Raw genomic sequence first — 46,491 nt, 5'->3', positions numbered from 1 at the left:
CGCGGAACTCAAGAAGTGGCGCATCCTGCGGAAACTCCGCTGCGACCCACACCGGGCCACCCAAATCGCCCGCGCCATCGCCACTCTCAACTACCAAGAGCGCCAATCAGGATGAGAACACCTCAGTTGTCGACGCTTTCGGAATATCGAGCGATGACTGAATACTGATACCTGCACCATCGGCTGCGAACTGGGCAGCTTGAACGGCCTCGGGTTCTGGTCAGAGGTCCATCATCGCGAGGTCAAGGACGAACCAGTCCCCTTCCACCGTGAAGCGATGGAGTTTGGATCCACCGGCGAGGCTCGCGATGCTAGTTTTCGGGCGCGGCAGCGCGACGCGCCGGTTGAGCCGAGCCTTGGAGCAATTGAGCAGGCCTCGCAGGCAGGGCGTTGGTGGTGACACGGTTTCAGTGCGGTTGCCGCTGTTGCTCGGCAGCGTTCCAGGTCCAAGCGTTGACCGTGCCGCCGACGACGGGATCGGCGAAACCGGCCACGGCGTCCAAGAGCTCGCTGGCTGCGGTCGCTCGGGTCGGTCGCTCGTTCACAGCAGGATCTCCAAGGCGTTCTGCAGCGCGGGACGTGCTTTCGGGAAGTCGCGGGCCATGGCGAGGATTGCGGCTGGGGATGTCGCAGGGCGACGCAGCCATCGCTTGAGCGCCTCGGTGGCGAGTTCGTGGCCTTCGAGGTGTCGCAGACGAAACGCGTCGATGATGCTCCGCTCGGGTCCATATAGACCGATCGCGGTTTCCTCATCGAGCTGCAATTCGGTGCGACCGACGGTGAAGGTCTCGGGATCGAAGGAATGCCAGGCGACCGGCGCTTCGGTGGAGGGTCGCCGGCGGCCTCGCGGGATCGCAATGTCGATGGCGGGCGGGATCTGGTCGGTCAGGTCATGGCGACTCAGTGCCGAGACTAGGCAGATCGTGGCCTGCGGTGCCCGCTGGACGATCTCGTGGAGCTCAAGGTCTGCAGGAAGATCAGCGTCGGCGATCCGGAACCGGCCACGCCCGATCAGCTCGATGAACCCTTGGTCTCGCAAGCGGTACAGGGTCGTTTTCGCAACGCCCGCTTCAGTGGCCATACGGTAGGTGAAGACGGAAGGCAGCTCTTGCAGCCGTGTTCGAGCTTGTCCGCGATCCTTGCTCATGGGAATAAATGTACACACACCCATAATATGTGTAGACAGTTATTCCCAACAGCAGTCCGGCGGGGTGATGGCAATAAAGAAGCGGTCATCAGCATGATGACCGCTCTCATACGGAATATCCGGTTCTGTGGAGCTTAGGGGATTCGAACCCCTGACCTTTTCATTGCGAACGAAACGCGCTACCAACTGCGCCAAAGCCCCTTGCGGCGACTAGGTTAGCACAGCCGCGGGAGGCCGCCGCGAGGGTGGCTTGTGGTGCGGGTCTCGTTGGGGGCGGTCAGATCCAGGAGTCGAGCCACATGCGGGCGTGCCACTCGTCGCGAGGGATCGCCTCGCCGGTGTAGATCGGCCAGAAGTAGGCGAAGCAGAGGACGACGACCGCCACGAACGCCCCGGCGATGAGCGCGCCCGTGAGGCGCCGCTCCGGCGATCCGAGGGGCGGGAGGCCGGTGTTCCTGCGGTGCAGGCTGGTGCGGCCGATGATCAACCCCAGGCACCACGTGACCGCGCCGATGAAGAACGGGACGGCCGGGGCGGCGTAGAAGAAGAACATCGTCCGATCGGGGTACATGAACCACGGGAGGACGCCCGCGCCGAGGCCCGCGAGGAGGAACCAGGCGCGCCAGTCGCGCTTGTGCAGCGCCCAGACGAGGAGCGCGAGCGCGGCGGGCACGAACGTCCACCACAGCAGCGGCGTGCCGAGGAGGAGCACCTCGCCCGCGCAGTCGCTCGCGCCGCAGTTCACGTCGGAGCTCCAGTAGAAGACCACCGGCCGCAGGTTGAACAGCCACTGCCAGGGCCAGGACTGGTAGGCGTGCTCGGAGGAGAGCCCGTTGTGGAAGTCCAGGACGCTGAAGTGGTACTGCATCCAGTTGACGAGCGCGCCGATGACGGGCGGCTCGGAGCGGCCCTGGTCGGCCAGCCAGTGGCGGTAGGAGCCGGTGTCGTTGAGGAACCAGCCGGTCCACGAGAGCGTGTAGACGCCCACGGCGAGCAGCCCGAACCACAGGTTCTGGCCGAACTCGTAGATCAGGGTGTCCCGGAAGGGCTTGCGAGCGCCCGCATCGCAGCGCAGCCGCCAGTCCCACACGATGTAGAGCAGGATGACAACGATGATGTACCACAGCGCACTCCACTTGGTGGCCATGGCGAGTCCGAGGAGCACCGCGCACGCTATCCGCCACCACGGCAGGCCGAGCCGGGGCCTGCGGCGCTTGACGTCGAGGCCGTCCTCGAGCGCGGCGAGCCACCCGGCGCGGCGCCAGTCGCGGTCGCGCACGAGGCAGTACATGGCCCCGAGCAGGAGCGTGGCGATGAAGATGTCGAGCAGCGACGTGCGGGAGAGCACGAGGTGGCTGCCTTCGACGGCGAGCAGGAGGCCCGCGGTGCCGCCGAGGAGGGTCGAGCCGGTGAGGCGGCGCATGAGGCGGATGAGGATCGCGACGCCGATCACGCCCGCGGCGGCGGCGCCGATGCGCCAGCCGACCTCGTCGTAGCCGAACGCCCATTCGCCGACGCCGATGAGCCACTTGCCGAACGGCGGGTGCGCGACATACGAGGAGCCGTCCGCGCCCGGGTCCCATTCGACGCCGTAGGACAGCATCGAGTGCGCGTCCTGCGCGTAGTAGACCTCGTCGAAGATCAGGCCCTTGGGGTGGTTCAGGCCGATCAGGCGCAGCGCGGCGGCGATCCCGGTGATCACGAGGGTCACCCAGAGGGCGCGGCGGGAGTCGTCCGGAAGGGTGCTCGCGAGGCGGGCCCGGACGGCGGGGAGGGGGCCGGGGAGCGGCGTCGGCCGCCAGGCGGCGGGCGGCTGCTCGGGCCGGACTGCGGTGGCGCTCACCGGGGTGAGTCTAGGGCCTGAGCGCCCACTCTGGCGAGTCGCGTCAGGCCCTCCACTTCTCGATTAGTGCACCAGATCCTTGGGCGGCGTGAAATCGCCTTCGCCGTTCAGCTCCCACTGCGCGGCCAGGATCTCGGCCACCGCGTTCGCGGGCTTGCCGAGGTTCCCCTTGCCTACCAGGTTCTGCGGGCTGTCCGGGTCGGCGATGAACGCCGCGGCCGCCGCGTTCGGAGTGAAGCCCACGAACCAGTTGGTGGAGTTCGAGTCGGTCGTGCCGGTCTTGCCCGCGACCGGGCCGTCGACCGCCTGTCCGACCTGCGGGGCGGTGCCCCACGTGCAGGTCCCGGCCACCGCGCCGTCACCGGTCGGGCAGCGCGCCGCGTCCACCGCGGCGCGGGCCACCTCGACGCTCACGGCCCGGTCGCACGGCGACTCGAACGGGATCGTCTCGCCCGTCAGCGTCGTCGCGTGCGCCGCCGGGATCGGCGGGCAGTACACGCCGTCCGCCGGGAGCGTCGCGTACGCGGCCGCCATGTCCAGCGGCGTGGTCTGCGTGACGCCGAGGACGAACGGCCCGAAGGACTCCGGGTTGTTCTGGACGAAGTTGAGGTCCTCCTGGGCCCGGAACTTGATGCCCAGCCGCTCGGCCACGTTGATCGCCTTGTCCACGCCGACCCGCTCGGCCAACTGCACGAAGTACGTGTTCACCGACTCGCCGAAACCGGTCCACATGTTGTAGTTCCCGACCTCCGACTTCGAGGCGTTCTTCGGGCACCACTTGTTGCCGCACGCGGCTCCGCCATCGTCCACCACGTACTTCGACGTGTACTGGTACGGGGAGTAGATCGTCGTGTCCAGCGGGTAGCCCTCCTCGAGCGCCGCGAGCATCGTGAACATCTTGAACGAGGAGCCGGCCTGGTAGCCCGGCACCGCCGAGTTGCCGCTCAGCAGCGGGTTGGTGGTGTTCGGGTACGAGCCCTTGTACTCAGGGTTGGAGGTGTTGGGGCCGTTGTCGGACGTGTCGTTCGAGTAGTTGCGGTTCACGGCCATCACCTGGATGCCGCCGGTCCCCGGCTCGACCACGACCGACCCGAGCGCGTACTCCGAGCCGGTCTCCTTCTGCTTCTCGACCGCGTCCTGCGCGGCGTCCTGCAGCTCCACGTCGAGGGTCGAGACGATCTCGTAGCCGCCCCGGTAGAGGCGGGCCTTGCGGACCTCGTCGGAGTCCCCGAAGTCCTCCTGCTGGTTCCACCACTGCTCGAAGTAGTCGACGAAGAACCCGTAGTCCGAGTCGATCGCGCCGCCGGAGGTGTTGTTGGCCTCCTGGGGGTTGAGGTTCAGGCCCTCGGCCTTCGCCTCGTCGCCCTCGGCCGGCGTCAGGGTCCCGACGTCGACCATCCGGTTGATCACGTGGTCGCGGCGGACCTGCGCGGCCTCCGAGGAGCCGTTGATCGGGTCGTAGTTCGACGGCGACTGGATCAGGCCCACCAGCATCGCCGACTCGGCGGTCGTGAGATCGGCCGGGACCTTCCCGTAGTAGACCTGCGCGGCCGCGCCGATCCCGTACGCGCCGTTGCCGAAGTAGACGGTGTTCAGGTAGTTGGTGAGGATCTCCTGCTTCGTCATCTCCTCTTCGAGCGCCAGCGCGTAGCCCATCTCCTTGACCTTGCGGTCGATGGTGACCTCGCTGGCGGCGGCGACCTCGTCGGGCGTGGTCGCGGTGTAGGAGAGGACCTGCCGGACGTACTGCATGGTGATCGTCGAGGCGCCTTCGGAGGTGCCGCCGTCGGCGAGGTTGGTGACGAGCGCGCGCATGACGCCTTCGGGGTCGACGCCGTTGTGCTCGAAGAAGTTCGAATCCTCGGTGGCGACGAGCGCGTTGACGACCGATTCGGGGATCTGGTCGTATTCGAGCTGCACGCGGTACTGGTCGCCGAACGTGGCGATGACCGTCTTGCCGTCGGAGGCGTAGAGGGTCGAGGATTCGGGCGCAGGGGGGAGCACGAGCTCGTCGGGGAGTTCGAGGACGGTTTCGGAGCCGACTTTGGCCAGGCCGCCGAAGGCGCTCGTCAGCGGCAGGAACGCCAGGCCGACGACGAGGCCGAAGGTGACCGCCACCGGCACGAGCGCGAACATGGCGCGTCGCTGCACGGCGGTGATGGGTCCGAACCAGGTCTGCGCCACCGGTTTCGAAGAATCACTCACGCTGTCTCCCGAAGAGCCCCGAAGCGGGGAAGGAACGGTCAATGCAAAATGGGCGCGGCATAGCGCCGAGTCAGGCGGAGTTCCGGGGGCGGGTTCACTCTACGACGCCGCGCCTCGCGGGCGGCGGCGCCCGGCGACTCGGGTGGGCGTCATTACAGCCCGTCCCAGTGGGCCCGCGCCGCACGCGAACAGGTTGCCAGGGCTGCTGTCGGGGCCGGCGTACAACCAGTGCGTTTCGCGGTTCACCATGCGAAGGCGAGGGCGACGGCGAGCACGGCCCCGGCGGCGGCCCAGCACAGGCCGACCGCGGCGGAGCGTCCTTCGTAGAGCCTCGTGGCGCCGGAGACGGCGACGAGGGCGAATGCGGCGGCCATGAACAGGACGAGTGAGGGCGCCCAGCGGAGGAGGAGCCCGGGGGTGCTGCCGACGTAGGCGCTGTGCGCGTCGGGGCCGGTGGCGCGGGCGGGGAGTTCGGCGCCGACGTCGGCGGCCGTGACGTCGCCGGTGAGGTGGAGGTCCTTCGCCCATTCGTGGGTCTGGAAGCGGCCGGTGCAGGAGGGGGCGAACCCCTGCTCGCAGGCGGTGACTTGGACGGTGCCGTACTGGTAGTGGCCCACGGAGATCCAGAGGGCGGGGGCGGCAGTCCAGGCGAAGAACATGAGGACGCACGCGCAGACGAGGATGCCGAGGAGCGCGGGGGCGAAGGCCTTGGGTTCGCGGCGGCGCTCGGGTCTGCCGGGCCTGGCGGGTTTCCGGTCGGATACGGCGGCCCGCTCCCAGACGGCGCGGATGGCGGCCATGCCGTCGGTCTGGGAGCCGAGGGGCCCGCGCTGGGAGACAGGTCTGGGGGCGGCTCCGGCGCCGGGGTCCCGGGTGTGGTCGCCGACGACGCCGTACGCGGCGGGCAGCTCGGGAACGGGCACCCTCGCTGCCGGCGGCTCGGCGGACGCGGGCTGGTGCTGGGAATCGACCGCGCGGTGTGTTCCAGACATACCGGTTATTGCATCACCGAATTCGCGAACGGGGGCGCAATCGCGTCGGGATCGCCGTGTCGGGTGAGGCCGTAACGTCCGCTGCACCAGGGCCCGGACGCCGTCGGTCTTACGGATTGGACCGATACCATGGGGCGCATGACTCATGTATTGACCGCGCTGGCCTGGCCTTACGCCAACGGCCCGCGCCACATCGGCCATGTAGCAGGATTCGGGGTCCCCGCCGACGTCTTCGCCCGCTACATGCGCATGCGCGGTCACGACGTGCTCATGGTCTCGGGGACCGACGAGCACGGCACGCCGATCCTGGTGCAGGCCGACTCGGAGGGCCTGACGGCGGCCGAGGCCGCCGCGAAGTACAACCGGATCATCGTGGAGGACCTGGACGCGCTGGGCCTCTCGTACGACCTGTTCACGCGCACGACCACCGGGAACCACTACCAGACCGTGCAGGAGCTGTTCACGACGCTCTACGGCAACGGGTACATCCTGCAGAAGAAGACGCTCGGGGCGATCAGCCCGTCGACGGGGCGGACGCTGCCGGACCGCTACATCGAGGGCACGTGCCCGCACTGCGGGTTCGACTCGGCGCGCGGCGACCAGTGCGACAACTGCGGCCGCCAGCTCGACCCGACCGACCTGATCGACCCGAAGTCGCGGATCAACGGCGAGACGCCGAAGTTCGTGGAGGAGGACCATTTCTTCCTCGACCTGCCGGCGTTCGCCGACGCGTTGAACGCGTGGCTGGACACGCGCACAGGCTGGCGCACGAACGTCCTGCGGTTCACCAAGAACCTGCTCGACGAGATGCATCCGCGCCCGATCTCGCGCGACCTCGACTGGGGTGTGCCGATCCCGCTGGAAGGCTGGGTCGACCGGCCGGACAAGCGGCTGTACGTGTGGTTCGACGCGGTGATCGGCTATCTGAGCGCCACGATCGAGTGGGCGCGGCGCTCGGGCGACCCGGAGGCGTGGAAGCGCTGGTGGCAGGACCCGGAGGCGGTGTCCTACTACTTCATGGGGAAGGACAACATCGTCTTCCACTCCGAGATCTGGCCTGCGATGCTGCTGGGGGCGAACGGCGAGGGCGCGGGCGGCGGCGAGCCGGGCGCGCTCGGGAAGCTGAACCTGCCGACCGAGGTCGTCTCGTCGGAGTTCCTGACGATGGAGGGCAAGCAGTTCTCGTCCTCGCGCCGCGTCGTGATCTACGTGCGGGACTTCCTGGAGCGGTACTCCCCCGACGCGCTGCGGTACTACATCTGCGCGGCGGGCCCGGAGAACCAGGACTCGGACTTCACGTGGGCGGAGTTCCTGCGCCGCAACAACGATGAGCTGGTGGCGGGCTGGGGCAACCTGGTGAACCGCTCGATCGCGATGGCCGCGAAGAACTTCGGGGCCGTGCCGGAGCCGGGCGAGCTCGAGGATGTCGACCGGGAGCTGCTGGCGGCGACGAGGACCGCGTTCGACACCGTCGGGGACCTGATCGGCGCCAACAAGGTGCGGGCGGGGATCGGCGAGGCCATGAAGGCCGTCGCGGCGGCGAACAAGTACCTCGCGGACACCGCGCCGTGGAAGATGAAGGAGGACCCGAAGCGCCAGGGCACGGTCCTCTACACGGTGCTGCAGGCCGTCTCGGACCTGAAGACGATCATGAGCCCGTTCCTGCCGCACTCGTCGCAGCGGGTGCACGAGCTGCTCGGCGGCGAGGGCGTGTTCGCGCCCATGCCGTACATCGAGGAGGTCGCCGACCTCGACGAGGGCGGCGCGACCGACGGGCCGTACCCGATCCTCACCGGCGACTACTCGGACGTCCCGAAGTGGGAGTCGGTGCCGCTGGTGCCGGGCACCGTGCTGGAGAAGCCGACCCCGGTGTTCACGAAGCTCGAACCGTCCATTGTGGATGAAGAGATCGAGCGGCTGAACGCCTAGAGAGCGCAAAGGAAAGGGCCCGGCGGCTGCCGGGCCCTTTTCCGTGTGCTCAGATCGCCGGGGCGACTTCGCCGCGCTCGACCCACTTCTCGTAGACGCCGCGGCGCACGGCCTCGGCCCCGGACCGGGAGAGGACGTCGGGGCTGGGGCGGGAGAGGCGGAACCGCGCCCAGTCGTCGTCGGCGTCCACGAGCGAGCCCGGGATGCCCTTCCACAGCACGTGGTTCGCCTCGCGCAGGACCCGGCGCACCTGGTGGACGCGGCCCTGCTCGACGCCCGGGATGTCAACGCGCCGTTCGAGGGTGAGCGGCGCCCACTGCTGCCCGGAGTACGCGAAGAGCTCGAGTTCGGCGCCCTGCTCGGTGTAGGCGAGGATCCGGGCGCCCTCGGGCAGCGGCAGATCGGTGAGGTCGGCGGTGACGTGCTCGGGCAGCAGGTGCGCGGTCGAGATCGCGAACCCGGTACCGAGGACGGGCATGCCGCGCCGGTCGGAGGACGGCATCGCCGTCAGGCCTTCGTATTCGGGGGCGACGGGCGCCTGGTAGTCCCACGCGTCGGCCGCGTGCCAGCGCAGGGCGAACACCCAGGGCTCGCTCGGTTCGGTCTCGCCGCCGAGGACGGAGCGGGCGGCGGGGGTGCGCAGGTGCGCGATGTCCCAGCGGCGGTAGCAGAACCCGCCGGGGACGGCGGCGGTCTCCATGAGGCGGGCGATCATCGGAGCGGTGACGGGTCGCTCCATCACGTCGCCGGGGCTGACCGCCGCGGAGCGGCGGACGCGGTCGAGGAGGACGCGCGCGGCCGGGTCGAGGTGCGGGGTCTGGGTCAGGCGGCGCACGTATTCGAGGTCGAGGCCGGGCGCGAGCGGCACGGTGAGGGACCGGTCGTCGGCGACGGCGACGGGCACGCCGTCGCGCAGGACTTCGCCGGCGTGGGCGAAGTGGCGGTAGGGGTAGTCGCTGCCGGGGCGGGGGTTGGGGAGGAAGTCGGGGCGCGGGAGGGCGGAGTAGAGCTCCCAGGCGGCGCCGTCGGCGTAGGGGGTGCCGGGGTATTTCTCACCGCGCCATTCGACGGTGGCGATGGTCTGGGGTTGCGTCGTTTCGGCCGGGACGGCGGGGCGGCGTTGCTGGAGCGCTGCGGCGCGGTTGCGGCGGGACGCGAGGTCGCGGGTCATGTGCGTCTCGATTCGTCTTGCGCGGGTGCGACGGCGGGTGCGACTGCGTTGTCGTGGACCGCTGTGAGGTCCGGTGCGTCGCCGGACGGTAGTGGCTTGTCCACAGCCGGTGGTTCGACTGTCCGCCAACGTAAGCGCGGCGTGTCAGGCGCGGATGTCCGGAAAATGAAGAAGATGTTACGGCGGCAGCATTACGTGCATGCGGCAGCGGCTAGCGGGACTTCATCTGGAGCGCTGCCGCGTGTGTGCCATCCCTAGCCCCCACCCACCCGGGGATTATGCCCGCAATCCTCCCGCGCGGGTCCGCCAAGAACGGGCCTCCGCGGCGCGGATGTCACCCGATCGTGTTCCTCGCGGATCCCGGGGCCAGGGCCGGCGAGGTACGCCGCGCCTGGGTCGGCGAGAGCGGGCAGGGCGGGCGAGGTTCCGCGCCCGGACCAGGGGGCCGGGTATGCGTCGTTCTGCGCGGACCCCGGACCCCGAATCCAGGACCCCGAGAGCCCGGTGCGCGAGGTTCCGCGCGGACCCCAGGGCCGGGTGTGCGGCGGCGTGGCATCGTTGAGGCGTGTACCGATCCGAACCCGCGCCGCTGCCCGAACCGCTGCCGCATCCCGTCGCCGACAGCCACACCCACCTCGATCTCGTCGACGTCTTCGGCGCCGAGGAGGAGCTCCCGGCGCCCGCTCCCGACTCGCCCGGCGTGCAAGCCCGCCTCGATGAGGCCGAGGCCGCCGGGGTCGCGCGGGTCGTGCAGGTCGGCACGGACGTCGAGTCCTCCCGCTGGGCCGCCGCGCTCGCCGCCGCCGATCCGCGCGTGCTCGCCGCCGCCGCCCTGCACCCGAACGACGCCCCGCGCCAGGCCGACCTCGACGCGGCCCTCGCCGCGATCGACGCGGTCGCGGCGCTGCCACGCGTCGCGGCCCTCGGCGAGACCGGGCTCGACTACTTCCGCACCGACGAGACCGGCCGCGCGGCCCAGCAGCGCTCGTTCCGCGCGCACATCGAGATCGCGAAGTCGCGGAACAAGACGCTGGTGATCCACGACCGGGACGCGCACGAGGACGTCCTGTCGATCCTCGACGCCGACGGCGCGCCCGACCGTGTCGTGCTGCACTGCTTCTCAGGGGACTTCGCGTTCGCGAAGGAGTGCGCGCGGCGCGGGTTCTTCATGAGCTTCGCCGGGAACGCGACGTTCAAGAACGCCCAGAACCTGCGCGACGCCGCCTCGGTCGCCCCGGCCGAACTCGTGCTCGTGGAGACGGACGCGCCGTTCATGGCCCCGATCCCGGTGCGCGGGCACCGGAACCACCCGGCGCTCACGAACTACACGGTCCGCTTCCTCGCCGAGTACCTCGAACGCGACCTCGAGGCGTGGTGCGAACGGTTGTGGGCGAACACCGAGGCGGCGTTCGGCTCCTGGTGATCAGCTGACGTCGACGGCCGCTTCGGCGGTCGCGGTGTTCCCCGCGGCGTCGGTGAGCGTGAACGTGAAGATCCAGCGCCCTTCGGCGGGCAGGCTCACCTCGCCCGCGAGGATGCCGGTGCGCAGCTCGATGAGCCGCATCTCCTCGGCCGCTTCGCCTTCGAGCCCGTAGGTCGCGGTCCACTCCTCGGCGGGGAACGGCGCGCCTTCGAGGTCGTCGGCGAGGATCCGCACACTGTTGGGCCCGGGCCGCCCGGGTTCGAGCACGAGCTGCGCCGAGTACACGTCGGTGGTGACGAGCGTGGCCGTCTCGGTCGATTCGGCGGTGGCCGTCTCGGCCTCGAGCAGCGCGGTCTTGGCGGGCACTGCCTGCACGAGCACGGTCACGGCGGCCATGACGGCGGCGAGGAACACGAGCTCGACCCCGGCCGCGACGCGCAGCCGCCGCCCGGCTTCCGTGCGGCGCAGCAGCGCCCTCCGCGTGAACAGGCCCGCGGCGACGATGACGGCGAACAGCACCGCCTTGAGGATCACCAGGCGCCCGTAGGTCGTGTCCGTCAAGGCCGCGATCGAGTCGATGTGGAGCAGCGCGGAGGCGAGCCCGGCGACGAGGACGTTCGCGACGAGCCACGGCACCAGGGCCAGCCACGTCTCGACGGTCCTGTCCGGGATCTCGGTGTCCTTGCGGAACGCGAGGATCAGGATCGCGAGCACGCCGCCCGCCCAGGCCATCGAAGCGGCGAGGTGCACCGCGTCAGCGACGAACGCGACGACGACCGGCTCGGTCGCCATGGGGTGCCCGGCGAGCGGCCAAGTGGCGGTGAGCGCGAGTCCGACCGCGGCGAGGCCGGTCACGAGCAGCGGCTTCGGTTCCTCGGCGCTGGTGACGACGGTGCGCATGAGCGGCAGGGCGAGCAGCACCAGCAGGAGCCGCAGGAGCCCGGCGAGGCCGACGTTCGACTCCATGACGGACTGGAGTCCGACCGCGTCCAGCCCGGAGACGCTGGTCCCGGTTTCATAGGCGGCCTGGAGGGGCAGCCCGAGCACGGCGGTCATGGCGACGACCGCGAGACCGGTGGCGCACATCCTCGCGGGGACCTCGCGCGGCCGGGCCCCGAGGGCGAGGAAGCTCCCCGCGCCGAGCGCGAGCGCCAAGCCCGCGTACCCGAACCAGCGGTTGCCGTAGAGCAGCCCCTGCACGAACGGGTCGGTCCCGGCTATGAGCGCTTCGGCGCTCGGCGCTTCGGTCTCGGCGCCGACGGAGAACGTGAACGTGCCGGAGACGGGGTGCCCGTCGTGTGAGACGACCCGATAGCCGACGAGATAGGTGCCCTCCTGGTCGGCGTCGACGCTGATCGTCAGGACGGTCTCTTCGGCGTTCTGCTCGACCCCGGTGTCGGCTCGGTCACCATCGGGAGCCACCACGCCGGTGGCCGCGTCTACGGGGGTGACTGGTTCGTTGAACTCGACGACGACTTCACTCGGAGGCGCGTCGAGGAGCGCCCCGGAGGAGGGTTCGGTCTTGGTGGCCGTGGCGTGCGCCGAGGCCCCCGAGGCCCAAAGCGCGCCTAGCGCCGCGCCGACGATTCCTCCGACGAGCGCCGCCGCGAGCGACGACCAGGCGAAGCGGGTCGCTCTGGCGGCGGGTCGGCGGTCGTTCGATCGGGATCGCATCGCCGCTGAGCGTACTCGAAACCGCTTCGTGAATCGAGAGTTGGACCGGAGAAAGGCTGAGCGAGGCACATGGGCAAGTCGAACCGGAATACCGACCGCCGACAGGCCGCCGAGGCGCTGCGCAGGCAGCAGGCCGCGGAGGCGCGGCGCCGGAAGATCGTGTTCGGGGTGGCGATCGGCGCCGCCGTGGTGCTGATCGGAGGGCTCCTCGTATGGGGCATCTGGATGAACAGCAAACCCGAGTACGAGGTGAACGAGCCTTCCGCGGCGGTCACCGACACCTACGCGGTGCAGATCGGCGACGGCCCGGTCGAGATCGACCTCTACATCGACTACATGTGCCCGGCGTGCAACCAGTTCGAGTCCGCGTACGCCGAGCAGATCCAGTCGTGGGTCGACGACGGCTCGGTGACGGTGAACTACCACCCGCTCACGATCCTCGACCGCCTCAGCTCGGGCACCGAGTACTCGAGCCGCGCGGCGGCCGCCGCCGTCTGCGCCGCCGACGCCGGCGAGCAGCAGTTCCTCGACTACACGCTGGCGCTGTACGCGAACCAGCCCGCCGAGAACAGCGAAGGCCTCACCGATGAGGAGCTGATCGCGATCGGCACGGACGACGTCGGCCTCGGCGCCGACTGGCAGTCCTGTGTGGAGGACGAGACGTACCGCGGCTGGGTCCAGGAGGGCAATGCCAACGCCACCGGCGAGCAGGGCGTCTCCGGGACGCCGACCGCGAAGGTCAACGGCGAGGTCGTCGAGAACTCGGCGTTCGCCGACGAGGTCCAGGCCGCGATCGCGGGCTGACCGAAGGCTTGCGTACAAGGGGCGCAGCCGCTCGGTTCAAGGAACCGAGCGCTGCGCCCCTTCGGCGTCGGCGGCCCTGTGTGCCCGGGCGGGACCGCGAAGGCCCTACGCCCGCATCGCCGCCAGCGCCGCCTCCAGGGAGAAGCCGAACGGCAGTTCGAGCCGGTGCCGTTGCAGGAGTTCGGGATCGGCGAGGATCTCGACGGTGGGGCCGTCGGCGGCGACGCGGCCGGCGTCGAGGATCACGGCCCTTTCGCACAGTTGCAGCGCGTACGGCAGGTCGTGGGTGACGAGCAGCAGCGTCGGTGCGGTGGCCTGCAGGATGCGGGCGAGGTCGCGGCGGGCGGCCGGGTCGAGGTTCGCGCTGGGTTCGTCGCACACCACGATGTCGGGGCGCATGGCGAGCACGCCGGCGAGGGCGGCGCGGCGCTGCTGGCCGACCGAGAGGTGGTGTGGCGGCCGGTCGGCGAGGTCGCTCAGGCCGACGTCGGCGAGTGCGGCCCGGACGCGTTCGGCGAGTTCGGGTCCGCGCAGGCCGAGGTTGGCGGGGCCGAAACCGACGTCGTCGGCGACGGTGGGCATGAACAGCTGGTCGTCCGGGCTCTGGAAGACGATGCCGACGCGGCGGCGGATCTCCGCGAGGGTCTTCCGCTCGACCTTGACGTCGGCCACCGACACTTCGCCCTCGGTGGCGGTGAGGAGCCCGGCGAGGTGGAGCATGAGCGTGGTCTTCCCGGCGCCGTTGGGGCCGAGGATGGCGACGCGTTCACCTTCGCGGACTTGGAGGTCGACGCCGTCGAGGGCGCGGTGGCCGTCCGGGTAGACGTGCTGGAGGGCTTTGATGTCCAAGGCGCTCATGCGAACACCGCCGTCCAGGTCGCGATGCCGGCCGCGATCGCGGGGGCGGCGAGCGCGGCCGTCCATTGCAGGGCGCTCGCGGGTGCGGGGCCGACTTCGAGCGGGAGCCGCCCGGTGTAGCCGCGGGCGGCCATGGCCTGCCAGACGCGTTCGCCGCGTTCGAAGGAGCGGATGAAGACGACGCCGAGGCTGCGGGCGAGCGCGCCGGCCTGCCACAGGAACCGCGGGTCGTCGCAGCGGGCGAGGCGGGCCAGTCGCATCTGGGTCACTTCTGCCACGGTCAAGTGCGCGTAGCGGATCGCGAATGCGGTGATCTGGAGCAGGATCTCGGGGCAGCGCAGCCGCGAGAGTCCGGCGAGGACCGCGGCGATCGGGGTCGTAGCGGAGAGCAGCAGGGCGGCCCAGACGCCGAGGGTGGCTTTGGCGAGCAGGTTCCATCCGGCCCACAGGCCCGGTTCGGAGACTCGGAGGAAGCCGATCTGGACCGGGTCGCCTTCGACCATGAACGGGAACGCCAAGGCCAGCAACAGGAACGGCGATTCGACGAGGCTGCGGGAGAGCACCCAGGCGAGGGGCACGCGGGCGAGCAGGAAGAGCCCGGAGAGGAGCGCGGCGTAGACCCCGAAGGCCCACACCGCCTCTCGCGGGGTGGCCGCGATGGCGCAGGTGAAGGCGACGAGCGCGACGATCTTCACCTGCGGGCGCAGCCGGTGGACCGGCGAGTCTCCGGGCCGGTGGAGCCCGTCGACGGGGTTCACGCGTGCTCCTTCTTCTTGCCGCGCGCGAGGAGCCAGAAGAACCCGGTGGCGACGGCGAGGGTGAGGATCACGCCGATGATCCCGGCGAGCGAGGCGCCGAGGATCTCGTTGTCGAGGAAGGAGATCCCGTAGTCGGCGAAGGCGCCGCCGATCTCGTGGTCGCCAGCGGCTTGCAGGACGCAGGTGCCGCCGGTGATCTCACCGTCAGTGGTCTCGCAGCCGGTGAGGAGCACCGATTCGAGCCCGTCGGGCGAGGCTGAGGCGAACAGGGACACGAATCCGGCGAGGATCAGCGTGACGACGACGCCGGTGGTCCAGAGGCGTTTGGTCTTCACACCGTCTCCTTGGCGGGCTGGGCGAGGCGGGAGCCGCGCAGGGCGTGGACGAGGTCGGGGCGGACGGCCGCGACGGCGGTCACCGCTCCGGCGGTGATGACGCCTTCGCCGATGCCGACGAGGACGTGGGTGCCGAGGATCGCGGCCGCGAGCTCGCCGAAGGACTGGCCCACTTCCTCACCGCCGAGCCAGAACTGGAGCACGAATCCGGCCGAGGCGGCGACGACGCTGACGACGGAGGCCGCGAAGACCGCGGCGCCGAGGCCCCAGCGGGTGCGCGGGAGGACTTTGAGCGCCAGCAGGATCACGCCGTAGCCGGCGAAGCTGGCGATCACGGCCATGTTGACCACGTTCAGCCCCAGGGCGGTGACGGCCCCGTCGGCGAACAGCAGCGCCTGGATGACGATGACGACGGTGACGCAGAGCGCCCCGAGCCAGGGACCGAGGAGCGCGGCGGCGAGCGCGCCGCCGAGGAGGTGCCCCGATACCACCGCGGCGATCGGGAAGTTGAGCATCTGCGCGGCGAAGATGAACGCCGTCGCGAGGCCCGCGAGCGGCACGAGCCGCTCGTCGAGATGCCTGCGCGCCTTGACGACGCAGGCGCCGACGGCGATGGCGGCGAGGAGTGCGAAGGCGAGTGAGGTGGGTCCGTTGACGACGTCCGTCGGGATGTGCAGCGCCAGGTCTGACACGGGCAGTGCCGCCTTTCGACTGGTTGTGGGCCCTGGGGCGGGGCCGGGGCGGGTGTGGCGGTCGCCTTGCCGGATGCAAGGCTTCCACGCGCGGAATCAACAGCCCGCTGTCAGGCTATTGCAATTATTTTGCAATAGCCGCTTCACTGCCGTCAACCCGGACCGGGAAGTATCGGGAAGCCGCGACCGCCGGACAGGGACCGTCAAGCGTGCTCCCAGGGGATTGTCAGGGACGCCCGGTAGGGTTGCGACCTGTGAACGTACGACTTCAGCCTGGTGAGACGGCGCCTGAATTCACGCTGACCACCGATACCGGCGACACGGTGACCCTGTCGAGCCTCCAGGGCCGAAAGGTGATCCTCTTCGCCTATCCGAAGGCCATGACGCCCGGCTGCACCAAGGAGGCCTGCGATTTCCGCGACAGCCTCGCCGGTCTGCAGGCCGCCGGCTACGCGGTGCTCGGGATCTCCCCCGACCAGCCCGAGGCGCTGGCCAAGTTCGTCGAGCGCGACGGCCTGACCTTCCCGCTCCTCTCCGACCCCGAGCACAAGGTGCTCGAGGAGTACGGCGCTTGGGGCGAGAAGAAGAACTACGGCCGCACGATCCTCGGCGTCGTCCGCTCCACGTTCGTCATCGACGAGCAGGGCGACATCGAACTCGCGCAGTACAACGTGAAAGCCACTGGCCACGTCGCGCGCCTCAAGAAGCAGCTCGGCCTTCCCGAGTAGGGTCAGGCCGCCCGCGGCAGGACCACCCGGAACGTCGCTCCGCCGCCGGGCGTCTCGCAGAGGCGCACACAGCCGCCGTGGCCCGCCACGATGGCCGCGACGATCGACAGCCCGAGCCCCGAGCCGCCTTCGGCGCCGCGGGACCGGCCCTGGTCGACCCGGTACAGCCGCTCGAACACTCCCGCGGCGTGCTCGGGCGCGACGCCGGGCCCGGTATCGGCCACCTCCAGCACGGCCGCCGGCAGTACCGGGGTCTCCCCGACCTGCGCCAGGCAGCGCGGCCCCGGGCTCGCACTCCATCCGAGGCGCACGGTGATCCGCGCGTCCGGCGGCGTGTGCCGCAGCGCGTTCGCCACGAGGTTCGTCACCACCTGGCGCAGCCGCGGCTCGTCCCCGGTGATGTCCACCGCGTCGAGCAGGTCCTCGTCGCCGCTCGCGCGCTCGTCGATTGATTCGAGCGCGATGAACCGGCTCGGGGCCCGCAGGTGCGCGTCCCCCACAGCGTCCACGACCACGCCGAGCAGGTCGACCGGCCCGCGGCTCAGCGGCCGCTCCCGGTCGAGCGCCGCGAGCAGCATGAGGTCGTCGAGCAGGAGCCCCATGCGCTTCGACTCGGCCTCGATCCGCCCGATGGTCTCGTCCAGGACCGGCCCCGGCGGCACCCCGCCGCGCCGGTACAGCTGCGCGAACCCTTTGATCGAGGTCAGCGGCGTCCGCAGTTCGTGCGAGGCGTCGGCCAGGAACTGGCGCAGGCGCGCTTCGGAGGCGGCGCTGGCGTCGAGCGCCGCCTGGATGCGGCCGAGCATCGTGTTGAGCGCCGCGCCGAGCCGCCCGGTCTCGGTGTGCGGGTCGGTGTCAGTGACGCGCGCGTCGAGGCGGCCTTCGGCGATCGCGTCGGCGGTCGCCTGCATCCGGTCGAGCGGACGCAGCCCCAGGCGCGCGACCCAGAACGCGCTCACCGCGAGCAGCAGCAGGATCGCGAGGGTCACGGCCCCGCCGATGAGCAGTAGCGACTCGGTGGCCGCGCCGACGTACTCCGAGGACAGGGCGAACACGACATGGCCGTCGGTGTCCTCGGCCGCTTCGACGAGCACGCGCCAGGAGTTCCCGTCCGCGTCCTCCACCGTGTAGGTCTCGCCCGTGCGCTCGGCGAGGTCGCCGAGGCCGACGAGTTCGGCGCCGTCCTCGCCCTCGGAGGCGTGCACCAGCGATCCGTCCGCGTCGTAGACGTAGACCTGCGGGGTGTCCGGCATCCCCGGCTGGGGCGCGGGCGGTTTGAGCTCCTCGGGCGGCTCCTCGCTGTGCGACATGGCCGCGGCGGTCGCGAGCTGCGAGTCGATCCGGTCGGTGAGCACGTTCTGGAGGAGGGCCGTGGCGGCCAGGACCGCGGCGGCCAGCGCGAGCGCGCACAGCGTCACGATCGTGAACGCCATGCGGGAGCGGACGGTCCAGTGCCGCCAGCGTCGCGGCTTGATCACTTCGGGGTCCGCTCTCGGCGAAGCTCGCGGGCCATAACTTGGTTCTGGGCTCGCGGAGGGCGTAGCCGAAGCCGCGCACGGTCTGGATGAGGGCGGGCTCGGCCTGGTCGATCTTCTTGCGCAGGTAGTAGACGTAGGACTCGACGATGCGGCCGTTGCCGCCGAAGTCGTAGTTCCAGACCCGGTCGAGGATCTGGGATTTGCTGACCACTTTCCCGGCGTTGAGCATGAGGTAGCGCAGGAGTTTGAACTCGGTGGGCGAGAGCTCGATGGGCTGCCCGGCGCGGCGGACCTCGTGGACGGCCTCGTCGAGTTCGAGGTCGGCGTAGCGGAGCACGTGGTCATCGGGCGTCGCGGGCGTCTTGGCGCGGCGCAGGATGGCTTGGACCCTGAGCACGACTTCCTCGAGGTCGAAGGGCTTGGTCACGTAGTCGTCGCCGCCGACGGTGAGGCCGGTGACGCGGTCGCGGACGGCGTCGCGGGCGGTGAGGAAGAGGACGGGCAGGTCGTGGGAGGCGCGCAGCCGCTTGGCGACGTCGAAGCCGTCCATGTCGGGGAGCATGACGTCGAGGATCACGAGGTCGGGTTCGAACCGGTCGGCGGCGCGGAGCGCTTCGGCGGCGTCGCGGGCGACTTCGACTTCGAAGCCGGTGAGGCGGAGGGTGGCGGAAAGGAGCGCGCGGATGTTCTCCTCGTCGTCGACGACGAGGACGCGGTCGCTGTGCTCGGGCGCTTCGTTCACCTGGTCTCCTTGTGTCGCGGGGTGCCAGGTATTCCTATCCGCGCGGGCCGCAGCGCCGCTGGGAGTCACCTCAGAGAAGCGTCAGAGTCGGAGGTCAGAGGCGGGTGAGCGCGGGGCGGGGTCCGGCGGCCTCGTCGATCTCGAGGAGCCGCTGGGCGGTCTCGGCGGTGCCGGTGCGCAGCACGTGCTCGCGGAGGCGCCGGTAGCGGTCGAGGAGGGCGGCCTGCTCCTCCTGCGGCAGCAGGCCGGACCGCTGCACTGCGAGGGCGAGGGCGGCGACCCGCGCGATTCCGTTGTCACCGTTGTCAGCAGCGTTCATGAATTGACCGTCCACTCTGAAGGCGTCCTGGAGGCGAACCCGAAGTGAACCGGACCGGGCGCGGTGACAACGATCGATGTCCGGTTTGCCCCCGATCGGGTTCCCGCCGGTTCGGCCCCGAACGGGGCGCGGCCCTGGGGCGATTTCTGGCATAAATAGGCATTGTGATGGTATGACCTCATGGGGAGCTCCCTCATCCGAGCACTGGGCTCCCCGACGCGTCCATGCGGAAGGATTCCCATGTCTGCCAAGCAAGAAGCCAACGACCAGGAAACCGGCGGCTGCCCGGTGCAGCACAATCGCGCGCTGCTCCCCGTCCAGGGCGGCGGCAGCCGGGGGTGGTGGCCCGACCGGCTCAACCTCAAACTGCTCGCGAAGAACCCTCCCGCCGGCAACCCCCTCGGCGCCGACTTCGACTACGGCGCCGCGTTCGAGGCCCTCGACCTCCCCGCGGTCAAGCGCGACATCGAAGCGGTCATGACCGACTCGAAGGACTGGTGGCCGGCCGATTTCGGGCACTACGGGCCGCTGTTCATCCGGATGGCCTGGCACAGCGCCGGGACGTACCGCATCAGCGACGGCCGCGGCGGCGCCGGCACCAGCCAGCAGCGGTTCGCGCCGCTCAACAGCTGGCCGGACAACATCAGTCTCGACAAGGCCCGGCGCCTGCTGTGGCCGGTCAAGCAGAAGTACGGCCGCAGCCTCTCCTGGGCCGACCTCATGATCCTCACCGGCAACGTGGCCCTGGAGTCGATGGGGTTCAAGACGTTCGGGTTCGGCGGCGGCCGCGAGGACGCCTGGGAGGCCGACGAGGACATCTACTGGGGCCCCGAGACCGACTGGCTCGACGACCAGCGCCGCGGTGAGGACCGCCGGATCGAGGACGCGTTCGCCGCGGCCCAGATGGGGCTCATCTACGTGAACCCGCAGGGCAAGGGCGGCGTGCCCGACCCGGTGGAGTCGGCTCAGGACATCCGCGACACGTTCCAGCGCATGGCGATGAACGACGAGGAGACGGTCGCGCTCATCGTCGGCGGCCACACGTTCGGCAAGACCCACGGCGCCGCACCGGAGTCGAACCTCGGCCCCGAGCCCGAGGCCGCGCCGCTCGAGGCGCAGGGCCTCGGCTGGGCCAACGCGCACGGCACCGGCAAAGGCGACGACACCATCACCAGCGGGCTCGAAGGGACCTGGACGAATACACCCACCAAGTGGGACAACAGCTTCCTGGAGATCCTGTTCAGCTACGAATGGGCGCTGACGGCGAGTCCGGCCGGCGCGCACCAGTGGCGGCCGAAGGGCGGCGCCGCCGCGGATCTCGTCCCCGACGCGCACGACCCCTCGAAGCGGCACGCGCCGACGATGCTCACGACGGACCTCTCGCTGCGCTTCGACCCGGTCTACGAGGCGATCTCGCGGCGCTTCCTCGAGCACCCGGACGAGCTCGCGGACGCGTTCGCGCGCGCGTGGTTCAAACTCACCCACCGCGACATGGGGCCGGTCGTCCGCTACCGCGGCCCGGAGGTGCCCGCCGAGCGGCTCATCTGGCAGGACCCGCTCCCGACCGCGGACTACGAGCCGATCGACCCCGACGACATCGCACTGCTCAAGGAGCGCGTCCTCGAATCGGGACCGAGCCTGCGGCAGCTCATCGCGACCGCCTGGGCCGCGGCCTCCTCGTTCCGCGGCAGCGACAAGCGCGGCGGCGCCAACGGCGCCCGCATCCGGCTCGAGCCGCAGAAGGACTGGGATTGCAATGAACCCGAGTCGCTGGCGGAGGTCCTGCGCGCCCTCGAAGGCGTCCAGGACGCGTTCAACGCGCAGTCCTCGGGCAAGCGCGTCTCGCTCGCGGACCTGATCGTCCTCGGCGGCTGCGCCGCGGTCGAACGCGCCGCGCGGCTCGCCGGGCACCAGGTCGAGGTCCCGTTCACGCCCGGCCGGGTCGACGCGACGCAGGAGCAGACCGACGTCGAATCGTTCGCGCCGCTCGAACCGACCGCCGACGGCTTCCGCAACTACCTCGGCAAGGTCCACCCGGTCCCGGCCGAGTACCTGCTCATTGACCGGTCCAACCTGCTCGGCCTCAGCGTCCCGGAGATGACCGTCCTCATCGGCGGCCTGCGCGTCCTCGGCGCGAACGTCGAGGACTCGCCCGTCGGCGTCCTCACCGACCGGCCCGGCACGCTCCACAACGATTACTACCGGAACCTGCTCTCGCTCGACATCGACTGGGCACCGGTGGCGAACGACTCGCAGACCTATGAGGCCCGCGACCGCGCCACCGGTCAGAAGAAGTGGACCGGGTCGCGCGTCGACCTCGTGTTCGGCTCCAACGCCGAACTCCGGGCCGTCGCCGAGGTCTACGCGGGCGACGACGCCGAGGAGCACTTCGTCCGCGACTTCGTCGCCGCCTGGGACAAGGTGATGAACCTCGACCGCTTCGACGTGCGGTGAACCGCAGGGCCCCGGCGGGCGATCGCCGGGGCCCGACCACCGACAACGGCCCGCGCGACGGGACTGGGCCTTAGCATCGAAGGATGGCCCGTATCGAGGACGTCAGCTCACCCGCACGCATGGCCGAGCCCGGCGAGGACATCAGCCGGGACGAACTCTCGCTCGCCACCCGCAACCACGGCCTCCCGCTCGAAGCCCTCCGCTACGACCTCACCCCGCCCGGCCTGCACTACGTGCTCACCCACTACGACATCCCCTACGTCGCCGAAGACGCGGACTGGGAACTGCGGATCGGCGGCCACGTGAACCGCCCGATCCGATTGAGCATGGACAACCTCCGCTCGTATCCGCAGGTCACGACCAGGGTCACCATAGAATGCGCCGGGAACGGACGCGCCCTGCTGACCCCCCGGCCCGTGAGCCAGCCCTGGCTCGTCGAGGCGGTCGGCACCGCCGACTGGACCGGCGTGCCGCTGCGAGCGCTGCTCGCCGAAGCCGACGTCCGCGACGGCGCGGTCGACGCGGTCTTCACCGGAGCCGACCACGGGGTCGAACGGGGCGTCGAACAGGATTACCAGCGCGCACTGCCGCTCGATACGGCCCTCGGCGACACCCCTGAAGTGCTGGTCGCCTACGCCATGAACGGCGCCCCGCTGCCGCCGCAGCACGGGCGGCCGCTGCGGCTGGTCGTCCCCGGCTGGTACGGCATGGCGCACGTCAAGTGGCTGCGCGACATCACCGTCCTCGACCGGCCGTTCACCGGATTCCAGCAGGACGTGGCCTACCGGATCCGGCAGGACCCGGACGACGAGGGGACACCGGTCTCCCGCATCGCCCCCCGCGCCCTGATGGTGCCGCCCGGCTTCCCCGACTTCATGACCCGCGCCAGGGTGGTCCGCCCCGGCACGACCGAGCTCGAAGGACGCGCCTGGTCGGGGCGGGCCCCGGTCACCGCCGTCGAAGTGAGCACCGACGGCGCACGCACCTGGAACGAGGCCGTCCTCGACGAACCGGACGAGCACCGCTGGTCCTGGCGCCGGTGGCGGTTCGACTGGAACGCCGTACCCGGAGAGCACGAGCTGTGCGCCCGCGCCACCGACGCCGAAGGCCGCACCCAGCCCCTGGACCAGCCCTGGAACAGGGGCGGCTTCGCCAACAACCTCGTGCAGCGCATCCCGGTCCTCTGCACCGAACCGTCCTGACCCGCAAAGCAGAAAAGGCCCCGAATGCTCAGGGCCTCTCAATGGTGCGCGAGGGGGGACTTGAACCCCCACGTCCTAGGACACAGGAACCTAAATCCTGCGCGTCTGCCAGTTCCGCCACTCGCGCTTGCGCGACTTGGCGGACCAGACGATCAGTCGCCACTCGCGCGCGGTGCGCGATTCGGCGGGCTGGGAAGCCGTCGCCGCTCGCGCCGGGTGCCGTGCCGGGTGGTCCGGCGATGGGCAGCAACTAGTGTTTCACACGCGTCAGGGGTCCCGTAGTCTGGAGGGGATGACTCGACCTGACAAGCGCGCCGCCGATGAGCTGCGCCCCGTGAAGTTCACCCGATCCTGGACCGATCACCCCGAAGGCTCGGTGCTCGTTGAATTCGGCCGCACCCGGGTGCTCTGCACCGCCACGGTGACGCCCGGCGTGCCGCGCTGGCGGCGCGGGTCCGGCGAGGGGTGGGTGACCGCCGAGTACTCGATGCTCCCGCGCTCGACGCACTCGCGCTCCGACCGCGAGTCCATCCGCGGCAAGATCGGCGGCCGGACGCACGAGATCTCGCGCCTCATCGGCCGGTCCCTGCGCGCCTGCATCGACTTCAAAGCCCTTGGCGAGAACACGATCACGCTCGACTGCGATGTGCTGCAGGCCGACGGCGGGACCCGCACCGCGGCGATCACCGGCGCCTACGTGGCGCTGCACGACGCCGTGGACTGGCTCAAGGAGCAGAAGATCGCCCGCAAGCCCGACAAGATCCTGACGACCTCCGTCGCAGCGATCAGCGTCGGCGTGGTCAACGGCGTGCCGGTGCTCGACCTCCCCTACGAGGAGGACGTCGCCGCGTCGGTCGACATGAACGTGGTCTGCACCGGCGAAGGCGACTTCGTCGAGGTCCAGGGCACCGGCGAGGAGGCCGTGTTCAACCGCGCCGAACTCGACACGCTGCTCGACCTGGCGCTCAAGGGCTGCAAGGAACTCGCCGGCCTCCAGGCCCGGACCCTGCTCTCGCCATGAGGGTCCTGCTCGCCACCCGCAACGCCGGGAAGATCGACGAGCTGCGCGAGATCCTCGCCGAGGCCGCCCCGCACATCGAGCTCGTCGGTCTCAACGCCGTCGCCGACTACCCCGAGACCCCCGAGACCGAGCTGACCTTCGCGGGGAACGCCCTGCTCAAGGCCCGCGACGGCGTCAAGCACACCGGGCTCGCCACGATCGCCGACGATTCCGGCCTGGCCGTGGACGCCCTCAACGGGATGCCGGGCGTGCTCTCGGCCCGCTGGGCCGGGAGCGCCAAGGACGACGCGGCGAACAACGCGCTGCTGCTCGACCAGCTCGCGGATGTGCCGGACGAGCTGCGCGGCGCGAAGTTCGTGTGCGCCGCCGCGATCGTCTGGCCCGACGGGCGCGAGCTCGTCGCGCACGGCGAGATGCACGGCACGGTCGGGCGTGAACCCAAGGGCGACAACGGATTCGGCTACGACCCGCTGTTCACCCCGGACAACTTCGACCGGACCAGCGCCGAGCTCTCCGCAGCGGAGAAGAACGCGATCTCGCACCGAGGCAAAGCGTTCAGGGAACTGGCGAAGCAGATCTAGCTCGAGGCGGCCTCCGGGCCGCCTCTTCGCTATGCGCCCTGCAGCAGTTCCAGGGCCTTGTCGGCGTGCGCGTTCATGTTGAGCTCGCTCTTGAACGCGCCCAGGATCTTCCGGTCCTGGCCGATCACGAAGGTCTTGCGCTTGGTCCCGACGATGCCCAGCCTGCGGCGCACGTCGAAGGCCTCGGCGACCTTGCCCTCCGGGTCGGACAGGAGCGGGTAGCCGAAGGAGTGCTTCTGCGCGAAGGCGGCCTGGCGGTCGACGGAGTCGTGGGAGATGCCGACCGGGGTCGCGCCGACGGCCTTGAAGTCGGCGGCGAGGTCGCGGAAGTGGCAGGCCTCGGCGGTGCAGCCCGCCGTCATCGCCTGCGGGTAGAAGAAGAGCACGACGGGGCCGGCCTCGAGGAGTTCGTCGAGACTGCGGGGATTGCCGGTCTCGTCGTCGAGGGTGAATGCGGGGGCGGTGTCTCCGGTTTCCATATGGCCGAGTCTATCCGCGGTTTTCGGGAGTGAACGGTTCCAGGTCCGGGCGCCCGGAGGCGTTGCGTTCCATCTATGGATATAGATACACTCGAATATCACGATATCGTCAGCAGCAGTCCACAAGATCGCTTTGGCTCCGTAAGGGCCAGGTTGGGAGCGCTCCATGTCCGGCAGAGGAGTAATTCCATGTCAACCACCGCCACGATGGCGCTGGGCGGCAGACGCCGCCGCATCGCCATCGTCATGTCGATGGTCCTGGCCGCCGTCGCGGCCCTGACCATCACGGGGCTATTCAGCAGAGACGAGGCGGAGGCCCACGGCGCCACCGTCTTCCCCGGCTCGCGCCAGTACTTCTGCTACTTCGACGCGCTCACCGAGAACGGCTCGCTCGACCCCTACAACGAGGCCTGCCAGGCCGCGTTCGACGAGGTCGGCCCCACCCCCTTCTACAACTGGTTCGGGAACCTCGACTCCAACGGCGCGGGCCAGACCGTCGGCTACATCCCCGACGGCCAGCTCTGCAACGGCGGCGGCAAGGGCCCGTACGACTTCTCGCCCTTCAACGACCCGGGCAACTGGCCGCGCACGCACGTGACCGCCGGCGACACCGTCGAATGGCGCTACAACAACTGGGCCCACCACCCCGGCAGGTTCGACCTCTACATCACCAAGGACGGGTGGGACCCGAGCCAGCCGCTCGCCTGGGACGACCTCGAGAAGTTCCAGACCATCTCGAACCCGCCGTCAAACGGCGGGGCCGGGAGCGACGAGCACTACTACTACGCCAACATGACGCTCCCGCAGAAGGACGGCTACCACATCGTCTTCACGCACTGGGTGCGCTCGGACTCGAACGAGAACTTCTACGCCTGCTCCGACATCGAGTTCGACGGCGGCAACGGCGAGATCACCGGGATCCGGCCCGGCGCCGAGCTCCCGGGCAACGACGGCGGCGTGGTCGACCCGCCCACCGAGACCCCCACGGAGACGCCGACCGAGACCCCGACCGGCGGCCCGACGGGCGCCTGCACCGCCACCGCCTCGGTCTACTCGTGGTCCGGCGGCGCGACGGTGAACGTCACCGTCAAGAACACCAGCGCCTCGAGCATGAGCGACTGGATGATCCACTGGCTGTGGCCGCCGAACTCCGGCATCGCCGTCAGGGACTCGTGGAACACCACGATCAGCACGATGGGCGACATGCAGATGGCCGGCCCGGCGGGCTGGAACGCAACCATCGCGTCCGGCGGGACGGCGAGCTTCGGCTTCAACGTCACGGGCAACCTGACGACGATGCCCGCGATGGAGTGCATGCCCGCGTGACAAGGCGGTGATTCGAGTGGATGACGTCTTTCAGGCCTAAAACTGAATGAGCGTTCGAAATATCGCCGCTTCGGCTCCTCCCTCCGGAGGCCTGCTGGAATACTTGAGCCAGCAGGTCTTCCGGGGGGAGGAGCCATGTCAGCATCCACAGCGCCGGCACATGCCGGCCATCAGCCGATAACGGCGTCGACACGCGCCGGTGTCGTCGTCCAGACCTATATCGCCGATCATGTCGACGCGCTCAACCGAGCCATCGAGGCCTTCGAACGCCAGGCGCCCGGCTCCGCGGGGACCGTACGCGTCACGATCCACCGGCTGCGGACCGTGATCCGCGGCTACGCGCACTTGTTCACCGAGACGCTCCCGCGCAGCCAGGAGCTCGACCATCTGCTCACGGCGCTGAAGCACACCGAGGACCTGGAACGGCTCCGCGTCCACTTCTCGGACCGCTTCGACCAGCTCGGTCTCGTGGCCCCCGAGTTCCCGAAATGGTATGGGGCCCTTGAGCACGAGATGCGCGCCTCGTACGTGGAGACCGAGGGGATCGCCTCGCAGACCTGGGTCGCGGTCCTGCTCAGCCAGGTGCGGCTGTTCACCGAGCACGCCCGGTTCACGAGGAACGGCGACAAGCCCGCGTCCTCGCTCATGGGGGTCCTCTCGCAGGCCAAGACGCATCTGCTCGACACGTACGGGAGGCTGAGCCACGCCACCGACCTCGTGCTCGCGCGGGACGAGACGCGCATCGCGGCCCGGGAGGCGCACTTCCTCGCCGAGGCCGCCGCACCCGCGCTCGGGCAGGCCGCCGAGGACATGGTCACGGCGGTGGCGAACCTCGAGCACCTGCTGAGCCAGTACCGCCAGGCCGTGATCGCCCGCAACTGGCTGCTGCGCCTGCCGGGCGCGGACCGGGCCGACCGGCTCACGGCGAGCCTCGCCGAACTGGAGAAGCAGCACCTGCGCCAGCTCGGCGAGGAGATCGACCGCGCGGCCGCCGACATGTTCGAGCGGTGGCGCTAGCTGAGCAGCGTTGTGAGCGCGACGAAGTCGCGCTTGCCAGGTAGCAGGCAGACCAACGGGCCCGAGGCTGTCGCCTTGGGCCCGTTGCCGTTCGCCTAGCCGCGCAGGACCGACGCGAGGTTGTCGAGGCCGATCGGGCCGAGGTTGAGGGCCCGGGTGTGCCAGGCCTTCAGGTCGAACGCGGCGCCGGCGGCGGCCTGCGCCTCGGCGCGGGCGTCGACCCAGGCGCGTTCGCCGAGCTTGTAGCAGATGGCCTGGCCGGGCCAGCCCGCGTAGCGGACGATCTCCGGGTACGCGCGGTGCTCGGCGATGCGGCCGCGGGTCTTGAGCACGTCGAGCGCGACGTCGAAGTTCCAGCGCTCGCCGTGGATCTTCGCTTCGGCGGCGGGCAGCGGCAGGTCCAGGTGCCAGCCGATGTCGATCACGACGCGGGCGGCGCGCAGCGCCGAGCCCTTGAGCATCCCGAGGCGGGTGCCCGGGTCGGTGAACCAGCCGAGCTCGTCCGAGAGCCGCTCGGCGTAGAGGGCCCAGCCTTCGGCGTGGCCCGAGACCGAGCCGAAGGCCTTGGCGAAGCGGGAGAGCCCGTCGCCGGTGACCTTGGTCTGGCCGATCTGGAGGTGGTGGCCGGGCACGCCCTCGTGGAAGACGGTGGTCAGCTCGCCCCAGGTGCGGAACGTCTCGCGTTCGGCGACGGGCCACCAGGTGCGGCCCGGCCGGGAGAGGTCCTCGCTGGGGCCGGTGTAGTAGGCCGAGCCGGCGGAGGAGCCGTGCACGACCTGCACGTCGAGGTTCATCAGGCGCGGGTCGATGTCGAAGTGGACGCCGTTGAGGGCTTCGAGCGCGCCCTGGTGCTTCTCGGTGAGCCAGGCCAGGTACTCCTCGTGGGTGCCCACGGTCTGGGTCGCGTCCAGGTGGGCGATGACCTCGTCGAGGCCCGCGCCGGGCACGATCTTGTCCGCCTCGGCGGCCATCTCGTCCTCGATGCGGTGCAGCTCGTCCCAGGCCCAGTCGTAGGCGTCGCGCGGGTCGAGGACCGCGCCGAGCGTGGAGCGGGCGGCGAGCAGGTACCGCTCCTCGCCCACGCCGTCGCGCTCGGTCGCGTGCGGGGCGTAGACGCGCTCCAGGTAGTCGGCGGCGGCGCTGAACGCCGCGTACGCGGCCTCGGCGGCTTCGCGCAGATCGCTGGCCTGCGGGCCGTCGCCGTACGCGGCGAGGTGCTTGTCGAAGGTGCGCGACTCGGCGTTGCGGCGGGCCTGCTTGGCGCCCTCGGTGACCTGGAGGAGCGCGACGGTCTGGCCCGCTTCGATCCCGGCGTCGAGGGTCCGGCGCCAGGTCGTGAGCATCTGGGGGATCGCGCGCATCCGGGATGCGTTGAGCCGCCAGTCGTTCTCGGTGCGGCGCGGCGTCAGGTCCACATAGCTCACCAGGCTCTGGAGCATCCCGTAGGGGACGCGCAGGGCGCGGCGCCATTCGCCGGCCTCGTGCTGGGCGACGCTCACTTCGAGGCGTTCGGCCATGTGGAGTCGGGCCAGGTCGTCGGCGGGTCCGGTCGATGCGAGGGCGTTCAGCTTCGCGAGGGTGTCGGCGTCGAGCTTCGCCCGCTCGGCGACGGCCTCAGGGCCGAAGTCGCTGGCGACGCCGAAGTCGCCCTTGATGCCGGCGGCCCCGGCGAACATCGGGTGCAGCCGGGCGTACGCCGTGATGTACTCGTCGGCCAGTGCGAATATCGGTGAGGTCATGGGCGTCAGCTTACCGCGCGGCTAGTAATCCTTCGTTACGTGATTGTTGCTCTCACGAGTGGAGACGACCACGGCCCCGACCAGCGCGGCGAGCAGCAGCAGCGACAGCACCTCGAACGGGAGCACCCAGTCGGCGAAGACCGCCTCGCCCATCACCGCCGCCCCGCCGCTCTCGCGTTCGTCGAGCCCGGCGCGGGTCCAGCCGAACGCGCCGGTCACGACCGCCGCGAGGCCGAGGCCCACGCCTCCGGCGATGAGCGCCCCGGGCAGCTTCGCCCGGTCGAGGTCGTCGGACGGGTCGGTCGGGGCCCTGGTGAGCATGGTCGCGAACAGGAGCAGGACGACGATCGCACCGACGTAGACGAGCACCAGCACCCAGGCGAGGAACTCGGCGGTGAGCACGAGCGCGGCCCCGGCGATCCCGGCGAACGCGACCGCGAGCCACAGCCCCGCGCGCACGATCCGCTTCGTGGTCACGACCGCGAGGGCCGCACCGAGGGCGAGGAGCCCGAAGGCCAGGAGCAGGACGTCGGCGAGCGTCACTCGGCGTCCTCCGCCTTCACGGCCTCGGTCTTGGCGGCTTCCGGCACATTCGCGATCCACTCCCCCAGGTGCTCCTTGTCGTGGAGCAGGTCGCGGATGTCGCCTTCGGCGTAGGCGAAGTCGGGGGCCCAGAACAGGGCGTCGAAGGGGCATACGTCGACGCAGATCCCGCAGTACATGCACAGCGAGAAGTCGATGTCGAAGCGGTCGAGGACGTTCACCTGGCGCGGGCGCGCCGCGCCTTCGACCTCGACGGTCTCCTTGTGGGAGTCGATGTAGATGCACCAGTCCGGGCATTCGCGGGCGCAGAGCATGCAGGAGGTGCAGCTCGGCTCGTGCAGGGCGATCACGCCGCGGGTGCGTTCGGGCAGTTCGGGTTCGTTCTCGGGGTACTGGCTGGTGACGGCGCGGCGCGCGGCGGTGCGCGCGGTCGCGGCGAGACCGCTGACCAGACCGCTCCCGGGAAGCCTCATGCCCTCATCGTCGCAGATGCCACCGCTGTTTTCCAGACCCGCAGCCCCGCTTCGCGCCTGAATTCCCGTCCGCTTCGCGGAGCAGGTTGAACCTCGTCGGCTCCGCGGCCTGCGCCGGCCAGCGCGACGCCACCGCCGAAGACCGCGACCGCCCCTCAACGGGCGCGACCATTGCAAGTAACGGCACAGCAGACGACCCGGTGTCGGACCCTCCGGTTATCTTCGCCCGCATGGATTTGAAAATCGCGAACGTCACCGTCAACACCGACCGGCCGAAGGAGCTCGCGCAGTGGTGGCTCGCCGCGCTGGGCGGCGAGATCACCGCCGACTGGGGCGAGTACGTCATGGTCGGCTTCGGCGACGGCACCGGACTCGCCTTCCAATACGTCGAAGGCACGAAGCCCGGCCGCATCCACCTCGACCTCGTCACCGCCGACGCCGAACAGGAGGTCGCACGCCTCATCGCCTCCGGCGCCACCCAGGTCTCCCACCACGAAGCCCCCGGCGGCGTCTTCTCCTGGACCGTCCTCAAGGACCCCGACGGCAACGAGTTCTGCGTTTCGCAAGGCCACGAGTGACCCCTGAGGCGGGGCCGAGCCATCCCCTTGCGGCCCCGCCTGGCATCGACGCAGATGAGGGCGTTCCGCAGACGACCGCGGGGGCGGGGTCGGAGTGCTTGACCCCTGCCGACCCCGCCCCCGCGGCAATCCGGGGGGCACCTCCGCGGGCGCTCCGGCATTGCCCAACCGCTGCCGGATCCGCGCCCGCGGTGCTCCTATTCCAGTACCCGCGCGAACGCGGCCCTGGTCTCTTCGAAAACCTCCGCGCCCGGGCGGGCCCAGAGGGCGTCGTTGAACAATTCGACCTCGATCGGGCCGGTGAACCCGGTCGCGTCCACTTCGGCCAGATAGCGCTTGAAGTCCACGCAGCCGTCGCCCAACTGGCCGCGGCCGGTGAGCACTCCCGCCGGGAGCGGGGTGACCCAGTCCGCGAACTGGAACGAGGCGATGCGGCCCTCGCGGCCGGCTCGGGCGATCCCTTGCCACACCTGCGGGTCCCACCAGATGTGGTACGTGTCGACCACGACGCCGACCTGCCCGGCCGGGAACGGCGCGGCCAGGTCGAGGGCTTCGTTGATCGTCGTCACGACACAGCGGTCGCTGGCGAACATCGGGTGCAGCGGCTCGATCGACAAGGTCACGCCGCGCTCACCCGCATAGGGGGCGAGCACCGACAGGGCCTCTTTGACGCCCTCACGGGCGCTGTCGATCGTGCCGCCTTCGGGGATGCCTCCCGAGACCAGCACCAGCGTCGGGGCGCCGAGCTCGGCGGCCTCGTCGATCGCCTTTCGATTGTCGTCGATCGCGGCCTGCGTCGGATCCGTGAAGAACCCGGCCCGGCACAGGCTCGTCACCTGGACGCCAGCGTCCTTCACGAGCTTCGCGCTCGCTTCGAGTCCCATCTCCTGCACCGGTTCGCGCCACAGGCCGATCCCGGAACCGGTGCGCGCGCAGGCCTCGACGGCCTCGCGCTGATCCCAGAACTTCGCTGTGGCGTGGTTGAAGGAGAACCGCCGCATGATGCTCATGCGAGGGTCCGCTTCGGCTGGCCCGCGACCTTGAGCAGTGCGTTGAAGCGGTCGATGGCGAGCGCTTCGTCCGGGAAGAGGTCCACTTCGAGGGCGAGGTCGACGATCTCGCCGAAGTGCTTGATGGAACGCGCCGATTCGAGGCCGCCGACCATCTTGAAGTGGTCCTGGTGGCCCGAGAGCCACGCCAGGAACACCACGCCGGTCTTGTAGTTGAACGTGGGGGCCTCGAAGACCTTCCGCGCCAGCGGAACCGTCGGGTCGAGGATGGCGTGGAAACCGGCGACGTCGCCTTCGTCCAAGCGCTGCACGGCCTTCGAGGCGAGCGGCGCGAGCGGGTCGAAGATGCCCAGGAGCGCGTCCGAGTAGCCGAACTCGTCGCCCGCGATGAGTCGCGGGTAGTTGAAGTCGTCGCCGGTGTAGCAGCGGACGCCTTCGGGAAGCCTGCGGCGCACCGCGATCTCCGCTTCGGCGTCGAGGAGGCTCATCTTGATGCCGTCGATCTTCGCCGCGTTCTCGGTGATGATCTCGATGAAGGTGTCGGCGGCGGCCTCGAGGTCCGAAGAGCCCCAGTAGCCTTCGAGCGCCGGGTCGAACATCGGGCCGAGCCAGTGCAGGATCGCCTTGCCGCTCACTTCACCCAGGAGCTCGGCGTAGAGCGCCTTGTAGTCGTCGGCGCTCTTGGCGCTCGCGGCGAGGGCCCTGGAGCACATGAGGATCGTGCCCGCTCCGGCGTCCTCGACCACGGCGAGCTGCTCGAGGTACGTCGCGCGGATCTCGTCCATAGTGGTCGGATTGGCGCCGAGCTGGTCGGTGCCGACACCGCACGCGAGGAGGTCGTCCGGGCCCGCGGCCTCGGCCGAGCGGCGGATGAGCTCCTTCGTGGCCTCCCAGTCGAGGCCCATGCCGCGCTGTGCGGTGTCCATGGCGTCGGCGATGCCGAGGCCGAGGTCCCACAGGTGCCTGCGGTAGCCGATCGTGGCGTCCCAGTCGACGACGGCCGGACGCCCGGGGCCGTTGTCCGCCAAGGGGTCCGCGACCACGTGGGCCGCGGAGTAGATGACGCGCGAGGTGAACTTGCGGCTCACAGCTCCAGGTCCTCCAGTTCGATGCGGCGGCCTTCGCGGGCGGACTGGTATCCGGCCTCGGCCAGCTGCACGCCGCGCGCGGCGGCGAGGAAGTCGTGGTGCCACGGCTCGTCGTCCACGACGTGCCGCAGGAACTCCTCCCACTGGATCTTGAAGCCGTTGTCGAAGACCTCGTTGTCGGGCACCTCGTGCCACTGCCCCCGGAAGGGGATCGGCTGGTCGATGTCGGGGTTCCACACCGGCTTGGGGGTGTGCACGCGGTGCTGGGCGCGGGCCTTGCGCAGGCCGGCGATCGCGGAGCCCTCGGTGCCGTCGACGTGGAACTCGACGAGCTCCTCGCGGTCGACGCGGGTCGCCCAGGAGGAGTTCATCTGGACGACGGTGCCGTCCTCGAGTTCGAAGAGCGCGTACGCGGCGTCGTCGGCGGTGGCGGCGTAGGGGTTGCCGTGCTCGTCGAAGCGCTCGGGGATGTGGGTGGTGACGTGCGCGGTGACGGACTTGACCTTGGCGAACGTCTCCTCGAAGACGTAGGACCAGTGGGGGAACATGTCGAGGACCATGCCGCCGCCGTCTTCGGCGCGGTAGTTCCACGAGGGCCGCTGGGCCGCCTGCCAGTCGCCTTCGAAGACCCAGTAGCCGAACTCGCCGCGCACGGAGAGGACCCGGCCGAAGAACCCGGAGTCGACGAGGCGCTTGAGCTTGCGCAGGCCCGGGAGGTACAGCTTGTCGGCGACCGCGCCGTTCTTGACGCCGGCGTCGCGCGCGGCGCGGGCGAGGTTCAGAGCGTCGTCGAGGTTCGTGGCGATGGGCTTCTCGGTGTACACGTGCTTGCCGGCCTTGATGGCCGAGTTGACGGCGGCGAGGCGGTGCTGGGTGGTGAGGGCGTCGAAGTAGACGTCGATCTTGTCGTCGCCGAGGGCCTCGTCCAGGCTGGTCGTGTACTTGTCCAGGCCGTGGCGGGCGGCGATCTCGGCGAGCTTGTCGGCGCTGCGGCCGACCAGGGTGAGCTCGGGCCAGATCACGCTGCCGTCGGCGCGTTCCACGCCGCCCTGCTCGCGAATGGCGAGAAGCGAGCGCACGAGGTGCTGCCGGTAGCCCATGCGCCCGGTCACCCCGTTGAGGGCGATGCCGACGGTGATTCTCTCTGCCATAGGGATGTGCTCCAGACCTTGCCGAACATGGCTACGCAAGCGTTTGCCCCACCTCTCGGCGAAGCTTGCGAGCCGTAAATTCGCAAAGCTCAGGCAAACGCTTTCTTTGTTTCCTGAACTATACCTCAAACGACACCCATGTGAAAGCGGTCTCCGGACAGTTTCGCCGAACGGTCATGTCGCGCTCGGGGCCTTGCGAATCCAGCCGTTTCCGAGCATGAATCGAGCCCCGGCGAAACGGCCGGGGCTCGCGGAAAGACGCTAGAGGTACTGCTCGCTGATGTCGGTGACCTCGGCCGCAGGCGCCCAGATCTGGTACACGCCGTTGTCGTACGGTTCGAGCCCGAGCGAGCGGGCCACGTCGCTGCGGCCGCCGCGGTACTCGAGCCGCAGCCACTCCCCCGACTCGCCGAGCACGAAGAACGGCTCGCCGCGCCAGGTCGCGATGGTCCTCACGTAGAAGAAGTCCTCGAGCTCGCCGATCGGCACGCCGCGCCGGAACCGGCCGTCGGCGACCTCGACGAAGCCGTCGCCGCCCGTGGGCGAGTAGAGCCGCACGTGGGCCCCGTCAGGGCTCGAGTCGTATTCGGCGCCCTTCCAGCGGGCGATGTAACCGTCGCGCATCAGGCGTCCTTCCATTCGCGGTTGTCGAGCACGTGCGCGGCCCGCTCTTCCGGCTTGGGACGCACCAGGTCGTAGTGCCCGTCCGCTTCGCCCCAGGCCTCGCCCAGCGCGCTGTCGTAACCGGGGGTGGCGTCATAGCCGTACGCCTCGCCCATCGGGCCGCTCGGCGCGGGCCCGGCGGGCAGCGCCGGGGTCGAGGGCGCCTCGATGGCGGCGGGTCCGCCGAACGCGCCGTCGATGGGGGTCCATTCGCGGGTGTCGGCGTCGTAGAGCGCGATGTCGTGGACTTCGCCGCGCGAGTCGATCCTGGAGATCTTCGCGCCGTGCGGGAGCCGCACCGAGTCGACCTTGTGCTCGGGGATCCGCTCGTCGCCTTCGGCGGGGGCGAACCCGTCGCCGCGGAACGGGCCGGGCTCGACGACGGTGCCGCCGCGCGCTTCGGCGGTCGCGTAGTCGTTGCCGCCCAAGGCGACCGGGTAGAGGTCGGTGCGGTAGCCGATCCAGCGGAGCACGTGGACCGAGTCGTCGGCGGGGCTGAACTCCTCGCTGGAGCGGATGAGCCCCAGCGCGAGGTACAGCTGCGCGGGCGTGCGCAGGTGGTCCACGGCCTCGGCGGGGTGCACGAAGCCGCCGACGCGGTCGTAGCCGCGTTCGAGGTAGAACGGCACCTGCTGGTGCGGGATGGTCTTCTGCCACAGGATCGGCTGGATCTTGTGCGAGGGCGAGTTGGCGCGCGCGGCCGCGGCCTGGCGGCGCTCCATCTCGGTGGCGAACGTCAGGAGGTCCTTCGCCTCGGCCCATTTGATGAGCGGCTCGATCTCGGGGCCGCTCATGTTGGCGCCCACCGAGGTGCCGGGGTTGACGTACAGCGCGTAGTCCTGTGCGGGCCAGTGCTGGATGAGCCAGCCGAAGGGCACGATCGTGTGCGGGGTGTCCTCGCCGGCGCGCTCGGCCATGCGCTCGGCGGTCGTGTAGACGGTGATGCCGATGATGCCGTCGACGATGTCGCTGGCCCACCGGAAGGCGGGGTCGCCGACGCGCAGGTGCGCGGCCTCGGGGTCGCCGATCGGGAGGATCACGCTGGCGCACAGGAGGGTCTGGAGGAACGCGGCGGTGTCGCCGGAGGAGGCGGCCTCGGCGAGCAGCGGCTCGGCCTCGTCACCGGTGAGCTCGACCGGTTGCGACTGGGCCTGCGGCTGCGCCACGGACTGCGGTTCGGACTCGGCCGGGCGGCGGCCGAAGGCGCTCGACATGGACGCGAACGATTCGGCGTTGCGCTGCGGTTCGGAGCCGAACGCCTCGTTGCCGAAGGAGCCGCCGCGGGACGGCGCGCCGAACGGGTCGTGCTGCGGTGCGAACGCTCCGGCGTTCCCGAAGGACTCGCCCGCCGGGAACGGCTCTGGCGCGGCGTTCGGCGGCGCGGGCGCGCGGGTCGGCAGCGTGGACGGGTCGGGCTGCTGCTCGCGCAGCCAGTCCGGCGCGTCGGGCCACTGGTCCTGCTGGGACGGCTGGGACGGCCACTGCGTCTCGGCCCCGAACCCCTGCGGGCTCGGCGCGGCCGGCGGCTGAGAGTAGCTCTGGGGCTGGGAGCCGAAGCCCTGCGGCTGCGAACCCGTGCCGCGCGGCTGCGAGCCGAAGCCCTGCGAGCGGGGCTGGGACTGCTCCGGCTCGGGCGGCGGCTGGGAGGCGAACGAGTGCCCGTTGAACGGGTCGGCCTCGGGCGCTTCGGGGTCGCGCGGCGGCTGGCGCAGCGGCAGGCCCGCCTGCGTGGTGCCGCCGACGCTGGACTGCTGCTGCGCGGAGCCGTTCAGGTCCGAGGAGCGCCGGGGTGCGGGCGGCACCTCGGGCACCGGCGGCGCCGGGGGCATGAAGCTCTCGCGGCGCTGCTCAGGGGCGGGCGCCATCGGGTTCGCGAACGGGTCCGACTGCGCGGCGGCGAACGGAGAGGATTGGGCGCCAGAGGAATAGGTGTCGCCGTAGGGGTCCGCGGCGGGTTCCGGTTCAGGTGCCGGGTCGGCCGGAACGGTGGTCATGCCTTGGGCGACCTGGGTGACGAACCACGCCGGGAGGTAGCCCTCGATCGGCAGGCCGGGGTTGACGGCGAGCCACCACTCCTCGTCGGGCCAGGCCTCGGCGAGCGCGGCGAACGACACGCGGCGGGACGCGCCGGCGTTGTCGCGCAGGCACACCTGGAGCGCGGTCTCGGACGTGAACGCGAGGATATGGGTGCGGTCGTCGGTGGTCCAGGTGGCCCAAGTGTCGGCCCCCGTCCCATTCGAGTCCTCATAGGACAGTGGGAGGACGAGTTCGATCTGCGCCAGGGTGCGGAAGTATCCGTCCTGGTCCTCGGCTCGCAGCGCCTCCCGGAGACGGTGCTCGATCTCGTTACTGGGTTCCCACATCGATCCCACTCAGCCCTTCCCCCCTACCGGTCTTGGATGGGGCGGTGTCGAGCGAACGCGGCGTCCCCTCGCGATCGTCACCGTAACGCGAGGGCATTGTCAAGTTTCCGTCAGTAGGGCGAGAATAACGAATTCATAAAGGAGAGCGTGTGTCATTCCCACGCTGTGGGCCTGTCGCTGTGTAACGATCCGGTTCTCATGGGGGACCGCTCTGCACGCTACGTTCTCGCCTGTCTGTGCTCGACGCTGTTGGCGCTCTTGCTCTCCGCGCAGACCGGCCGCGCCTCCGCGCCCCTCGCCTGGCATCTCACCGCGGTCAAGGCCCCCGAGGCCTGGCCGGCCGCGACCGGCGAGGGCGTCATCGTCGCCGTCGTCGACTCGGGTGTGGACGCCGACCACCCGGCGCTCGAAGGGTCGGTGCTCCCCGGCCGCAGCTACGTCGACGTCGACCCCGGCGCCGAGCCGCGCCTCCTCGCCTTCGGCTCCGATCCCGGCCCGGTCTACGAGCGGGCCTTCGGCCAGGCCGACCCGGTCGGGCACGGCACCGCCGTCGCCGGGCTCATCGCAGGGAGCGCCGACTCGCACCACCCGGGGATCGCCCCCGACGCCGTGATCCTGCCGGTCCGCGTCCTCGACGACGAGAACCGGTACCACGATTCGGCGATGGTCGGCGCGGCCGTCCAGTGGGCCGTCGACAACGGCGCGGACATCGTGAACCTCTCGCTCGGCGGCCACTACGACTCGCCGCAGTTCTCCGAGGCGATCGCCTATGCGGAGCGGCACGACGTGCTCATCGTGGCCTGCACCGGGAACCAGCAGGACGACGAGCCGGCCGAGGACGTGTGGTTCCCCGCCCGCGTCGCCGACGTGCTCGCCGTGACCGGCTCCGACGAGCACGGCGAGCGCTGGAGGACCGCCGTCACCGGCGCGGAGACCGATCTCGCGGCGCCCGGCGCGAACCTGATCGCACCCAAGCCCGGCGGCGGCTACAAGACCGTCACCGGCACGTCGTTCGCCTCGGCCGTCGTCTCGGGCGCGGCCGCGCTGGTGCGCTCGGCGCACCCGGAGTGGAGCGCCGACCAGGTGCGCCGCGCGCTCACCGGGACCGCCGCCGCCGGCGCGCCGGGTCTCGGCGAGGGCGTCCTGGACGTGGCCGCCGCGGTCGAAGCGGACGTGAGCCCGCGCCCGCCTGACCCCGCCGAGGCCGAGATCTCACCGGTCTGGCGCGCGGCGGCGACGGCCGCCGGAGGGGGCCTGCTCGGCATGTCCGCGCTGCTCCTGCGTGGCGGACGCGGCACTCGGAGAGGCGGCCGGCTGCCGAGCCGCCCGCGTACGATGGCGGGGTGACCGCCGCAGACGCCCGCTGGACGAACTTATGGCTCGCAATCCCGCACCCCGAAGCGCCAGTGCGTCGAGCCGCGACGGCGGCACCGAGAGCGAGCTGGCCAAGAAGCGCCGGGCCCGCAAGATCAACCGGCTCCTGGCCGCCGCCCATCCGGACGCCGAATGCGAGCTCGACTACGCGAACCCGCTCGAGCTGGCCGTCGCCACGATCCTCTCCGCCCAGTGCACCGACGTGCGGGTGAACCTCACGACGCCGGCGCTGTTCAAGCGCTACCGCTCCGCCGCCGACTACGCCGAGGCGAACCCCGAGGAGGTCGAGGCGATCATCCGGCCGACGGGCTTCTACCGCAACAAGACCAAGTCGATCATCGGCCTCGGCAAAGCCCTCGTCGAGCACCACGGCGGCAGGCTCCCGGAGGACATGGACGCTCTGGTGAAACTCCCGGGGATCGGCCGCAAGACCGCGAACGTCATCCGCGGCAACGCCTTCGGCGCCCCCGGCATCACCGTCGACACGCACATGATCCGCATCACGAACCGGCTCGGCCTGGTCGAGGGGACCGACCCCGTGAAGCTCGAATACCAGATCCAGAAGCTCATCGAGCCGCGCGAGTGGACCATGTTCTCGCACCGGGTCATCTTCCACGGCCGCCGCGTCTGCATCGCCCGCAAGCCCGCGTGCGGCGCGTGCACCCTCGCCGCGATCTGCCCCTCGTACGGCGAGGGCCCTACGGACCCCGCCGAGGCCGCGAAACTCCTCAAGGGCGACAACGTGGACGAGCTGATCAAGCTCGCTGGCATCGAGCACGCGGTGAGCCGGTGAAGCGACTGCTGACCGCCGCTGCCGCACTGTTCTTCTTGGCGGCCTGCACGAACGAGTCCCCTGAGCCGGGCGTCACCGCCGAGAACGCGCCCGAGCCGACCTGGTCGGTCGCGTGCGCCTCCGGTTCGACCGCGATCGAAGGGGTCGGCGACCTCGAACTCGACTGCCTCGGCGACGAAGCGGCGACCGTGGTCGGCCCCGGCGAGAAGCCGCTGGTGGTGGTCCTGTGGGCCAGCTGGTGCGGGCCGTGCCAGGACGAGGCGCCGGAGGTCGAGGCGTTCTACCAGGCCTACGGCGACCAGGTCGACGTGCTCGGCGTGGACACCGCCGACACGCGCGACGCCGGACGGTCCTTCGCCGAGGCGTTCGGCATGACCTTCCCTTCCGTGTTCGATCCCGATGAGGCCGTTCGCATCGGGCTCGGCGTGCCGGGCCTGCCGGGGATCGCGTTCGTGAAACCCGACGGCACGGTCGCAGCGCTCATCGCGGAACCGGGCGTCACCGCTGAGAGCCTCACCGAGACCGCCGAGTCCGCGTTCGGTTTGGAGCCGGCATGACCGAGTCCCGCCCCGACTGGTGGCCGCCGCTCCTCAAAGCCGCCGAAGCGGCGCGCCCGCCCGTGATCGGCCGTGTCATCGCCGACCACCTCCTCCCCTACGAGGAGGCCGACGCCCGCACCGCTTCCGTCCTCGTGCTCCTCAAGGACGACGAGCACGGACCGTCGGTGCTGCTCCAGCAGCGGGCCGCGACGCTGCGCCACCACCCGGGCGAGGTCGCGTTCCCCGGCGGCGGCGCCGAACCCGGCGACGCCGACGCCGCGGCGACCGCGCTGCGCGAAGCCGCCGAGGAACTCGCCGTCGACCCCTCCACCGTCGTCATCGGACGGTCCCTCCCGACGCTCTGGATCCCCGTGTCGGGCTTCGCGGTCACGCCGGTGCTCGCTCTTTGGGCGCGCCCGCACCAGGTCGCACCGCAGGCGGCCTCCGAAGTCGCCGCCGCCCACCAGGTGCCGCTGCCGCTTCTGGCCGACCCGGCCTCGCGGGGCACCGTCCCGTTCCCGTCGGGCCGCAGCGGCCCGGGCTTCCAGATCGCAGGCGTGCCCTTGATTTGGGGCTTCACCGCCGGGGTACTGTCGTGGCTGCTGGACCTGGGCGGCTGGGCCCGCCCCTGGGACACCGGCCGGACGATGGAGCTCGAACGGCACTGAACGGAGGGGCGGATGGAGCCGACCAGTGCGGGACTCCTCGTCGATGTCGTGATCGTGCTGCTGGCGCTCCTGTTCGCCGTCAACGGCTACCGCGAAGGCTTCATCGCCTCGGCGACCACGTTCATCGGCTTCCTCGGCGGAGCGATCCTCGGCATCCAGATCGCGCCGTTCGCGGCCGACTTCTACACCGAGGCGCTCGCGAAGCTCATCGCCTCGCTCCTCGTCGTCTTCGCACTCGCCTTGGGCGGCATGGCACTCGCCACCTCCCTCGGTTACAAGCTCCGCAGGCGACTGCGCACGGACGGCTCCAAGCGGATCGACCACCTCGCCGGGCCCGTCGTCTCGGTCGCCGCGGTCCTCCTGGTCACCTGGGTCGCGGCCGCGCCCCTAGCGAACTCCTCGATGCCCGCGGTCGCCTCGGCGGTGCGCAACTCGAGCCTCGTGAGCGGCATCGACGAGTACATGCCCGAGGCCGTCAAAGGCGTCTACGAGTCGATGCGCGAATCGCTCAACACCTCCGGGATGCCGGACGTGTTCTCCGGCCTCGACCCGACCGAGGCCCGCTCGGTCGAACCGCCCGACCCGGAGCTCGCGGCGTCCGGCGTGGTCGTGAACGCCGAGGACTCGGTCCTCAAGGTCCACGGTTCCGCGCCGTCCTGCGACCGCCAGATCGAGGGCTCGAGCTTCGTCTACGACGACGGCCTCGTCGCCACGAACGCGCACGTCGTCGCCGGGACCGAGCACGTGCAGGTCGAATCCGACGGAGACCTGTACGACGCCGAGGTGATCGTGTTCGAGCCCGAGAAGGACCTCGCGATCCTGTCCGTCCCCGATCTGGACGCCGAGCCGCTGCCGCTCCAGTCGGCGACCGCCGCCACCGGCGACGACGCGATCGTCCTCGGCTACCCCGCGGGCGGCCCCTACACGGCGACGGCCGCGCGCGTGCGCGAAGCGCGGATCGTCACCGGCCCCGACATCTACGACTCCGGCACCGTCACGCGCGAGGTCTACCAGCTGTACGCGCACATCATCGGCGGCAATTCCGGCGGTCCCCTGCTCAACCCGCAAGGCGAGGTGATCGGTGTCATCTTCGCCGCCGCCGTCGACGACCCGGAGACCGGTTACGCGCTGACCATGGGCGAGTCCGCGCCTGTCCTGGAGGCGGGACGGTCCGCTTCCGGTCCCGTCGGCACCGGATCCTGCACCTGATCTGTGGGTTCCTGTGGGATTACGCCATTGCCTGATACTGGGCGTGGCGTCACATTGCAGGTAGGCTGTACCGGTCGCTGTCGACGCTTTCCGTTATCCGGAACGAATACCCTGCTGAGACAGCGTGGTGAGTCTCTCGCGGTGACGCTCGGAACCGACGGAACGCATTCATTCGGATACGAATGTCGATTCCGGCGTCTACGTGCGCATGTGGATTTACGGGGGTCTCGCTCCCGCAATGCGGACAAGAGGCATAGACTCAGTACTTGCACTAGCGGTGCGTTGAAGAAAGGTGCGAACGGACATGGAAGATGTATTGGCCAGGGCCGCCCTGTTCAAGGGCGTAGACCCCGAAGCTGTCGAGTCGCTCATCAAAGAGATGGAGTACATCGACGTCAACAAGGGCCAGACTGTCTTCACCGAGAACGAGCCGGGTGACAGTCTGTACATCGTCATGTCCGGGAAGGTGAAGCTCGGCCGCCGCTCGGCCGACGGCCGCCAGAACCTGATCGCGGTGATGGGCCCGTCCGACATGGTCGGCGAACTCGCGCTGTTCGACCCCGGTCCCCGCACCGCCACCGCCACCGCTCTGACCGACACCCGCCTGGCCCGCCTGTCGAAGACCGCGCTGCGCCCCTGGCTCGCCAACCGGCCCGAGATCGCCGAGCAGCTGCTGCGCGTGATAGCACGCCGGCTGCGTCGCACGAACGACTCGATGGCGGACCTCATCTTCACCGACGTCCCCGGTCGCGTCGCGAAAGCCCTGCTGCACATGGCGAGCCGCTTCGGCACCCGCGACGGCGGCGTCCTGCGCGTCACCCACGACCTCACCCAGGAAGAGCTGGCCCAGCTGGTCGGCGCCTCCCGCGAGACCGTGAACAAGGCCCTGGCTGATTTCGCCGGGCGCGGCTGGCTGCGCCTGGACGGCAAGAGCGTGATCATCATGGACCCCGAGCGTTTGGCTCGCCGGGCCCGCGTGTAACCCTCACGAATGATTCTTGGGCCCTCGGCATCGCCGGGGGCCTTCATCCTTTCCCCAGCCAGTGCCGGTGATCACCCGCTCCTCCGCCCTTGGGCGATTCGACGTTCGCACCCGCGTCCGTCTAGACTTCCGGTAACCATCCCGGAGTCTGCTGAAGGAGCGTTGTGGCAGGGCAACTGAACGTCCAAGTGGTAGCAGTCGAGTCGCAGGTGTGGTCCGGTGCGGCCAAGGCCGTGTACGCGCGCACCACCGAAGGCGAACTGGGCATCCTCCCGAACCACCAGCCGCTGCTCGGCGAGCTGCGCATCGGCAGCACCGTACGGGTGCAGCCGGTCGACGGCGCCGAACTGGCCTGGCAGATCGAGGGCGGCTTCCTGTCGGTGACCACCGACGGGGTCACCATCCTCGCCGAGACCGCCGAGGCGGTCGCCCCCGCTTCGGCGTAGCCATGCTGAAGGCACTGCTCGTCGTCGCCGCGCTGGCGGCGGCCGTCGCGGTGTTCTTGGTGCTGACCTACGTCCGCCGCTCCTTCCTGTCCCGCTCGGGCTCAGTGGCCATGGCCGCCAGGCTCTCCCGGCACATGGAGGGGCGCGGCTGGGCCCCCGGCTTCGCGGTCTACGAGCGGGGCACGCTCCGCTGGTACCGGATGTTCTCCCTCGCGTTCGGGCCCCGCTATTCGCTGCTGCGCCATGACGTCCAGGTCGCTGAGCGCCGCAAGCCCGTCGGTCCCGAAGCGCAGATCTTCCCGCCCGAAGTGGCGATCCTGCGCTGCAAGAGCGCTTCGGGCGAAGTGGAGCTCGCGATGACCACCTCGGCGGTCACCGGGTTCCTCTCCTGGCTCGAAGCGGCCCCGCCCGGGGCCGAGTTCTATTCGGGCCGCAACTGAAACGACGCGCCTCCTCCGGTGACCGGAGGAGGCGCCCTCGTGCTATGCGGCCGGTTCGAGCGTCTTCAGGAACAGCGTGTTCCCGTCGAGGTCCTTGAGCGCCACGGTGAGCATCTCGGTCTCGGCGTCGATGCCGACCTCGCCGAAGAACTGGTAACCCAGCGCCGGCGGCGTGTTCGCGGCCGGAGGCGCCTGCACGAACACCGCTTCGGGGCCGAAGGTCGCATCGAGCTTGTTGGGCCCGAAGGCACCCGCGTTGAGCGGCCCGGACACGAACTCCCAGAACGGGTCGAAGTCCTGGAACACGGCCCGGTCGGGGCTGTAGTGGTGGGCCGCGGTGTAGTGCACGTCGGCGGTCAGCCACACCATGTTCTTGACGCCCCGGCTCTTCGCGTACGAGAGCAGGTCCGCGATCTCGGCCTCGCGGCCACCGGGGGCGCCGCCGGTGCCGTTCGAGACGCCTTCCTGAGCGCCTGCGCCGTCGCCCACGATGAGCCCGATCGGCAGGTCCGCCGCGATGACTTTCCACGTGGCCTTGGAGCGGCGCAGTTCGCGCTTGAGCCATTCGAGCTGGGCGGCGCCGAGGACCTCGCCGGGCGCGGTGTCGGCGTCCGGGTTGGCGCTCTTGAAGGTCCGCATGTCGAGCACGAACACGTCGAGGAGCGGGCCGTAGGCGATCTTGCGGTAGATGCGGCCGTCGGCGTCCGTGGCGCCGAAACCGCCGGGCGTGTACTCGGCGAACGCCTGGCGGGCCCGCGCGGCGAGCACGTCGACGTTCTTCTCGGTGTACTGCGGCAGGTCGAGGATCTCGCCGGGGTACCAGTTGTTGACGACTTCGTGGTCGTCCCACTGGTTCACCATGGGCACCTGCGCGAGGAACGCGCGGAGGTTCTCGTCGATGAGGTTGTACTTGAACTGGCCGCGGTACTCGTCGAGGGTCTCGGCGACCTTGGACTTCTCGGCGGTCACGGTGTTCTTCCACGTGGTGCCGTCCGGCAGCTCGACGGATTCGACGATCGGCCCGTCGGCGTACACGAAGTCGCCCGAGCAGAGGAAGAAGTCCGGCTCGGCGTCCGCCATGGCCTGGAAGATCCGGAAGCCGCCGAACTCGGGGTTGATCCCCCAGCCCTGCCCGGCGAGGTCGCCGGACCACTGGAAGCGGATGTCGGCCGGTTCGCATGCGGCCGTGGCGAACGAGCCTTCGAGCGGCTCGGAGTCGCGCTCGCCTTCGGCGGTGATCCGGTAGTGGTAACGCTGGCCCGGGCGCAGGCCATTGAGCTTCAGCTTCCCGGTGAAGTCGCTGTCCGCGGTGAGCGCGGGGCCTTCGATCGTCCTGGCGTGCTTGAAGTCCGGGCGCGTGGCGAGCTCGACCCGCATCCGGGAGCCGCGGTCGGCGCGCGTCCACAGGATCGCGCCGCGGTCGGTCACGTCACCGGACTGGACGCCGTGGGTGAGCTGGGGACGCGAGGCGGCGTACGAGATCCCGGGAGTCCCGAGAAGGATCGCGCCGCCCGCCCCGGCGGCGAGCAGCCGCCGACGGTGAATCTGCACTTGTGCTCTCCAAAAACCGTGGGGTTCGATGAACAAGCCTCACCCAACCAGCCGAGGACGACCTCGAGGTGGCGACGGCGTGAACAAAGGGGCCCCGCTCCTGGGCCGGCTTTCGCCGTGGTGTTGCCCGGGGGCGGGGCCGGAGTGCGGTCGCGGGTGTTTTCTCGGGTTCGCCGACCGGCTGGTATCAGGCGCCGATGCGCGGGAAGGGCTTCGTCGAGAAGACCACTTCCACCGGCACTTCGAAGTACTCGGCGAGTTTCAGGGCGAGATGGAGGCTCGGGCTGTATTCGCCGCGTTCGAGGTAGCCGACGGTCTGGTAGTGGACGCCGAGGGCGTCGGCCAGCTGGCGCCGCGAGACGCCCCGTTCGGCACGCAGCATCGCGATCCGGTTGTAGACCTCGTCCCCCGCCATGGCGCTAACCCCACTGCTTCTGCATCTCGGCGCGGCGCTCGGCCACCGCCGAACCGGACTCGCGGCGCGCCATGCGCCGCAGCAGCTTCGGCGCCAGCGCCAGCGACGCGACCGCCCATGCGGCGAGCACCGCGAACATCGTCACCGTGCGCCATTCGCCGCCGATCTCCACGGCCGCCATCGCATCGGGCAGCATGGCGTGGCGCATCCCCAGGCCCATCCAGTACATCGGGAAGGCCTGTCCGATCGCCTGGAGCCAGTCCGGCAGCGCGGTGATCGGGTAGAAGATCCCGGAGATCGCCACCGAGCCCATGACCGGGAGCATCACCAGCCCCATGTTCTTGGGGTTGTTGACGAGCGCACCGAGCACGGCGCCCAGCGGGAGGGTCGTCACGATGCCCATGACGACGACGGCGAGGAACAGCAGCCACCGGTCGGGGCTGTCGAAGTCGAGCTCGTCGAAGAGCACCAGGCCCGCCGCGAGCATCACCGCCACGGAGGCGAGCACGAACATCGCCGTCGAGACGACGTGCCCGATCAGGTAGCCGGTCATGCCGCCGGGCATCGACTTGGCGCGCAGCAGCGTGCCGTTGGTGCGGTCCATCGACAGTGTGCCGACGATGCCCATGATGCCGCCGAAGACGACGTTCATGCCGATGAGGCTCGGCATGTTCATGGAGCCCAAGGAGACCGGAGCGCCCTCGAATTCGGCGCCGCGCATGAAGACGAGGACGAGGACGGCGATCGCCATGGGCATCAGGTAGCCCATCAGGTCGCTGACGGAGGTCAGGGAGATGCGGGTCTCGATGAGGCCGCGCTTCCAGCCGGTCTTGTATTCGTGGAGTGCGGTGTTCACGTCGTGACCTCCTTGAAGGCGTCGACGGCCGTTTCGGCTTCGCCCGCTTCGAACTTGGCGACGAGGGTCAGGTAGGCGTCCTCGAGGCTGGCGCGGTGCACTTCGAGGTCGGTGACCGTCCCGCCGTCGGTGGCGAGGAGCTGGCGGACGAAGTCGGTGGCGTCGTCGGTGGCGTGGATCTGGAGGCGCCCGTCCTGGATCCACTTGATCTCGGCGGTCGTGGCGGCGGACCGGGCGAGCTTGTCCGGTGAGCCGTCGGCGATGATGCGTCCTCCGGCGAGGATGAGGATGCGCTCGGCGAGCTTCTCGGCTTCGTCGAGGTCGTGGGTGGTCAGCAGGATCGTGGTGCCGTCGAGGTCGGTGAGCCGGTGGATGAGCTCGTGGAACTCGCGCCGCGCGTGCGGGTCGAAGCCGGTGGTCGGCTCGTCGAGG

Annotated in this window: 45 protein-coding genes, 2 tRNA genes and 1 pseudogene (1 of these 48 running past the window's edge); 19 read left to right on the top strand and 29 right to left on the bottom strand. The window is 70.2% G+C overall.

The window, feature by feature from the left end; all coding sequences use genetic code 11:
• Positions 1 to 407 precede the first annotated feature (407 nt).
• The 6 genes from O1R50_RS13800 to O1R50_RS13775 form a co-directional block, all read right to left on the bottom strand.
• A complete protein-coding gene (locus O1R50_RS13800; protein WP_270110644.1) occupies positions 408 to 545 on the bottom strand; it encodes a hypothetical protein in 138 nt (45 codons plus the stop codon).
• On the bottom strand, positions 542 to 1,147 hold the full coding sequence (locus O1R50_RS13795; RefSeq protein ID WP_270110643.1) for a type IV toxin-antitoxin system AbiEi family antitoxin domain-containing protein: 606 nt from the start codon (positions 1,145 to 1,147) through the stop codon (positions 542 to 544). The genes O1R50_RS13800 and O1R50_RS13795 overlap by 4 nt, the downstream gene beginning before the upstream one ends.
• 128 nt (positions 1,148 to 1,275) lie before the next feature.
• Positions 1,276 to 1,348: transfer RNA gene (locus tag O1R50_RS13790), tRNA-Ala, on the bottom strand.
• A 76-nt stretch (positions 1,349 to 1,424) separates the two neighbouring features.
• Complete coding sequence (locus O1R50_RS13785) at positions 1,425 to 2,990, bottom strand: dolichyl-phosphate-mannose--protein mannosyltransferase (RefSeq protein ID WP_270110642.1); 1,566 nt, start codon at positions 2,988 to 2,990, stop codon at positions 1,425 to 1,427.
• A 63-nt stretch (positions 2,991 to 3,053) separates the two neighbouring features.
• On the bottom strand, positions 3,054 to 5,195 hold the full coding sequence (locus O1R50_RS13780; protein ID WP_270110640.1) for a transglycosylase domain-containing protein: 2,142 nt from the start codon (positions 5,193 to 5,195) through the stop codon (positions 3,054 to 3,056).
• Positions 5,196 to 5,437: 242 nt separating this feature from the next.
• The gene (locus O1R50_RS13775) at positions 5,438 to 6,187 is read right to left on the bottom strand and encodes a hypothetical protein (RefSeq protein WP_270110639.1); all 750 of its coding nucleotides are present in this window, start codon (positions 6,185 to 6,187) and stop codon (positions 5,438 to 5,440) included.
• A gap of 138 nt (positions 6,188 to 6,325) precedes the next feature.
• Here O1R50_RS13775 and metG point away from each other — a divergent pair, with 138 nt between their 5' ends.
• Entirely contained in the window at positions 6,326 to 8,116 is a 1,791-nt protein-coding gene (metG, locus tag O1R50_RS13770) for a methionine--tRNA ligase (RefSeq protein ID WP_270110638.1), read from the top strand.
• A 49-nt stretch (positions 8,117 to 8,165) separates the two neighbouring features.
• Here the strand turns inward: metG and O1R50_RS13765 are convergent, their stop codons facing one another.
• A complete protein-coding gene (locus tag O1R50_RS13765; RefSeq protein ID WP_270110637.1) occupies positions 8,166 to 9,287 on the bottom strand; it encodes a hypothetical protein in 1,122 nt (373 codons plus the stop codon).
• A 565-nt stretch (positions 9,288 to 9,852) separates the two neighbouring features.
• Here O1R50_RS13765 and O1R50_RS13760 point away from each other — a divergent pair.
• Positions 9,853 to 10,710, top strand: coding sequence for a TatD family hydrolase (locus O1R50_RS13760; protein WP_270110636.1), 858 nt, complete (start codon positions 9,853 to 9,855; stop codon positions 10,708 to 10,710).
• Here the strand turns inward: O1R50_RS13760 and O1R50_RS13755 are convergent, their stop codons facing one another.
• A complete protein-coding gene (locus O1R50_RS13755) occupies positions 10,711 to 12,384 on the bottom strand; it encodes a copper resistance CopC/CopD family protein (RefSeq protein ID WP_270110635.1) in 1,674 nt (557 codons plus the stop codon). It abuts the gene before it with no gap.
• A gap of 69 nt (positions 12,385 to 12,453) precedes the next feature.
• Between O1R50_RS13755 and O1R50_RS13750 the strand changes: the two genes are divergently transcribed.
• On the top strand, positions 12,454 to 13,188 hold the full coding sequence (locus tag O1R50_RS13750) for a DsbA family protein (RefSeq protein WP_270110634.1): 735 nt from the start codon (positions 12,454 to 12,456) through the stop codon (positions 13,186 to 13,188).
• Between the two features lie 105 nt (positions 13,189 to 13,293).
• Here the strand turns inward: O1R50_RS13750 and O1R50_RS13745 are convergent, their stop codons facing one another.
• From O1R50_RS13745 to O1R50_RS13730, 4 genes are read right to left on the bottom strand one after another with little or no spacing between them, the layout of a single operon-like run.
• Complete coding sequence (locus O1R50_RS13745) at positions 13,294 to 14,046, bottom strand: energy-coupling factor ABC transporter ATP-binding protein (protein ID WP_270110633.1); 753 nt, start codon at positions 14,044 to 14,046, stop codon at positions 13,294 to 13,296.
• Entirely contained in the window at positions 14,043 to 14,804 is a 762-nt protein-coding gene (gene cbiQ, locus O1R50_RS13740) for a cobalt ECF transporter T component CbiQ (RefSeq protein ID WP_270110632.1), read from the bottom strand. The genes O1R50_RS13745 and cbiQ overlap by 4 nt, the downstream gene beginning before the upstream one ends.
• Entirely contained in the window at positions 14,801 to 15,139 is a 339-nt protein-coding gene (locus O1R50_RS13735) for a PDGLE domain-containing protein (protein WP_270110631.1), read from the bottom strand. The genes cbiQ and O1R50_RS13735 overlap by 4 nt, the downstream gene beginning before the upstream one ends.
• Positions 15,136 to 15,831, bottom strand: coding sequence for an energy-coupling factor ABC transporter permease (locus O1R50_RS13730; RefSeq protein WP_270110629.1), 696 nt, complete (start codon positions 15,829 to 15,831; stop codon positions 15,136 to 15,138). The genes O1R50_RS13735 and O1R50_RS13730 overlap by 4 nt, the downstream gene beginning before the upstream one ends.
• A gap of 254 nt (positions 15,832 to 16,085) precedes the next feature.
• Between O1R50_RS13730 and bcp the strand changes: the two genes are divergently transcribed.
• Entirely contained in the window at positions 16,086 to 16,559 is a 474-nt protein-coding gene (bcp, locus tag O1R50_RS13725; protein WP_270110628.1) for a thioredoxin-dependent thiol peroxidase, read from the top strand.
• A 2-nt stretch (positions 16,560 to 16,561) separates the two neighbouring features.
• Here bcp and O1R50_RS13720 read toward each other — a convergent pair whose 3' ends face one another.
• From O1R50_RS13720 to O1R50_RS13710, 3 genes and pseudogenes are all read right to left on the bottom strand, one after another.
• On the bottom strand, positions 16,562 to 18,037 hold the full coding sequence (locus O1R50_RS13720; protein WP_270110627.1) for a sensor histidine kinase: 1,476 nt from the start codon (positions 18,035 to 18,037) through the stop codon (positions 16,562 to 16,564).
• Between the two features lie 40 nt (positions 18,038 to 18,077).
• A pseudogene (locus O1R50_RS13715) lies at positions 18,078 to 18,779 on the bottom strand (response regulator transcription factor); the annotation flags it as partial.
• 94 nt (positions 18,780 to 18,873) lie between these two features.
• On the bottom strand, positions 18,874 to 19,098 hold the full coding sequence (locus O1R50_RS13710) for a hypothetical protein (RefSeq protein ID WP_270110626.1): 225 nt from the start codon (positions 19,096 to 19,098) through the stop codon (positions 18,874 to 18,876).
• A 240-nt stretch (positions 19,099 to 19,338) separates the two neighbouring features.
• Between O1R50_RS13710 and katG the strand changes: the two genes are divergently transcribed.
• Both katG and O1R50_RS13700 read left to right on the top strand, forming a co-directional pair.
• A complete protein-coding gene (gene katG / locus O1R50_RS13705) occupies positions 19,339 to 21,552 on the top strand; it encodes a catalase/peroxidase HPI (RefSeq protein WP_270110625.1) in 2,214 nt (737 codons plus the stop codon).
• Between the two features lie 83 nt (positions 21,553 to 21,635).
• Positions 21,636 to 22,754 carry a sulfite oxidase gene (locus O1R50_RS13700; RefSeq protein ID WP_270110624.1) on the top strand — a complete coding sequence of 373 codons (1,119 nt, stop codon included), beginning with the start codon at positions 21,636 to 21,638 and terminating at the stop codon, positions 22,752 to 22,754.
• A gap of 42 nt (positions 22,755 to 22,796) precedes the next feature.
• On the opposite strand, the gene O1R50_RS13695 is transcribed toward O1R50_RS13700, so the two are convergent.
• Positions 22,797 to 22,881: transfer RNA gene (locus tag O1R50_RS13695), tRNA-Leu, on the bottom strand.
• Between the two features lie 165 nt (positions 22,882 to 23,046).
• Between O1R50_RS13695 and rph the strand changes: the two genes are divergently transcribed.
• Together rph and rdgB are read left to right on the top strand one after the other, a co-directional pair.
• Positions 23,047 to 23,775 (top strand): ribonuclease PH, encoded by a 729-nt coding sequence (gene rph, locus O1R50_RS13690; RefSeq protein WP_270110623.1) that lies wholly within the window; start codon positions 23,047 to 23,049, stop codon positions 23,773 to 23,775.
• A complete protein-coding gene (gene rdgB, locus O1R50_RS13685) occupies positions 23,772 to 24,356 on the top strand; it encodes an RdgB/HAM1 family non-canonical purine NTP pyrophosphatase (RefSeq protein WP_270110622.1) in 585 nt (194 codons plus the stop codon). The genes rph and rdgB overlap by 4 nt, the downstream gene beginning before the upstream one ends.
• Before the next feature lie 29 nt (positions 24,357 to 24,385).
• Here rdgB and O1R50_RS13680 read toward each other — a convergent pair whose 3' ends face one another.
• Positions 24,386 to 24,835, bottom strand: coding sequence for a peroxiredoxin (locus O1R50_RS13680; protein WP_270110621.1), 450 nt, complete (start codon positions 24,833 to 24,835; stop codon positions 24,386 to 24,388).
• Positions 24,836 to 25,024: 189 nt separating this feature from the next.
• Here O1R50_RS13680 and O1R50_RS13675 point away from each other — a divergent pair, with 189 nt between their 5' ends.
• On the top strand, positions 25,025 to 26,161 hold the full coding sequence (locus tag O1R50_RS13675; protein WP_270110620.1) for a lytic polysaccharide monooxygenase auxiliary activity family 9 protein: 1,137 nt from the start codon (positions 25,025 to 25,027) through the stop codon (positions 26,159 to 26,161).
• A 135-nt stretch (positions 26,162 to 26,296) separates the two neighbouring features.
• A complete protein-coding gene (locus tag O1R50_RS13670) occupies positions 26,297 to 27,178 on the top strand; it encodes a CHAD domain-containing protein (protein ID WP_270110619.1) in 882 nt (293 codons plus the stop codon).
• A gap of 95 nt (positions 27,179 to 27,273) precedes the next feature.
• Here the strand turns inward: O1R50_RS13670 and O1R50_RS13665 are convergent, their stop codons facing one another.
• The 3 genes from O1R50_RS13665 to O1R50_RS13655 are packed head-to-tail and all read right to left on the bottom strand — an operon-like array spanning position 27,274 to position 29,933.
• On the bottom strand, positions 27,274 to 28,917 hold the full coding sequence (locus O1R50_RS13665) for a DUF885 domain-containing protein (RefSeq protein WP_270110618.1): 1,644 nt from the start codon (positions 28,915 to 28,917) through the stop codon (positions 27,274 to 27,276).
• Positions 28,918 to 28,938: 21 nt separating this feature from the next.
• Positions 28,939 to 29,460 carry an NADH-quinone oxidoreductase subunit J family protein gene (locus O1R50_RS13660; RefSeq protein ID WP_270110617.1) on the bottom strand — a complete coding sequence of 174 codons (522 nt, stop codon included), beginning with the start codon at positions 29,458 to 29,460 and terminating at the stop codon, positions 28,939 to 28,941.
• The gene (locus O1R50_RS13655; RefSeq protein WP_270110616.1) at positions 29,457 to 29,933 is read right to left on the bottom strand and encodes a 4Fe-4S binding protein; all 477 of its coding nucleotides are present in this window, start codon (positions 29,931 to 29,933) and stop codon (positions 29,457 to 29,459) included. The genes O1R50_RS13660 and O1R50_RS13655 overlap by 4 nt, the downstream gene beginning before the upstream one ends.
• Before the next feature lie 230 nt (positions 29,934 to 30,163).
• Between O1R50_RS13655 and O1R50_RS13650 the strand changes: the two genes are divergently transcribed.
• Complete coding sequence (locus O1R50_RS13650; RefSeq protein WP_270110615.1) at positions 30,164 to 30,511, top strand: VOC family protein; 348 nt, start codon at positions 30,164 to 30,166, stop codon at positions 30,509 to 30,511.
• A gap of 197 nt (positions 30,512 to 30,708) precedes the next feature.
• Here O1R50_RS13650 and O1R50_RS13645 read toward each other — a convergent pair whose 3' ends face one another.
• The 5 genes from O1R50_RS13645 to O1R50_RS13625 form a co-directional block, all read right to left on the bottom strand.
• Positions 30,709 to 31,521, bottom strand: coding sequence for a sugar phosphate isomerase/epimerase family protein (locus O1R50_RS13645; RefSeq protein ID WP_270110614.1), 813 nt, complete (start codon positions 31,519 to 31,521; stop codon positions 30,709 to 30,711).
• Positions 31,518 to 32,609 (bottom strand): dihydrodipicolinate synthase family protein, encoded by a 1,092-nt coding sequence (locus O1R50_RS13640; protein ID WP_270110613.1) that lies wholly within the window; start codon positions 32,607 to 32,609, stop codon positions 31,518 to 31,520. Before O1R50_RS13640 ends, O1R50_RS13645 begins: the two co-directional genes overlap by 4 nt.
• Positions 32,606 to 33,760: a Gfo/Idh/MocA family protein gene (locus tag O1R50_RS13635; RefSeq protein ID WP_270110612.1), complete on the bottom strand. Its 1,155-nt coding sequence runs from the start codon at positions 33,758 to 33,760 to the stop codon at positions 32,606 to 32,608. Before O1R50_RS13635 ends, O1R50_RS13640 begins: the two co-directional genes overlap by 4 nt.
• A gap of 261 nt (positions 33,761 to 34,021) precedes the next feature.
• Positions 34,022 to 34,387 carry a hypothetical protein gene (locus O1R50_RS13630; RefSeq protein ID WP_408612690.1) on the bottom strand — a complete coding sequence of 122 codons (366 nt, stop codon included), beginning with the start codon at positions 34,385 to 34,387 and terminating at the stop codon, positions 34,022 to 34,024.
• Positions 34,384 to 36,786 (bottom strand): SseB family protein, encoded by a 2,403-nt coding sequence (locus O1R50_RS13625; protein ID WP_270110610.1) that lies wholly within the window; start codon positions 36,784 to 36,786, stop codon positions 34,384 to 34,386. Before O1R50_RS13625 ends, O1R50_RS13630 begins: the two co-directional genes overlap by 4 nt.
• Positions 36,787 to 37,035: 249 nt before the next feature.
• Here O1R50_RS13625 and O1R50_RS13620 point away from each other — a divergent pair, with 249 nt between their 5' ends.
• The 8 genes from O1R50_RS13620 to O1R50_RS13585 all read left to right on the top strand — a co-directional run bounded on the left by O1R50_RS13620 (position 37,036) and on the right by O1R50_RS13585 (position 43,237).
• Positions 37,036 to 38,133 carry a S8 family serine peptidase gene (locus tag O1R50_RS13620; protein WP_270110609.1) on the top strand — a complete coding sequence of 366 codons (1,098 nt, stop codon included), beginning with the start codon at positions 37,036 to 37,038 and terminating at the stop codon, positions 38,131 to 38,133.
• 28 nt (positions 38,134 to 38,161) lie between these two features.
• Positions 38,162 to 38,953, top strand: coding sequence for an endonuclease III (nth, locus tag O1R50_RS13615; RefSeq protein ID WP_270110608.1), 792 nt, complete (start codon positions 38,162 to 38,164; stop codon positions 38,951 to 38,953).
• Positions 38,950 to 39,510 carry a TlpA family protein disulfide reductase gene (locus O1R50_RS13610; protein WP_270110606.1) on the top strand — a complete coding sequence of 187 codons (561 nt, stop codon included), beginning with the start codon at positions 38,950 to 38,952 and terminating at the stop codon, positions 39,508 to 39,510. The genes nth and O1R50_RS13610 overlap by 4 nt, the downstream gene beginning before the upstream one ends.
• Positions 39,507 to 40,160: an NUDIX hydrolase gene (locus O1R50_RS13605; protein ID WP_270110605.1), complete on the top strand. Its 654-nt coding sequence runs from the start codon at positions 39,507 to 39,509 to the stop codon at positions 40,158 to 40,160. The genes O1R50_RS13610 and O1R50_RS13605 overlap by 4 nt, the downstream gene beginning before the upstream one ends.
• A 12-nt stretch (positions 40,161 to 40,172) precedes the next feature.
• Positions 40,173 to 41,369, top strand: a complete 1,197-nt coding sequence (locus O1R50_RS13600; RefSeq protein ID WP_270110604.1) for a MarP family serine protease — start codon at positions 40,173 to 40,175, stop codon at positions 41,367 to 41,369.
• Between the two features lie 304 nt (positions 41,370 to 41,673).
• The gene (locus O1R50_RS13595) at positions 41,674 to 42,351 is read left to right on the top strand and encodes a Crp/Fnr family transcriptional regulator (RefSeq protein ID WP_030144656.1); all 678 of its coding nucleotides are present in this window, start codon (positions 41,674 to 41,676) and stop codon (positions 42,349 to 42,351) included.
• Between the two features lie 164 nt (positions 42,352 to 42,515).
• Complete coding sequence (locus O1R50_RS13590; RefSeq protein ID WP_270110601.1) at positions 42,516 to 42,797, top strand: F0F1 ATP synthase subunit epsilon; 282 nt, start codon at positions 42,516 to 42,518, stop codon at positions 42,795 to 42,797.
• A 2-nt stretch (positions 42,798 to 42,799) separates the two neighbouring features.
• A complete protein-coding gene (locus tag O1R50_RS13585; RefSeq protein WP_270110599.1) occupies positions 42,800 to 43,237 on the top strand; it encodes a DUF2550 domain-containing protein in 438 nt (145 codons plus the stop codon).
• Between the two features lie 42 nt (positions 43,238 to 43,279).
• Here the strand turns inward: O1R50_RS13585 and O1R50_RS13580 are convergent, their stop codons facing one another.
• The 4 genes from O1R50_RS13580 to O1R50_RS13565 all read right to left on the bottom strand — a co-directional run.
• Positions 43,280 to 44,788: an alkaline phosphatase D family protein gene (locus O1R50_RS13580; protein WP_270110598.1), complete on the bottom strand. Its 1,509-nt coding sequence runs from the start codon at positions 44,786 to 44,788 to the stop codon at positions 43,280 to 43,282.
• Between the two features lie 187 nt (positions 44,789 to 44,975).
• Positions 44,976 to 45,203, bottom strand: coding sequence for a helix-turn-helix transcriptional regulator (locus tag O1R50_RS13575; protein ID WP_270110597.1), 228 nt, complete (start codon positions 45,201 to 45,203; stop codon positions 44,976 to 44,978).
• 4 nt (positions 45,204 to 45,207) lie between these two features.
• On the bottom strand, positions 45,208 to 46,059 hold the full coding sequence (locus tag O1R50_RS13570; RefSeq protein WP_270110596.1) for an ABC transporter permease: 852 nt from the start codon (positions 46,057 to 46,059) through the stop codon (positions 45,208 to 45,210).
• Positions 46,056 to 46,491, bottom strand: the final stretch of a protein-coding gene (locus O1R50_RS13565; RefSeq protein ID WP_270110595.1) for an ABC transporter ATP-binding protein. Its footprint extends 488 nt past the window's final position; the window shows 436 of its 924 coding nt (coding positions 489–924); its start codon lies beyond the right edge, outside the window; its stop codon occupies positions 46,056 to 46,058. The genes O1R50_RS13570 and O1R50_RS13565 overlap by 4 nt, the downstream gene beginning before the upstream one ends.

The organism is Glycomyces luteolus, from assembly GCF_027622875.1.
Taxonomy (GTDB): Bacteria; Actinomycetota; Actinomycetes; order Mycobacteriales; family Micromonosporaceae; genus Glycomyces; species Glycomyces luteolus.
Note: the sequence above shows the minus strand (reverse complement) of the source record. Positions and strands in the feature narration are given on the sequence as shown.

Coding starts and splice junctions, on each gene's coding strand:
- O1R50_RS13795 (WP_270110643.1), bottom strand. CDS start 1,147: ATGAGCAAGGATCGCGGACAAGCTCGAACACGGCTGCAAGAGCTGCCT.
- O1R50_RS13775 (WP_270110639.1), bottom strand. CDS start 6,187: ATGTCTGGAACACACCGCGCGGTCGATTCCCAGCACCAGCCCGCGTCC.
- metG (WP_270110638.1), top strand. CDS start 6,326: ATGACTCATGTATTGACCGCGCTGGCCTGGCCTTACGCCAACGGCCCG.
- O1R50_RS13765 (WP_270110637.1), bottom strand. CDS start 9,287: ATGACCCGCGACCTCGCGTCCCGCCGCAACCGCGCCGCAGCGCTCCAG.
- O1R50_RS13755 (WP_270110635.1), bottom strand. CDS start 12,384: ATGCGATCCCGATCGAACGACCGCCGACCCGCCGCCAGAGCGACCCGC.
- O1R50_RS13750 (WP_270110634.1), top strand. CDS start 12,454: ATGGGCAAGTCGAACCGGAATACCGACCGCCGACAGGCCGCCGAGGCG.
- O1R50_RS13745 (WP_270110633.1), bottom strand. CDS start 14,046: ATGAGCGCCTTGGACATCAAAGCCCTCCAGCACGTCTACCCGGACGGC.
- O1R50_RS13710 (WP_270110626.1), bottom strand. CDS start 19,098: ATGAACGCTGCTGACAACGGTGACAACGGAATCGCGCGGGTCGCCGCC.
- katG (WP_270110625.1), top strand. CDS start 19,339: ATGTCTGCCAAGCAAGAAGCCAACGACCAGGAAACCGGCGGCTGCCCG.
- O1R50_RS13700 (WP_270110624.1), top strand. CDS start 21,636: ATGGCCCGTATCGAGGACGTCAGCTCACCCGCACGCATGGCCGAGCCC.
- rph (WP_270110623.1), top strand. CDS start 23,047: ATGACTCGACCTGACAAGCGCGCCGCCGATGAGCTGCGCCCCGTGAAG.
- rdgB (WP_270110622.1), top strand. CDS start 23,772: ATGAGGGTCCTGCTCGCCACCCGCAACGCCGGGAAGATCGACGAGCTG.
- O1R50_RS13680 (WP_270110621.1), bottom strand. CDS start 24,835: ATGGAAACCGGAGACACCGCCCCCGCATTCACCCTCGACGACGAGACC.
- O1R50_RS13675 (WP_270110620.1), top strand. CDS start 25,025: ATGTCAACCACCGCCACGATGGCGCTGGGCGGCAGACGCCGCCGCATC.
- O1R50_RS13670 (WP_270110619.1), top strand. CDS start 26,297: ATGTCAGCATCCACAGCGCCGGCACATGCCGGCCATCAGCCGATAACG.
- O1R50_RS13665 (WP_270110618.1), bottom strand. CDS start 28,917: ATGACCTCACCGATATTCGCACTGGCCGACGAGTACATCACGGCGTAC.
- O1R50_RS13655 (WP_270110616.1), bottom strand. CDS start 29,933: ATGAGGCTTCCCGGGAGCGGTCTGGTCAGCGGTCTCGCCGCGACCGCG.
- O1R50_RS13650 (WP_270110615.1), top strand. CDS start 30,164: ATGGATTTGAAAATCGCGAACGTCACCGTCAACACCGACCGGCCGAAG.
- O1R50_RS13645 (WP_270110614.1), bottom strand. CDS start 31,521: ATGAGCATCATGCGGCGGTTCTCCTTCAACCACGCCACAGCGAAGTTC.
- O1R50_RS13635 (WP_270110612.1), bottom strand. CDS start 33,760: ATGGCAGAGAGAATCACCGTCGGCATCGCCCTCAACGGGGTGACCGGG.
- O1R50_RS13625 (WP_270110610.1), bottom strand. CDS start 36,786: ATGTGGGAACCCAGTAACGAGATCGAGCACCGTCTCCGGGAGGCGCTG.
- nth (WP_270110608.1), top strand. CDS start 38,162: ATGGCTCGCAATCCCGCACCCCGAAGCGCCAGTGCGTCGAGCCGCGAC.
- O1R50_RS13605 (WP_270110605.1), top strand. CDS start 39,507: ATGACCGAGTCCCGCCCCGACTGGTGGCCGCCGCTCCTCAAAGCCGCC.
- O1R50_RS13600 (WP_270110604.1), top strand. CDS start 40,173: ATGGAGCCGACCAGTGCGGGACTCCTCGTCGATGTCGTGATCGTGCTG.
- O1R50_RS13595 (WP_030144656.1), top strand. CDS start 41,674: ATGGAAGATGTATTGGCCAGGGCCGCCCTGTTCAAGGGCGTAGACCCC.
- O1R50_RS13585 (WP_270110599.1), top strand. CDS start 42,800: ATGCTGAAGGCACTGCTCGTCGTCGCCGCGCTGGCGGCGGCCGTCGCG.
- O1R50_RS13575 (WP_270110597.1), bottom strand. CDS start 45,203: ATGGCGGGGGACGAGGTCTACAACCGGATCGCGATGCTGCGTGCCGAA.